Below are 57,671 nucleotides of genomic sequence, written 5' to 3'. Positions count from 1 at the left end.
GTGTATGCACTGACCATGTTTGCACAATTTACCTTGCAGACTACCTGGGTGTTATCGACAGAATTGCGCTTTGGCTGGACGCCCATGCAAAATGGTTTTTCACTGTTCATGGTTGGTGTTTCCAGCGTGCTCATGCAGGGTGTTTTTCTGGGGTCTTATATCAAGCGGGTTGGCGATGCGAATGCAGTCCTGATCGGCCTGGCTTCATCGACCGTGGCACTCAGCTGTTATGGCCTGGCCAATCAGGGTTGGATGATGTATGTACTGATCCTGTGTAATGTGCTGGCTTTTGCCGCCGGGCCTGCCTTGCAGGGTTTCTTCTCGCGTGCTGTGGATGCGCGCTCGCAAGGCCTTGCCATGGGTTCTTTGACTGCGTTGGCCAGTATCATGAGTGTGTTTGCCACACTGATAGGGACGTCGATAGTCGGGCAAGTCAGTCATTTTCCCAAGGGCAGTGTTTTGCTGGGCGCACCTTTTTTCCTGGCGGCGACCATACAGTTAATGGCCTTGACTCTGGCACTGCGGCATTTGAAAAAATAGCTGAAGCCGGAATGCAAAAAGCGGACCTTGAGTCCGCTTTCTGTTTTACCTGCAGCCAGCTTCAACGCACTGCTGTATGCATGGATGCAGTGTCCATCAAGAGTTCCGGGTCTTCTGCTTCTTCCACCGTTTCATTATTCAAACGTCTTTGCATCTTGACGGTATCCACGTCATTACCCCATTTGGCAACCACCACAGTGGCGACACCGTTGCCGATCAGGTTGGTCAAGGCGCGTGCTTCTGACATGAAACGATCTATACCAAGTATCAAGGCCAGACCAGCGACTGGTACACCACCAACTGCTGACAGTGTCGCTGCCAGCACGATGAAGCCGCTACCTGTGATACCTGCCGCGCCCTTGGATGTCAGCAGCAAGACTGCCAGCAAAGTGATTTGCTGCATCAAAGTCATCGGTGTATCCGTGGCCTGGGCAATGAATACCGCAGCCATGGTCAGGTAGATGGAAGTGCCATCGAGATTGAAAGAGTAACCGGTAGGGATCACCAGACCAACCACGGATTTTTTTACACCCAGGTTTTCCAGCTTGGCCATCATGCGTGGCAATACTGATTCTGAAGAAGAAGTACCAAGTACGATGAGTAATTCTTCCTTGATGTACTTGATGAATTTCCAGATACTGAAACCATGTACTTTGGCAATTGCACCGAGAACGACGAAGATGAAAATCAGACAGGTTGCATAGAAAGTCGCCATCAGGAAACCGAGCTGCACCAGCGAACCGACACCGTACTTACCTATCGTGAAAGCCATCGCACCAAAGGCACCGATAGGAGCAACTTTCATGATGTAGCCAACGATGACAAACAGCACGTGGGAGAATTTTTCTACCAGATCAAATACCAGCGTGCCGCGACCACCAAAACGATGCAGGGCAAAACCAAAGAAGATGGAGATCAGCAAGACCTGCAGTATCTCACCCTTGGCAAAAGCATCGGTGAAAGTAGTAGGGATGATGGCCATCAGGAACTCAGTCGTGGTCTGCATTTTGCCAGGTCCGGCAAAGGCGGCGATGCCCTTGGTATCGAGTGTATGCACATCGATATGCATACCTACACCAGGTTGCACGACGTTGACGATGATGAGGCCGATGATCAGTGCTAGGGTGCTGACAACTTCAAAATACAGCAGTGCCATGCCGCCGGTCTTGCCGACTTTTTTCATGTCTTCCATACCGGCGATACCAACTACGACGGTACAGAAAATAATCGGCGCAATCATCATCTTGATGAGCTTGATGAAACCGTCGCCGAGAGGCTTCATGGCCGCACCGGATTCGGGATAAAAATGGCCAAGACATACGCCCAGAACGATGGCCGTGATGACTTGAAAATACAGGGATTTGTAGAAGGCTTGAGCTTTCATCCTGGGTCTCCATTGGATGGTAGAAAGTCTCGCCTGAATGAAATCATCATGGCGAGCACGTTGCGGAATATTTTTCTCCGTCAGTGCAGCCATTATGGAAAATGCGCGGAGCAGCCACAATTGTGGCTTTCCACAGTGCCTAATTTTTATGCAGGGTTTTATGCCGCAATATGTTGCCTTGATGCGGAAGAATGCGTCGCCTGATGTTGAATGATGCGGCCCAGCAAACGCATCGCATCATCCAGATCCTGGGTATATGGCATGCCGCAATTGATACGCAAAAAATGATCAAAACGATTTGAATTGGAGTACATCAAGCCCGGCGAAACCAGGATGCTCTCCTCTAGCGCAGCATCAAAAACAGCGCGGGAAGAAGTGCCGGTCGGCATCTCTACCCACAGCGAAACTCCACCGGCTGGCATGGTCACGCGCGTGCCTTCGGGAAAATATGTGGCAATCGCTTCTGCCATTTTTTCTCTTTGCACAGCGAGGCTGCTACGTAGTTTCCGCAGGTGCCTGTCGTAAGCCGACGACAATAAAAAAGTTGCCGTGACTATCTGTGACAATTCTTCGTTATAACGTGTGTGTGCGTACTTCAGCATGTTGACCCGCTCTTGCCAGCGACCTGCCAGTATCCAGCCCACGCGCATGCCGGGCGCAAGAATTTTATGTACTGATGCGCAGTAAATCACGTTGCCGCTGTGGTCCCATTGCTTGAGTGCAGTCGGTATCTTGTCACCATCGGCGAGGGCGCTGTAAGAGTCATCTTCTATCAGCGGTACGCCTTGCGCTTCACACAGCGCTACCAGTTTTTGCTTGTGCTGGTCAGGCATCATGCTGCCCAAAGGATTCTGCAGATGTGGCACCACCACGACCGCCTTGATATTGTCATAGGTGCGCATCGCCAGTTCCAGCGCTTCGACGGAAATGCCGGTACTCGGGCTGGTGGGTATTTCCAGCGCCTTCATGCCCAGGCTTTCCAGCACTTGCAAGAGGCCGTAAAAAGTCGGCGATTCTACTGCGATGACATCACCCGCTTGCGCGACGGCACGCAAGGCCAGGTTCAAGGCCTCGATACAGCCATTGGTGATGATGACCTGGTCGGCGGATGTGCTGATGCCCGAATCGAGCGCGCGCTTGGCCAATGCCGCTTTCAGTTCGCGATTACCACCCGGCGATATCGCCTTGGTCAGCAATTCAGGATAACGGCGCAAAGTGCTCACGGTCAGGCTGCGCAATTGCTGGTGCGGGTACAGGGCGGGGCCACCGGTTGCGCGTGCCAGATTGCATTTCACCTGGCGCTGGCCCTGGGCGATGATTTCTGACACCAGTTCATGGATGCCGACAAACTGCGCGGGGTCGATGATCTTGCCTATGGTTGGTTCCTGTGCCGGTATCAGGCGCACCCGCCGCGGTTGCCGCACAAAATAGCCTGAGCGCGGGCGCGCCTCCAGCCAACCCTCGGTTTCCAGTTGGCGACATAACTGCAAGGCGGTGGACAAGCTGACGCCATGCACCTGCATGAGTTTTCGTACAGAAGGCATACGGTCACCCAGCTTCAGCGTGCCGCAGCGTATGGCATTCAGATAATGGTCGGCCAGTTGCCTGTAGAGAGGTAAGGTTTGCATAGCTTGATAATGTAAGGCTGCTCATGGGCCTGCACGGATACAGTTCAGGGCTAGCGATACAATAACAGATTCTGAATTTTCTGTCTGATACGATACAGATAGGCTTTCTCTGTGTCTGTGCGGAAAGTCTGACAAGTCTTATCCTCTTAGCCATTCACCGCCTTGAGGAGCGTTTCATGGATACCCACACAATCAAAACAGGCCAGCGTCTGCAGGTGCTGTTAATGGCCGATAGCAAACTGCATCTGCATACAGGCCGCTTACATATCCTGGCTGCACCGCAATTTCTGGAAGGCGTGGCCTGGCAAGTCGATACTGTGCTCAGCAGCGGTGCGCTGTTCACGGCTGAACGTGATGGCTGGGTAGAATTGCAGGCAATCGAGGCAAGCGAAATATTGGTACAGCAAGCCGAGCCTGTCAGCTGGTGGCAGGCCTTGCAGCAGCGCTGGCATGGGAGACCGGCAAGGGCATATGGTCAGGGTGGGTCGGTTTAAGCTGTCAGGTGCTTATCCCGGGAATGCTCCCGGGGCGTGGAAATTCACGGGAAAAATTCCTTCAGCAAAAAGCTTTCCAGCTCTGCTGAATCTTCTATCCGCGCTGACTTGACCATGACGCGGCCCAGGCGTCTGGATTCCCAGTTGAAGTCGCCCTTGTATTCCATGCGTATGATTTCTATCATGCGGCGTACTACGGCCAGGCGTACATCGCCACCCAGACCGGCATCGACTTCAAAAGACTGCTTGCCGCCAGAAGCCACTATGCGGGTGTTCCAGCCACGGAAAGTGAAGCTGGCTACCCTTGTGCCTACCGTCCCCAGTTCAAACACGCCGCTGCCACCACCACGGTTGGCAGCTTGCTGCATGCTGCGTTTGACATTGGCTTCGGCCACTTCCTGCGGCGTCATGCCGCGGCCTGCCTGACGCGCACCGTCATTTTCCTGGGCGGCTGCCTGTTCTGCAGCACGGCGGCGTTCACGCGCAGCATTGGCCATGGCCATCATGTCCATTTCTGGTGGCGTCTCTTTGGCTTGCGGCGGTGGTGGCTGCGCTATCGGTGAATCCGTGACTGGCGGTGGAGGTGTCTTGGGCCGGGTAATTGCGTTTTTTGACGGCGGTACACGTACTGGTTTTGATTCGGTTTTTTGCTTTTGCGGTGCAGTTGCCTGTTTGGGCGCTTTGGCTACCTTGTCCATCAGCAAGACGATGGGCTCACTTGAGCCACCCTTGTCCAGCTTCTTCTTGATCACATTCATGTGTAGCAAGAAGTACAGCAACAGTCCGTGAACCAGCAAAGCCAGCAAGATGCCGAACATATTCGCAGGGCGAAACCGGATATGCAAATGAATTTCGCCCGGCAGGGCAACTTCATCATCAGGCGCTTCTATGCTCAACTTCATGGACTATATGAACCGGTGTGCAGAATTTCAAGGTGGCAAGCATACCTCAAACTATGTCTCTCCCTGTAACAAAGATTGTCTGGGGGCGAATCTGCAAATCCGGCACATGCTGATAAAAAACGAAAGTGTAACAAATGACGCGCCCTGTTTTTGAATCTTTAATGCTATTTACATTTGCAAGTAACAAACTATGTAGAAAATTGCTTTAATTCCTGACAACTACTTACAAATCGGTAATAGGAAACTTACATCCTTGTTCTAATGTTCAAGCCTGGCCAGCAACAAAGAATATTTCATACCAATACAGGGAGACTTAACATGGAAGAGCAATTGGCAAGTGTGGATGCCATGGATACTGTGACCACAACAGACAAGGATTTGTTCAATCAGCACGCGGATTTGAAGGCTGCTGCAGTGCTTGCCTCTGCCGCCTTGCTGACCGCATGCGGTGGTAGCACGACGGCAGAAAATAGTACAGGCAACAGCACTACGGCAATGGGTGCGCCACCGGCACCTGCTCCTGACGCCGGTGCTGCCGCTATTACCACCAGTGAAGCATCCCGCTTTCTGGCACAAGCCAGCATGGGAGCCAGCCGTGCCCAGATCGCCAGGGTGCAAGCATTGGGATATGCAGGCTGGATTGATGAGCAACTCAGCATGCCTGGCAATGGTACGCGCTGGGACTGGCTGGTCTCAAAAGGTTACGACGATGTCAGTTACCGCAATAGCCAGGCGGGTTTTGATGCAACGGCCTGGCGCAAACTGATCAGCTCGCCAGATACTTTGCGCCAGCGTTTTACACTGGCTTTGTCGGAAGTCATCGTGGTCGCGATTGATGGCCTGATAGGTGGTGGCTGGAAAGCCTTTGCCGCCGCAGCTTGGCTGGACATGCTGGAAGTAAATTGCTTTGGCAATTACCGCGATCTCTTGCAACTGGTATCGACCAGTCCTGCCATGGGGCAATACCTTACTTTCCGGGGTAATGCCAGATTCAATTCAAAAACCGGGGCCAGGCCGGATGAAAACTATGCTCGCGAAATCATGCAGCTTTTTAGCATAGGTTTGATTGAATTGAAACTGAATGGCAATCCTCGTCTGTATGATGGCAAGAGCAAAGAGACCTATGGCCTGGAAGATATCACTGGTCTGGCCCGCATCTTTACTGGTTGGGGTTTTGATCTGGCAGGTGGCGGCCCCGACAAGCCGGACTTCATGCGCAGACCCATGATACAGGTGCCCGACAAGCATGAAACCGGTGCATCCACTTTCCTTGGTGAGACCGTACCAGCAGACTTGAGTGGTGAAAAGGCCTTGGAAGCGGCACTCGACATCATCTTTGCCCATGACAATGTCGCCCCCTTCATCAGCCGACAACTGATACAAAGACTGGTGACCAGCAATCCAAGTGAGGGTTATATCTTGAGGGTGGCTAGCGTGTTCAAAGATGATGGCAGCGGCACAGCCAGTAAGAAAGGTAATTTGAAAGCAGTATTGAAGGCGATTTTGCTCGATGATGAAGCGCGCAAACCAGCTAATCTCAGCGATCCTCAGTTTGGCAAACTGCGTGAACCCATGTTGCGCTTCCTGGCCTGGGCACGTGCCTACAATGCCACGGCAAACAATGATATCTGGAATATCGGTAATACCAGCAACCCCGCCGACAAATTGGGACAAAGCCCCTTGCGTTCACCATCGGTATTCAATTTTTTCCGTCCAGGTTATGTGCCGCCAAATACGGCGATTGCCGCAAAAAACCTGGTGGCACCGGAATTCCAGATCACCAATGAATCTTCAGTCGTTGGTTACGTCAATTACATGCAGATTGCCGTCAGTGAAGGTGTCAGTGATATCAAGCCCGATTACAGCAGTCTGATGCCACTGGCTGAGACGGCGCCGGCCTTGCTGGATGAAATCAATCTGGTGCTGGCAGCAGGGCAGTTAAGTGCGACTACCCTGGCTGATCTGAGCAGCGCAGTTGACAGCATGCCCAAGGGTAATGATGTCCGTCGCAAGCAAAGAATCTATGCGGCGCTGACTCTGGTACTGGCCGCCCCTGAATTCATCGTCCTCAAATAAGCCTGAACTTCTGAGCAAATAATTTGCTGTCACCAATACAGGAAAGCATCATGAAAAATTCTACTACAATGAATGCCTCACGCCGCGCATTCTTGCAACGTGTCTCTGCTCTGTCCATCGCCGGTGTCGCCACACCCTGGGCACTCAACCTGGCTGCCATGGCCGAAGCCTCGGCCGCCAATGCAGATGATTACAAAGCCATCGTCTGCGTGTTTTTATACGGTGGTAATGATTACGCCAATACCTTGGTGCCGTATGACGTTCCCAACTACGCAGCTTATTCCCAATTGCGTCCTTCGCTGGCTTATGGGCGCGACAAACTGACTAAGCTGGAAAGCCTGAATGTTCCTGTAGACAGGAATGGTATCAGCCATCAATACGCGCTGGCACCCGAACTGAAGCTACTGAGTCCCATATTCGATGCCGGCAAGATGGGGATATTACTGAATGTCGGCACTCTGATACGTCCGACCACCAAGCTGGAATACGTGAATAAGACGGCGATGCTGCCACCCAAGTTGTTTTCGCACAATGATCAGCAATCGGTCTGGCAATCTTCTGCACCTGAGGGAGCAACAGCAGGCTGGGGTGGGCGCATGGGTGACCAGTTCGTGGCAGGTAATGGCAACGCTACTTTCACTTGCATAAATGTTTCAGGTAATGCGGTCTACCTGTCTGGCAATACGGCTGTGCAATATCAGATATCGACCAATGGCTCAGTTCATATGACCGGTGTGAAGGCACCTTTGTTTGGTTCCGTTCCCTGTTCCACGGCTTTGCAAAAACTGGTTACGCAAGAGCGTATTCACTTGTTTGAAAATGAATATGCACGCGTCAGCAAACGTTCCCTGGAGGCTGACGATGTACTCACTGCGGCACTGGACAATGGCCGCATCATCAAGACACCATTTAATAAAGAAAATAATCTGGCCATGCAATTGAAGATGGTGGCGCGCATGATTGACTGCGCAGGTACTCTGGGCGCAAAACGCCAGGTCTTTTTTGTTTCCATGGGGGGCTTTGATACCCATAATGGCCTGAAAGAGACGCATCCTGATTTGCTCACCAGTGTTGGCGAAGCACTGAGTTCATTTTATGATGCAACTAAGGAATTGGATATAGAAAACAAGGTCACCAGTTTTACCGCTTCTGATTTTGGCCGTACCCTGAGTGTCAATAATGACGGTTCTGATCATGGCTGGGGCAGCATGCATTTCATGCTGGGCGGAGCAGTCAATGGCAAGCGTTATTATGGTACTGCGCCGCTGGTTGCCGTCGACAGTGATGATGATGTGGGTCAGGGTCGTTTGCTGCCAACGACTTCAGTTGATCAATACGCTGCCACGCTGGGCAAATGGCTGGGCATATCAGACACTGAAATGCTGGAGATACTGCCCAATCTGAAGTATTACGATGCCAGCAAACGCTACCTGGGTTTCGTCTGAATTTAGCTTAAATCAAACCAAACCAGCCGAGTGCAGCACCACCCGCCAGCAGCCACAGTAAATGCAGGCGGGTGCGCCAGACGACCACGGTACACACGACCGTCATCAGCCACAATGGCCAGTCTCTGTTTACCTGGTCATGGGATGCTGCCATGATCCAGCCCGTTGCCAGCAACAGGCCGATGACGATGGGTGCCATGCCCAGTTTGAAGGCACGTACACCACGCAATTCGCGGTTGGCATGCCCCCAGCTGGCTGCCACATAGGTCAGCGTGGTACTCGGTAAAAGTATGCCCGTCATGGTGACGAAGACACCCAGCAGGGCAGTCCACATGCCACCGGCATTCATGCCCACATTCCAGCCCATCAGGGCGATGAACAAGACGTTGGGGCCAGGGGCGGCCTGGGCGATGGAGACAGAAGCATTGAATTGCGCATCAGTCAGCCAGCCTTGTTGCGCGACCAGATAGCGGTGCATGTCAGGCAGGGTAGAAATCGCACCGCCTATCGACAGCAGGGACAGCATCATGTAGTGCAAAAACAGTTGCAGCCAGTCATTCCAGTTCAGGCTGATATGCAAGGCATTGTGCAGGGTATCAGGCATTATTTCAGCCTCCGGTAAACCAGTATGCAGGTGACAGTGCCGAGGGCAAACAAGACATAGGCCAGCGGCAGGCGCAAGAAGGCAATGCCGGCAAAGCAAAGTGCGCTGAAGACCAGGGCGGTAACCCTGCCCAGGGGATTATTTTTCAGTGCCGGAACCAGCTTGAGCGCTGTCGCGATGATCAGACCCGCGGTGACCGCCCCCATGCCGCGCAGGGCACCAACTACCTGGGGATACTGGGAAAACTGGGCATACACTACGGCCAGCATCACGACAATCAATAATGGGACGGACAACATGCCAGCCAGTGCGGCCATGGCACCGGCAAAACCAAAATGGCGGTGACCTATCATGAGGGATAAATTCACGACATTCGGCCCCGGCAAAATCTGCGCGACGGCCCAGTCTTCGACAAACTCTTCCATCGTCATCCAGCGCTTTTTTTCCACCAGTTCACGTTGCACGACGGCCAGTACACCACCGAATCCTTGTAATGCCAGCAAGGTAAATGAGATATACAAATCCGCAAGGGACGTGGGACGCTGGCTGGCAGGTTCTGTGGACATGATGATGGCAGCCTGGCGGCTTAGCATGGAGCAGGTCTACATTGTAAAGCAGACGAGAAAATGCTGCTGAGCAAATATTTCACCTATCCCAATTTCCATAGGTGCAGCCTTGCCGACCGGAGCGCATCATATACAGAAGTAAGAACTTGTATCATTTGAAACGAAGTCCTGTACTTGCTTAATTGCCAGCCTGCTTTGCGCTACAGTATTTTTATTTTACTGGTCAAGATCATGAGCGAAGACAAGATAGTCATGTTTGAAGGTGCCAGTCCTGCCATGCAGGCGGCAGCAGAAAGGGCGCGCAAGACTTTCAAATATTTCTGGCGCGAATTGTCATGGGAATATCGCCGCATTATTCCCGGTCTGGGTCTGGCTGCAGTGAAAGTGGCATTTCCTACCGGCTCGGATGGTGAGGGGCCGGAAGTGGAGCATATGTGGATCAATGAAATACAGTTCGATGGCGACACTGTATCTGGCGTTTTGCTGAATAATCCGCAATGGTTTGACAGCATTGCTGCCGGTGATGCTGTAACTGTGCCGCTGGCAGAAATTGGCGACTGGATGTACACCATCGGCGGTAAAGTATATGGCGGCTACAGCATCGATGTCATGCGTAGCGACATGTCAAAAACCGAGCGCGAAGAACATGACCAGGCCTGGGGACTGGACTTTGGCAAGCCGGGTGAAGTCATGATTGTACCTGTACCAGCGCAGGAAAAGCAGGGCTTTTTATCGGGCCTGTTTGGCAAAAAAGAACAGGCGATCATTGTCAGCACAGAAGACCTGCCGGAACATCCCATGAGTGAAAACATGGCAGAGAAAATGGATCAGGGTTTGCAGGATGAACCGGCCTTCACCCGCAGCGTTGATGAAAATGGCTGGACCTTGCTGCAGAAAGATGCGCTGGCCGGCAATCTCGCTCCCGTAACTTTGCTGGTCAAGCATGGTGCCGACGTCAGTGCTGTCAATCCCAAAGGCGAATCAGCACTTGATCTGGCGCGCAAAATGGGCTGGCCAAGGATAGTTGCTTTTCTGGAAAAGAAATTGCATTAATCCTTTTGCTTATGGTGTGCGCGTATTCGCGCACGCCACTCACCCAGCACTGTCAGTGCACTCTGAAATTCTCTTTCTATCAAGTCTGCTTCGGCATCGGTAATCACACCATCGATCAAGGCGGTTGAGACTGCCTCTGCCACATCGCCAACACGGCTCATGACGCGGCATACCGTCTGCGACAAATCATCTTCACTGACCTGATCAGGCTCTGGTATTACAAACGCCGCCATGCCATGTCTGCTCAACAGCGCATGCAGAGGCAGGTGGGCATCCTTGACACCTGCTTGATGACAGAGCTCAACGATCATCGAGAGTTCTTCAAACGATGGGTAGTGCGACTCTATGCCCGGTGCCAGCTTGTTGCGCAAGACATTCACCGAGACTTCCATACGGCTGGCCAATGCCTCCAGGCCACCAGGATAGGCGCGTGCAATCTTGTACAAGGCGTCGTGCTGGTTCATGTCCGAATATTTGCGTGTCATGGTGAATTCCCCAATTTATTACCGATGATCTTTGTATTTTTGCTCACTATGATGACATCCATCGAGAGTTGAGGGATTGTACAGATAGCTTAACCATATTTCTATAGATGAGAACCATGAACAGTTTTAATAACAAATTAATAGCAATCATGCTGGCGCTGGTTTTGCCACTCTCGGCCAGCTTTGCCCATGCAGCTGGACGCTCATCCGGTTCTTCGGGCGGCTTTCGTGGTGGCTTCTCTTCACAAAGAAGTATCAGCAAACCTGCGCCATCCAAGCCGTCGAATACCGGTTTTGGCAGTTTCAATAACAGCAAGCCAGCGAATGTGAGCAAGAAGTCTGACTCTGCGTTGAACCGTGATCTGGAAAAAAACCAGGCACAGGCGAATGCACAAAAAAGTATGGATGCTCGCCAGCAGACAGCACAGCAAAGTCAGCGCGGGTTTGGCAATAGCACTGGTAACAACAGTGGCAACCAGCAGGCAGCAAACCAGCCTGCATATACAGCACCGCCCGTGACGCAATCTGCACCAGTAATAATGCAGCCACAGGTAGTGCAGAGAGGCAGTGGCATTTTTCCTGCAGTTGTCGGTGGCGTGATACTCGGTAGTGTGATGAGCCATCCTCAGGCAGCAGAAAACCGTCAGTCCCAGCAGTTGGAACCCATTGCCAGCATGGGAACGGGCAGCGGCAAGGAGGCAGTGACCAGTAGCGCTGCAGTAGCGATGGATGACAAGACCAGCGCGCTGAGTAGCTCAGAAGCAGAAAACACAGCCGCAACACTGACGACTACAAAAGTGACACAGGAGAGTGGTGGTTTTAAATTGCTGCGCACCGCTCTCTTCATCTTGCTATTCGCCACGGTGGCCTGGGCAGGCTGGCAATTTCTGCGCAGCAGACGCAACAAGCAAGACAGTGCAGTTCATTACAGTTTAGGAGGAAATTAATACCATGGCCTGGAAAGATGCATATCAGTACGTAGGCAAGCTGTTTAACAAACACGACAAGGATCAACTCGTCGCAGACGAGATGCATGCAGAAAATGGCAGACAAGATGCAGCCCTGCCACTGGGTGCGCGCATAGGCAGTGTCGTCAATTTGCAAAAGACACCGCTGATACGTGCGATCAGCCAGGGCTCACTGATTGCCATGCCGGATGAAGCTGAAACCCGCATCGTCGCCATTAGCCGCGTGCAACTGCCTATCAGCGGCAAGATGTATCGCTATTACCTGAACCGCGATGCCAATGGCGGCGAGAAATTTTTGCAGTTGTATTGCGATGCCAATGATGATTTGCAAGAGCTTTTGTATTGTAGCCACCTGACGCGCTTGATACCTGAAACCGTCGAAGACCAGCAAGCTTTTCTGGGTGAAAACGGTGCCGGTCTGGGTGACCGCAATTACAGTCTGTGGCGTGAACAACTGGTGGGCATAGGCTGGGATGAGGCTAGCCTGGACAGTGTATTTGCCGATGCCGACAGCCTGCAATATGAGCGCGATGCCGGTGATCCGGCGCAGGAATTTGTCCCCCCTTTTAAAGGTGTAGAAACCCGCATTGATGATGCAGCAGGCAAGCATGGTTTGCAGCAGGATGTGGTCTTCATGCCTTACCGCAGGAGTTTGAATGAAGCGGGTGATCAGTCTGAATTACTGCTGATCAGCACAGAGATTTTACGTAGCAAGGATGGCGATAACAAGCGCGACATCCATGTCGATTTTATGATTGCCCTACCCCTGGAAGCGGAAAGGCTGCTGGTGCAATAGCACCAATTTGATGTAGCAAGCAATGTAGCACCGTGAAGTATCAATATCGTGTCACACACTGAAAGGACATAACATGAGCAATATGAATGGCTGGGGCCTGACCGCACGTTTGATTTCCAAACACTTTGGCGCACTCGGCGACAAAATATCCGAAGCAATTGCCAACTTCGATCCCGAAACAGCGACTGAAGCAGACCGTGACCGTCTGGCAGCGACCCTGCGCGAAACGGCACAGAAACTGGCCGCTGCCCGCTCATCTTTCGACAAGGAACACAATGACGTAGTGCGTCTACGTGAACTGATTGCGAATGATGAAAAAGCCTCGGCAACACTGGCAGACCGTTTGGCCAGTGGTAAAATTTCTGAAGCTACTGTCAATATGTTCTGCGACGAACTGGAAGCCAACAAGGCACGCTTGCCGGTAGAGTTGCAGGAAGAAGCCGATGCCCAGGAATACATGAACGAGTTGCAAAAAATCGTCGATGCCTTCTCCAAACAATTGGCAGACTTTGATGCAGCCGCGAAAAAAGCTTTGCAAAACCTGGCGTCTGCCAAAGCGCAAAAAGATTTACAGCAATTGCGGGTAGAGCGGCAAGAGCAACTCAGCAACCTGTCCGGCATGCGTACGCATTCAACCGCCCTGAATGCGCTGACACGCCGCGCACAAAATGTCAGCAATGAAGCGGCGGGTTTGCGCATTGTTGCCGACATAGGGCAAAAACCGCTGGACCAGGCGGCTGAAATTGATGCCATCCGCAAATCCGTGGCACAGGCCGATACTGCAGGCGAAAGTACGCTGGAAAGACTAAAGCGCTTATCGGGCCAGGCTGCAGCAGGTCAGACCGTAACAGCGGCCTAAGCCTGCCTGCTGACTCTCTGCGTCAGCAGGGTGAGCCAGCGGTCTGCACCACTGACTTCACTGATGACTTGGGAAAAGTCACAGACGGTGCGGGCCGCACGTTCAAGTAATTGTATGTCGGCTTCATGCTGACGTGCTACGTGCGGGTCTTCGAGAAACAGGATGCGGCGTATTTGCCGGTCAAGTACCAGTTCTGCCAGTTGCGCATCTCCACCCAGAGGGCCGGAAAGATAAGGGGTGACCCAGTTCTTGCCGGCTTCTGCTCCCTTGATTCTTTGTGCCAGCTGGTTCAACAGGCCACCAGTCGTGCCAGTCGCATAGCGATGGCCAAAGCTGTCGAGCAGTTCAAAATGTTTTTCAGCCATGACCAGCATGCTCTCCTTCATCGCGTCATGGGCGATCAGGGCGATACCTTCCTTGCCTAATTCAAAAGTCTGATTCAGTTTGTTGTCTATCGCTGCACCGGTTGCTGTCGCTTCCAGTTCCAGCCATTCCCTGGCGCTGGCTAAAGTCGCCAGGAAGGGTTTGCGGTGTATCACACACTGGCGCTTGAGTGCCTGGGCCTCCGGGAAAACAGAAGAAGGGTCGACCGGATCAATCAGATAAATTACTGCATCCACCGCTCTGGCTGGGTCTTTATCGACGACCCGTGATACCAGTTTCATCAGGCCACCTTCGCGGCCATAGGGGAAACGCTCGACCTCAGGGCAGCTTTCCAGCAAACCATGTGAAATGATGGCGTCAAGTGTACGTCCGACGATGACCATTTCAGCTTGCAAGTGGTGCAATGCTGGCCCGCCGCCGTGTAAGAGTTGCACCAGGGCAGAATTGGGGGCATCCTGATGTGAACGGTTGGCAATTAATCCTATGCGTAGCTTTTTTGCTGAGGTCACGGCATGTGCTTTCATGGCTGGTGAGAAAATTGTCTGCCCCTGTAGTTTACTCTCAGACCGTCTATACTGGCTGACTGAAGGCTACATTTTGTTACCTAATCCAACAGTCGAGACACACGAAAAAGCCTGGACAGGCGTAGCATTCTGTACATGAAGTAAAACAGGTGAGGATAAAATGAAAAAATGGCGACATCTGCTGATGGTGCTGATGATCATGATGACCTGCGCCTCGGCTTTGGGTGATGATGATTTTGATGATGAAATGCAAGTCAGGCGCTGGGCTCTGCTAGGGGATACCCAGGCGCAGAATATGCTGGGTTTGTTATATCTTGAGCCCAATGAGAATTTACAAAATGCACAGGAAGCCGCCTACTGGCTGGAACAGGCGGCGGATCAGGGTCATGCCGGTGCCCAGGCAAATCTGGGTGTCATGTATCTGACCGGTGAAGGTGTTGAGACTGATGAAGGCCAGGCTTTCCGGTTATTTCGTCGCGCCGCCTTGCAGGGGCTGACTTCTGCCCAACTGGCACTGGGTTATATGTATGCGACTGGCAAGGGTGTGGAAGAAAATCCTGAAGAAGCGGTATTCTGGTATCAACAAGCTGCACAGCAGGGTAATGCCAGTGCCCAGCATCATCTGGCCCTGGCCTATCAGGACGGTGCAGGGGTAGAGAAAGACGCTGATCAGGCTGCCCGCTGGGAAATGCTGGCAGCTGACCAGGGCTTGTCGAGTGCACAGTTTCAAATGGGTTTGCGTTACTTGCATGGCGATGGGGTAGAGCGCGACATGGTGACTGGTTACCGTTATTTGCTGAAAGCCAGTGTCAAGGCTGGCAGTATGGCAATAGATAGTCGCGAACTTGTCAGCAATGACCTGACTACCGAGCAAATTGCTGAAATCCGCGATGATTCCCGCTACTGGAAAGCGCGCCTTTGATGCCATGTATCAACGACACTGACCTGTGAATAATGGTCGTTGTTACCCTTGGTCTGCTTACTGATTACCAGTTTTACTCTGAACACCGCAAATTTTTTTTTGCGGCGTTTTTTTATTTGTGCGTAATCTGGATAATCGGGACAGCTGATAAATTAGATTTGCACAATTCCAATGCGCAATGTACTCTCGATGCTGCATGATCGTATATCCCGGAAAATGACGACTGGGGTAGCCCAAAAGATCAACGAATAAAGCTGAGAAAATCAAATGCATCGCGCTGCCTGGCCTCCTCTCTGACAGAACGCACATCGCTGTAGTGCAAAGCATGTATCAGCATGCTGCATTGCTTGCGCTGGTTCTAACATGTTCAAGCATGTTCAGGCCATCAATCTCCCACGCCCTTCTATCCGGTCTACGGCTTCGGGATGGGCGTAGCATTTCTTTATTCGTATTGGAAATTTACATGCAATTATTGAATACTCTCATGGCGCACGCCATGCCATGGATTCCCCGCGCACTGATACAAAAAATCTCACGACGCTATATCGCTGGTGATAATCTCGATGATACTGTGGCCTGCGTCCGTCAACTGAACAGACTGGGTTTCGATGTCACCATCGATGTATTGGGTGAGTCAGCCTCAAACCTGCAACAAACTGCAGACACAGCCCACGAATACATGCGCGTGTTGATGGCGATTCAAGAGCGCGGGTTGCAAGCCAGCGTATCGGTCAAACCAACTGCTTTGGGATTGCTGCTTGATATGCAGCGTTGCGAGCAACACATGGAACAAATTGTCGCTTTTGCCGATCATCATCAAATTTCTGTTTGCATGGATATGGAGGATGTTGCCTGTACCCAGAAAGAAATTGATCTGTTCACTAAACTGAGAGTGAGATACAGCAAACTCAGCCTGGCATTACAGGCTTATTTGCAGCGCACTTATCATGATATTCAAGCACTGCTGCTGAACCGTAGCAGCATGCGCATTTGCAAGGGTATTTATCTTGAGGAACGATCACAGCTGGTCGAAGGTGCATGGCATGACCGGAATAGTATCAACCCCCATTTCCTGGCCCATGTTGCCCGCTGTTTCGACACAGCTACCTTCGTTGCAATTGCTACTCACGACAGCGCCTTGATAGCGCAGGTGCTGGAGCTGGTGCAGCGCCGCAACATAGTGAAGCATGCATTCGAATTTCAGATGCTGTTAGGTGTTTGCGAGCCTCTGCGCGACAAGCTAAGGGACATGGGTTTTAGTGTGCGCATCTATGTGCCCTATGGCAAGGACTGGTATGGTTATAGCATACGCCGGATAAAAGAAAATCCCCAAATTGCAGGTCACATATTGCGGTCTTTAATACGTCGTTAAGTTTTTCAATAAGTTTCTCAAACCGATATCACGTCAGTTTCAAGCGCTCATTGAAAGCTTGAAACTGACGCAACTATTATGCTAAGTTTGAACAATTCAGCGCAGATAGTGCTGTTCAAATTCTTCCGCTGACATGGCTTGTGAAAACAGGTAACCCTGCATTTCATCGCATTGCTGCTGCTGGAGAAAATCGCGTTGCTCCCGGGTTTCCACACCTTCGGCAATTACGCGCAATTTCAAGGCATGGGCGAGGTGGATGATGGCAGTCACAATGGCGATGTCGCTTTCGTTGCCTGGCAAATCATCTATAAAAGAACGGTCTATCTTGAGCTTGTAGATAGGGAAGCGTTTCAGGTAGCTGAGACTGGAATAGCCGGTGCCAAAGTCATCAATCGCCAGCTTGACGCCCAATGCCGCCAGGGATTCCAGCTTCTTCAATGCATCTTCCGCATCCTTGATGAGTATCGATTCGGTCAATTCCAGTTCTATGCACTGTGGCAGCAAATCATGCTCATGCAGGGCTGCAGCGATACTGTCAACAAAATTGGCTTGCTGGAATTGCAGCGCTGAGACGTTGATCGCCACCCGCATGGACTGGCCATCACGGTTCCATAATGCCGCCTGTCGTATCGCCGTTTGCATGACCCAGTTACCGATAGGGACAATGACGCCTGACTCTTCTGCCACCGGGATAAATTGTACCGGGCTGACTTCACCGAGGTCTTTGTCGGTCCAGCGAATTAGCGCTTCCACACCCAGCAGCTTGCCGGTGGCCAGTTCTATTTGTGGCTGGTAATGCAATCTGAAAAGCTGGTGTTCCAATGCCTGGCGCATGGCATGATCCAGCTTCATGCGTGACAACAAGCCTATATTCATCTGGCGCTGATAAAAACGGAAATCCGAGCGCCCGCGCTCCTTCACATGGTACATGGCGCTGTCTGCATTCTTGATCAGGTCTGCCATGCTTTGCCCATCTGCCGGGTAAAGCGCAATCCCTATGCTGGCGGTGACAGTAAAGTTCATGCCATCGAGTGAAAATGGAGCGGACAATTCTTCCAGCACCCTTCTGGCGCAAATCTCTGCGCCTTCCGCATCGGCTTCATGCAAGAGCAAGACAAATTCGTCTCCGCCCAGACGTGAAGCGGTATCGACCTGGCGTATGCATTTTTTCAGGCGTTCAGTGACTTGCAAAAGTACACGGTCACCAAAGGGGTGTCCCAGTGCATCATTGATTTGTTTGAAATGATCAAGGTCAAGGAAGAGCAGGGCAAAGGTCGAATGATTGCGGCTGGAAATGGTGATCGCCTGACGTATGCGTTCATCCAGTAACAAGCGGTTCGGCAAACCGGTGAGCACGTCAGAAAACGCCAGTTCTTCAATTTTCTGTTTCGCCGTATGGGTTTCTGTCCTGTCCTTGAAAAAGCCTATGTAGTTCAGTGCACCACCCTTGGCATCCGGGACCTTGACCAGGGAAATCATGCATAGATAGGCATGGCCATTCTTGCGGCGGTTCCACAATTCACCTTCCCAGAAACCCAGGTTCTCCAGCTCTTTGAGCAGGTTTTCTACCTGGGCAGTATTACCTTCCATGGAGAAAAATTCCCTGGGTGTTTTACCCAGCATTTCTTTTTCGGTATAACTGCTGAGGCGCTCGAAACTAGGGTTGGTGGTGACTATTTTTTGTTCAGCATCGGTGATGAAAATCGCATCAGTACTCGATTCAAATACTTTGGCCGCCAGCCGCAGGCGTGCTTCATCGGCCAGCCGCTGAGTGATATCGCGGTAAGAATATACCCGCCCTATAGGACGACCCCGTGCATACTGTGGCAGGGTCACTCTTTCCAGTACCTTGCCAGAGCGAAGCGTCAGCACATCGGTGGCTTCCATCAGTGGTGAGCGGGTGATGGTGCCCAGTCTTTCTTCATACTGACCAGCATCAAGCATGCATTTATCCATCCAGGCATAGATGGCCTTGTCATCACGCTGCGTCATCAAATCATCCGGCAAGCCCCATAGCTCAGCGAATAAATGGTTATAGCTGCGGATGGCAGCATCCAGGTCAGTGACCAGTATGCCGTCAGCGGTGGACTCCAGGGTGGCGCGCAGCTCGGCGATGAGCTTTTCCAGCTCATTTTCAACCTGGCGCTGATTTGAATGGTCATTGATGGCGACCACATAGACAGAACTGTCCAGACCCATCCTGACCAGGGTAACCCGTCTTTCTATCTGGACTATGCTGCCGTCACTACGTTTCAGCAAGGTTTCTGAGTGAATATTTTCTGATAAACCTGCTGCCACATCCTCCCAAAAGAACACATCTTCAGGTGCAACTGCCAAATCTACTATGCCCTTGCCAAACAGGCTGTCTGGCGGGACTTGCAGCAGATGATGGATAGACTTGTTGGCAGCGACTATGCGCAGTTGTATGGGGTCAACCAGTATCACTGCTTCCAGCAAACCTTCTATCAGTGATTGCCAGGGATGGGCTTTCATGCCGCTGCCCCATCTTCGGTACGCGGTTCTGCCTCCAGTCCACGTTCAAAGAAATAGCACAGGCGCTTGCGCGGCGATAAGTAGTCGTAGGCTGCCTTGGGCAATTGCAAGGGTTTGAGGCTGCGGTGTATGCATACCGTGTTTTCATGCTCCAGATTGATGACCAGTGCTTCTTCGCGCGGCACGGCAGAATTGTGGATGACCACCTTGGGTTTGATGGGGCGGGCTGAATTGACCGATACCACCATGGCATAGCGTTCATCCGTCAGTTGCACGACCGAGCCCGGCGGATAAATCCCCATCATGCGGATGAAGGCGGTCAGGGTGGGGGCATGAAAACGGGGTTTGTGCTGGGTAAAAATCTGCGACAGGGCTTCATGCGGCGTGACTGCAAATGCAGGATTGGCAGGATTGCAAAGATTATCGTAATGATTGACCAGTGCGACGATGCGGCTGATGGGACTTAGCTTGTCGCCCTGTACATGGCTGGGATATCCCGTGCCGTCTGCATGTTCATGATGCTGGGCGATGGCCAGCAAGACATTTGCCGACAAACCCATCTTGCGTGCCATCGCCAGGCTATGCAAGACGTGCTCGTGATATAGCTCGCGTTCGGCGTGATTGAAATGTTCATCTTGCCAGCGCAAACGGTCGGGCAAATCCATTTTGCCTATGTCATGCAAGATGGTGGCGACACCCAGGTCCAGCATCTCTGCCTTGCTCAAATGCAGTGCCCGCCCCAGCAAGAGTGCGATGACCGTCACATTGATGGAATGCAGCGAGGTTTTTTCGCCTGCTTTTTCAGACAGCAGGCGTATCGCTGCTTCATCCTCCCCCAAAATCTGACCCAGGAAACCTTGTATCAACTGCTCGGCCAGTTCTTTGGCTTGCGATGGCTGCGAATGGACTAAATCCGTGACTTGCTTGAAGGTTTGTGCCGCATGGGCAAACTGGCGCTCGCAGACTTGCAGGCTGGCTTGCTGGTTGGCCAACAGCTCACGCCTTTGCCTGGCGGCGAAAGCACCGGGGCTTTCCGTTACTTTGCTTTCTTGCCCGATATGCTGTTCGCTGGTGGCGGGGTTGGTCTCTGAATTGAGTTCCGGGCTGCTTTTGTCGGGCGCATAGCGTATGCGCTCCAGACCTAGTGAACGTATGGTATCGATTTGCGACTGACTGCTGATCTTGAAATTGGAGACAGGGAAGGGGTGATCCATCCAGCCCACATCCAGATAGACAAACATGCCTATGCGTAGCTGGCCAAGCTCAATAAACTGTGTATGAATATCAGTCATGACACTTGTTTCCGGAAATTTGACGCTTGAGCCTGGTTTTTTTTAAAGAGAGTATGCCACCTCAGTGCTGAAGGCATTCCGGGCAGCATTATTCTGCATGTTACATCAGCTCTTTGTCTGTCTGGCTACAATTCAGGCTGACTGTGGGTTTTATGCTTAAATTATGCTGGCTTGATGCAAAAAACAGCTGTCTTTATACTTGGTCTGCATCTGAATCATGCTGAGTCATGGTTTGGCGCAATCGCAAACATCATTTCCCTTGTCGAAAATGATACGCCAGACACCAGGGCTCTCCAGTCTCCAGATAGAGGTAAAAGTAGCCACCAGCTTGCCTTGCGGGTCACGTACCGGCCCGCTGCTGAGCGCCAGTTTGCCTGACTCCAGGACTTCTACCGTTTCCGGTGCCCAGGAAAAAGGTGCGGCAGAGCCTTCGTAAAAGCGTTTCCAGGCTGCGGCCACTTCCTGCTTGCCGTGCAAAACCTTTTTGGTCGAAAAAAAGATGGTTTCATCTGCCAGAAATTCTGTAAAAGCCTTGTGGTCGCGTACTTCCATGGTCTTGGCAAAGGCAGTCTCGGTCTGCATAACCTGTTTGACCAGATCGGCATGATTTTCAGCGGCTTGGGCATGCAGGCTCAATGCCATACTAGCTACCAGACTAGCGGCCAGCAGCAAGCGTGAGTAAATGGCAGTCATAAGAAATCCCTTGAGGTCAAAATCAGCTTACTGGCTTTAAAAGAAACTGGCAATTTGTTCCAGTGGTTTCTTTTGTATATTCGGTATCAGGCAATGCTCAGCCGGATAACCAACTACTAGCAAAATATACGGTTTTTCATTGTCCGGCCTTTGCAGCAACTGGTTCAAAAATCCCATGGGGCTGGGTGTATGCGTCAGCGTTGCCAGGCCGGCATGATGCAGGGCGGAGATCAGGAAGCCAGTTGCAATCGATACAGACTCAGGCACGTAGTAGTTTTTAACAGCACTGCCATCGTCCATGAGCGTGGCTTTTTGGCCGAAGATCGCGATCAGGTAAGGCGCGGTTTCCAGGAACGGCTTGTCAGCATCCGTGCCGAGTGGCGCCAGTGCATCTTTCCATTCCTGGGGGGCACGGCGGTCATAAAATTCACGTTCTTCTATCTCGGCTTCAATACGTATCTTGTGTTTCAGTGCGGTGTCAGTGACAACGGCAAAATGCCAGGGCTGGTGATTGGCACCAGATGGCGCAGTACCGGCAGTCAATAAACAGGCTTCTATAATTTCACGTGGTACGGTACGGTCAGAAAATTCCCGTATGGTTTTGCGCCGTTTCATGTCCTGATAAAAGCTTTGCGCCCTTTCCAGCATTTCTGCTTCTGGGTAAGCCTGATAAGTTGATAAGGGTATGAATTGTGGTGATCCCTGATTGAATGAAAGTTTGCTCATGGCTTGTTCCTGTCAATGTAGTTAGTAGGGCTGCTTGGTAAGCGCTTGTTTGGTATTAGTCGTTGCGGTTTTTCCTGAATGCCAGCCAACCGGCAATGGCAGTAAACGTCGCTACGATGGCGACCACGATCCAGAAACCATTTTCATGCTGCGCCAAAGGCACACCACCCACGTTCATGCCCAGCAAACCGGCGATGATATTGATGGGCAGGGCCAGCACCGTTACTATCGTCAAGACGAATAGTGAACGGTTATTCTGTTCATTGACGCTGGCAGCAATTTCTTCCTGCAAGAGCTTGATACGTTCCTGCAACGAAGCCATGTCACTCAGTACCACGGCAAATTCTTCGGTGGACTGGCGCAACTCCTGTACATCACGCTCGGCCACCCAGATTGGTGGTCTTTGCAGGAGGCGAAACAAGGCGGCAGGTTCAGGCGCCAGTAGTCTTTGCAGGCGCACCAGCACGCGGCGTAACTCACCGAGGTTGGCCCGTTTATGATTCAAACGGTCAGCCAGCAAGTGGTCTTCGATATCGTCGATTTTTTTGATGAAATTGCGCACTATGCCTATCAGTACATCAGCCTGGTCACGCAATAAATGGGTCAGTAACTCTGTCGGTGAACTGAAATGCTCGCCCTGGTTGACGGCATTGCGCAATCTGTCTACCGACTTCAGGGGTTTGCGCCGGGCGCTGATCATGACATTGCTGCTGACATTGAGCCACAGGGTGGCGATGTCCGAGGCTTCAAAGGCAAAGTCATGCAAGACATCATTGACGACCGCGATCAGGCTATGGTCGGCATGCTCGATACGGGTGGAGCGTGAGCCTTCATGCAGGGTTTCGAAAAACTCGTCTGGCAGGGCAGCGTACTCGCGCAGCCATTTCTCGGCGGCGACATTGGATAAATTGAAATGCAGCCAAATGAAAGAATCATCTCTGGCACCGTGTCTGGATTGCAGCCATTCGACGGCTTCTTTGGTATCGAGCAGTTTGCCAGGCTGCTCATGCGCAAAAATATAGCCACAGATCTGCCCCGACTGATCTGAACCATACGATAAGTGATCTGTTTGCATTGGCTGTCCAGGCGAAGAAACTGGGCATATTGTAAATCAGCCAAGCAGATACTTGCCTGGCTTTCCACACAGAATTTAACTGATCAGCATGTTCTTGTATGACAGCGAAGCCTGGCGTATGCAATCCTGGAAGGTCAGGGCAGCATGTGACAAAGGCCGGGTCTTGTTCCATATCATACCTACCGGGCTGGGCAAGTGACCCAGATTCAATGGCAGGATTTGCAAGACCCCTTCTGCCACCAACTGGCGTGCTGCCGACAGCGACAATAAACCCAGGCGCGGAGGTTCCATCAGCAAGGGTACATTCACTGAGCGTGATACTGATTCAATAACATCGGTAGGTTTGTTCAAACCATTCTTGGCCAGCAGATTGATCATGCGTTGATGCGTTGGGGATTCTTCTACCGACAATATCCAGGGCAGGTTATTCAAATCCATCCAGGTCAGATTATCACGACGTGCCAAAGGGTTCTTGCTGGAAGTTACAATGACCAGAGGATCGTCATACAGGACTTCTTCCTGCAAATGTTCTGCTGCACGTTCAGAAAACACACGGCCTATGACCATGTCTATCTTGCCTTCGCGCAGTTCATGCAAGAGTTGATCGACCGTGCCATCCATGATGCATAAGGTGACATTCGGCCAGCTTGCCTTGAGTATCTTGACTGCCTTGGGAATGATGGTGGTGGAGACCACACTCAAAATGCCAACAGTGACCTTGCCCACCGTGCCGGTGGCCAGTGAACGCATCTCCTGATGTGCTTTTTGCAAGTTAAACAAGACTTCCCGCGCATGTCGTATCAGACATTCGCCAGAAGGTGTTGGTTTTATACCACGCCCAGCACGTTCGAATAACTTGACACCGATCCCTTCCTCCATCTCGCCCAGCATTTTGGAAACAGCCGGTTGGCTGACATGCAAAGTCGCCGCAACCTGAGCAACCGTCTGCTTGTCAGCCAGTTCCACGAGCAAGCGCAAGTGCTTGATCTTGAGTTGTCGGGCGAAATACTTTTCTATGGGTAAGGTATCAATCATAACTTTAATTATATACGTTTTCCTCAAATTCTCATTGGACGGTAATGAAATTGTAATGTGATCATTCTGAAATGCAACAAAGTGTATCGAATTGTGAATGTTGCAGAAACTGTGGATAAGCACAGTCGCTGAACAAATAAACCCAAATAAAACGATACGCAAATTGTTCAAGCACCGGTTTGGTTCGACCGCAAAAAGGCAAGTCAGTTCAGTAGGGTTTCTTGCCATCTTTGCAGTTTGTACCTGTTCATGTTTCACCAAGGAGATTCTGGATGTTTTATCAAGAGAAGAAATGTGCTTATGCTGTCAAGCTGGCACTGGCTATGTTGTCTGGCAGTATGTTGGTCAACGCTCAGGCGCAGACTGAGTCAGTAGAAAAAATCCAAAAAATTGAAGTCACTGGTTCCCATATCAAGCGTATTGATAAAGAAGGTACTTCTCCTATCCAGACACTGACGGCAAAAGACATCAGCCAAAGTGGTGCGACAACTGTTGCTGAATTGCTGCGCACCATTCCGGCTTTGGGCAGCGGTGGCGCATTCGATGCAGTTGACGGTGGCTTTTCCCGTGGTGTGGCAACAGCATCCCTGCGTGGCCTGGGTTCCAGCTCCACTCTGATTTTGTTGAATGGCCGTCGCATGACGCCATCAGCTTATGCAAATCCTAATCAAGGCCAATCAACGCTGTACGATATCAACAGCATTCCATTGTCCATGCTGGAACGTGTAGAGATTTTCAAGGATGGCGCATCTGCGGTGTACGGCTCTGATGCTATTGCCGGTGTAATCAACTTCATCACCAAGAGCGATTACCAGGGCGTGCAAATGAACGCCAGCATGGGCGCCAATGATGACAACAAGTTCAAGAAAAAAAGCGTCAGTGCTTTCGCCGGTTTTGGTAACTATGGCCAAGACGGCTACAACATTACTGTCAGCGCTGAAATTTCCAAGCGTGACCGCGTTGCCATCAAGGATGCCAACGATGTAGAAAAAGATCTGTACAGCGTACTCAACACCCGTCTGTCACCTTATTCCAGCAGCATCAGTAACCAGCCTTTCTTCTATCGTGAACGTACACCGGGCAGCAAGACTTTCTTCTCTGCCAATGATGCCAACGTGATCAACCGCACTAATTGCGATCCATCCCGTCTGATCACAGGTGGCGCGCAATACAATATCGCAAGCACCAGCGTCTTGTTTGGTCGTCAGTTCTGTAACTACAATCTCGACGATTTTGCTGAAGTCCAGGGCGCTGGCCAGGACATCAGTGCAATGTCACGCGGTATCTATCAAATCAACGATACCTTGTCCGCTTTTGCTGAAGTTGCTTACACCAAAACTGACCGTGATTACACAGGTGGTTCACGTTCCATCGATGGCCGTACTCCATCCACAGCATTTGCATTGTCTGGCGCTGGCACACCATTCCAGGCTATCTTGCCAGTTGGCCATCCTGACAATCCCTTCCCTACCAGCCGTGCTGCAGTTGTCTACCGTTTTGAAAATGTCGCAGGTGGTACCACGACTACCAACGAAGCTCTGCGTTTTGCTTCTGGTTTGAAAGGTAGTTACAAGACCTGGGACTGGGAAACTGGCGTTTTGTGGAACCGTTCCGAGCGTACTGACAATTCCAATGGCTTCCTGTTGCTGCCAGAAGTGCAAAAACTGATAGACCAGAACATGTCTTTGGCCGATGTTGCCAAACAGCCTAACCTGAGCCGTCCGCTGAAGAGCGTTGGTGTTGCTGAAATCGCCCAGGCTGACTTCAAGGCAAGTACAGAATTCGGTAGCCTGCCTGGTGGCGCAATTGGTTTTGCATCCGGCGTTGAATTCCGTCAGGAAAAAATGACGTTGACACCAGATAACCTGACCAGCTCTGGCCAGATTCTGGGTCTGGCTAACCAGTTCATCCAGGGCCAACGTAACGTTACTTCCGCTTTCGTTGAAGTGCGTACACCGATCCTGAAAAACTTTGAAATGGATTTCGCTGGCCGTATCGATAAATACCCTAGCTTCAAAACCAATTTTGTACCAAAAGTTGGCGCAAAATGGACCGTCAATGATTCTCTGGCATTCCGTTCCACTTATGCACAAGGTTTCCGTGCACCGGCACTGGTACAGGTGACTGCAGGCGGTACACAGACTTTCCTGAACAGCCTGGTTGATCCTATCCGCTGCCCTGATGGTAAGACACCTTTGACTGGTGCCGACAATACTGATTGCTCCAGAAGTATTTCGACACTGATCCGTCAAAATCCTAACCTGAAGCCAGAAACATCACGCAGCTTCTCTCTGGGTATGGTCTTGTCACCTACACGTGATTTCGACATCCTGGTTGATTACTACAACATCCGTAAAGAAGACGAAGTTGCAGCGCTGTCGTCCACACTGATCCTGAATAATCAAGATGCTTATCCAGGTACTGTGATCCGTGACACCAATCCTGTCAATTTTGTTAAAGACAAGAACGGTAATGTTGTCCCTAACTCTGGACCGCTGATTTCTCTGTTGAGGAACTACATCAACCAGGGTAGTACCGTAGTCAGTGGCGTTGACGTTGAAATGGCAATGCGCAACAACCTGGGCACTAATGGCAAACTGGATACACGTTTCCGTACTTCCTACACGATAGAATACCGTCGTGCAGAAAAACCGGGCGATCCAGAAACCAACCTGGTTGGCACACGCGGTGGTTTGTCCAACTTCTCTACCAGCGTTGGCGACATCCCTCGTTTGCGTGCAACACTGTCCTCTTCCTGGACTAAAGAAGCGCACACAGTCAACGGTGCAATCAACTTTGTTGGCGGCGTATCCCTGATGCGTTACACCAATGCTGCTGAAACTTACCCAGTGTCTTATTGCCATTATGGTACTGGCCAGCCATCCACAGCGACATCGCTGGGCGGCGTAGCCAAATACCTGACGTATGTACCTGAATGTTCCGTTGCCAGCTGGACGACAGTTGACCTGGGTTATACATACAAAGGCTTTAAAGATCTGACTATCGGTGTGCGTGTATTGAACGCTCTGGATTCCAAGGCACCATATGATCCAAGCTCCAGCTATACGACAACTGGTTACAACGACAGCTTGCACAATGCTTATGGCCGTGCATTCCGTCTGAACGTAGGTTATGTCTTCAAATAATCTGCGTGTAATGTAAGTCAGTACAAAAACAGGGGCTCAGGCCCCTGTTTTTTTGTCTTGAACGCCTTGGCTTGTTACGTAGCCAGTGCATTTTTTTATGAGCTATAGAGAAGATTCAGTATAATCATGGCAAGTTAAAAAGAACTGCTCCCTTTGGCAAACCAGCTTATTCACACAGATATGTCATCCCGATGACGCTGGAATTTTTGATACAAGTAGAAAGCACGCTATGTTTAGTTGGTTTAATTCAAAAGAAGAAAAAGCGTTCGGCTTGCAACTTGCTGAATTTGTCATCAAGGAAATCCCGCTAGAGATTGTCAAAAAAAAGCAGGATAAAACCATCATCAAGCGCCAGAAAGTCATGCAGCAGGTCGCGAGCAAGGTGTTGGAATTCAAACGCGACCACCGCTTGAATGTGTATAAAAAGGCACAGCTGGGAAATAGCTTCAAGTGGCGTTTGCTGGAAGAAGGTTTTGATGCAGATGTCGCCAAGGAACTGACGACGATAGTAGTCAGGGAAATGGGTTAAGTGTTGAAGTGTTGTTAATGCATCCTGCAGCAGACTACAGGATGCTTATTGAGGATTGCGATCAGATCCTGCCGCTTATAAATTCGGTGCCAGCCAGCGTTCTACTTCATCCTTTGGCACGCCACGTCGTTCAGCCATATCAGTGACCTGGTCACCGGCAATTTTACCTACGCTGAAATACTTCGATTCAGGATGGGCAAAGTAAAAGCCCGATACTGCCACGCCCGGTATCATGGCCCATGATTCGGTGATGTACATCTCGATTTCTTCACACTACATCTGTTTGAACATTTCGGTTGCGACGGACTTGCCTTGCAAATGTCAAATCGGTTGTCCTGTGACTTACGCCGCAAACGCAGCTCGTCCTCCATGGCTGAACGAAAATACGGCATACACCTGCAGCCAGAACCTGGTTCTCCAGGTCCGGGTACGGCCTGATACTTCCTTGTGATCTTCCACGCCAGACAAAACCGTAACGGAATAATTTGTCTGGATGCCGATTGACAGTAAAGCGGTGCGAAAACATAAAGCCTGGCACTAACGAGCTAAGCAATTGAATTTATTCGACTTTTGACAAGACAATAATGGCTTATTATATAATTTTAAATTAGCTGTCTGGAGAATCTGGTTGCAATAAACGCAAGATGGCGCGCTGATCGCTTCAGGTTTTATCTAACCCTATCCAAATCCCAATGAATTCAGCTGCCTCAGCACGGACACCGGCCCCTGGTATTTTCCCGCCATTGGGTCATTATCAACTTCGTCATAGTCTCGGTGAAGGCGGCTTTGGCCAGGTGTTTGAGGCCTGGGATGAGAAATTGCGGCGCAGGGTGGCAATCAAGCGCATGAAACATGACAGTGGTCTGATAGGGGGCGAAGACCTTACCCGGGAAGCGCGTATGGCCGCTTCGCTGCACCACGCAGCATTTGTCAAAATTTATGCACTGGAAGAAGATCAAGACAGCCAATCAATTGTTATGGAGCTGGTGCCAGGCAAAACCTTGCGCCAGTTGCTCAGTGATCATGAATCCATGCACGCGCCAGGACACTTGTTTACTGAGGTACAGGTGCTGGCGATCGTGCAGCAAGTGGCTGAAGCCATGCGTGAAGCGCACCAGGCAAATCTTGTTCATGGCGACTTAAAACCCTCGAACCTGATGCAAGAGCCTTCGGGCACGGTGCGCATTCTCGATTTTGGGCTTGCCAACAAGAGCGATCCGGAAGCCACCGCCAGCATGGCGCGGCTTAATCCACAAGGCACGATTGCTTACATGGCACCGGAAAGACTGCTGGGCGCAGCTCTGTCGCCACAGGTTGATGTTTATGCGCTGGGGGTGATTTTGTATGAACTGGCCAGCGGGCAGCGTCCGTTTGCCAATCTCTCCGGGATGGCGCTGGCAGCGGCACAGGTGCAATCGTCGTCGGATCAATGGGTATATCCGGCCAGTATGTCGCCGGGACTGGTGCAGCTGATCCGCGCCATGACTGCCAGAGAACCGGCACAGCGCCTGAAGAGTATGCAGCAAGTACTGGCTGGCCTGGCTGGTTTGTTGGGTCGGAGGGAGGGGCGTGTCCAGACAACCGCCCCGACTACCGCACTGACAACATCGGCAGCACCTTTGGTTGGCGATGTTGCCGGGCAGCCTGCAATCCTTGGACACCGGGTGCCGGGCATCCGGCGCGGCGGTAAAGCCCTGGCTGGCAGCGCGTTGGTGCTGGCATTGATGGGGGGTATCTGGCAGGTTCAGCCGTATTTGGGCGAATTGTTGGCGAACGCCGCGCCGTTTTCCCCCTCGCTGGAAATGAAAAAGGGGTTGGCTGCGCTGGCTCAATGGGACAGGCCGGGCAGTGTGAATGAGGCCTCTGAGCACTTTTCCCGTATTTTGGGAAAACAACCGGATAACGCAGCCGCAGTCGCAGGCATGGCCCTGGTTTACCACTTTCGCTATCTTGGTGATAGTCGGGATGAAAACTGGCTGCAAAAAGCCAATGCCAGCGCCCAATTGGCGATGAGCCTGAATGATCAAATCGCCCTTTCCCGTGTTGCGCAAGCCACCATCGCGCGTGCGATGGGTAGGCCGGACGAAGCACTGCAAAGCTTTGATCACGCTTTGCGGCTGGACCCGGAAAACCTTTTTGCATGGTTAGGAAAAATGGAGGTAATGCAAGATTTGCACAAGACCGGGGAAGCATTACAAATGGCACAGCGGGGTTTGCAACGCTTCCCACGTGAACGCTTTTTTGCCGATCAAATTGGCACGATACAGTATCAAGAGGGAAAGCTGGATGAGGCTGAGCAGGCCTTTCGAAGCAGTTTGCAAATTCAACCCGATAGCGTTTACGCCTATGCGAATTTGAGTGCGGTGCTGGCACGCAAGAATAAATTCGATGAAGCGATGCATGTTTTGCAGCAGGGCTTGCAAGTGCGTCACAGTTTTACCCTTTATACCAATTTAGGCAATCTGCTTTTCTTGAGAGGCAATTATGTGGAAGCTGCCACCGCATTTGAAGCGGCGGTCTCGCCAACAAAAGGCAATCCAGGTAATTATCTGGGCTGGGCCAATCTCGCCGATACCTTGCTGTGGTTGCCGGGCCGCGAGGGGCAAGCACGCGACGCTTATCAAAAAGCACAAAACTTGCTCCAGCCCATCTTGCAACGCCACGCAGAAAATACCATGTATCAATCAAGGATGGCGCTTTACAGCGCGCGAGTCGGCGATAAACAAACCAGTGCACGATTATTGCAAACAGCATTGGCCAAACCTGCCAATGACCCCAGCCTGTATTTTCGTGCTGGCTTGGCTTACGAGTTGATAGGAGAACGTGAGCTGGCGATCAAGGCGCTACTGCAAGCGCGCAAACTCGGTTATCCGAGCTCACACATCCAAGCCGAGCCTGGTTTGATTGCACTGCGCCGGGATTCGAGGTTTGCCAATTTACCATAACCAGTGCCTGATTTACTTGGCGCAGCTTTTGCTTGATCGAATTGTGAATGGCTCGCTGAAACGGGCAACCATTTAATTTGATTTTCAACCCAGCATTGACTTATCCAAGAGGAAATCATGAATTCAAGTCACAAAGTAATTTTATTTAAAGAAAATAACCTGACAGGTGAAGCCCTGGTTTTATTTGAGGCAACCGATCTTCACACCATTCCCGGTTGGATTGGCAATATTCACTCTGTACACATTTTGGCCGGGAGTTGGCTTGTACAACAGCCTGGCAAAACAGGGGTGGTATTCCAGGGATCGCTGATGGCATCAAATAATTACCAATCCGCGAATGTATTTTCTCCACCTTTTGAACAAATACGTCCATATGGCACCAGCAATCTTCCTGCAAGGAGCACCGAACCGAACCGAACGGTAACGACGCCGCAAACCTATCATTTGTTTTTTTATCCAGCGCAAAATGCATTTTCAATCAACCCGGCCCCGCCTCATCAATTCAAGATAGTTGATGCTCAGGAGAGTTTCCGCTGGCTAATTAACGATGGCGATACGTTGATCATCAATTGGGATGGTGAGCTTGGCCACCCATGGCTGGAATTCCGCCAACGCACACTCAAGCCTGGTGAAACCACCCCCGCCTCAGCACCAGTAGAGCCGACCAACGATATCATCATTGATAGTGCCAGTAACCCTATGCGTGTCACGTTGCAGCGCAAAGATTGCGCGCTTACCGTAGATTATCGCAATGGGGTGAAGTGGAGTATCGATTTTTGCTGGGATGGCGGCAAAATTGATCCAGAAATGCAAGTCGGCACGGGTTCGGGCAACCCGTAGAGTGATTGAGGTCAGAGAAAAATTATGCGTTTTCTCTTTCCGTAATGATTCGTCTTTGCCCACTGTCAAACCGTGTAAAGCGCCGTCCAAACAAAAAATCCAGCACCATATTTTCCACGTCTTTACGCCGCTTTACGCGGCACCAGCCCGCCACGACGCAATTACAGCCATTTTTTAGCTGGCACAAGCTTTGCGATAGGTAGCTTGTCCGACAGCGATTCGCATTCCAGTCTCGCGATATAGCTGTAACCACGGAACAAGCCGATAAACCTGCATTGCAGGATTACTTATACCTACCCTGGAGAGAAATCATGACCTCGACCCAACATCAAGGCAAAGCCAATTTAACCCTGGTCAACAATACGGCGGGCACTTTAAAAGTGTTAACCTGTGGCAGTACGTTTGATTTGGCCCCGCATACCCGCCACACCCGTATGGTGGAACTACCAAAGCAAACACTGATGCCCGTAGTGGCGAGCAGTAACTTACCCCAGTTCAATTTTCAATTCGATGCCAAAACCGGTGAAAACAGCCATAGCGCCCAGGAGTACGATTACCCGCTGGACGGCCACGCCAATGTCTATCAGCATATCGGTCAGGAAAGTGGGGCAGTAAGAGCGATGACTCTGAATATCGGCCCGGCATTTTCTTCAAAATACTGGATGAGCATGCTTGATATCACCCCCGATACCACACTGGCCGATATTACCATTCCAGGCACCCATGACAGTGCCACCTGGAAGGGCAGCCGTGCCAGTCAATGCCAAAAATTGACGATGCGGCAGCAACTGGAAGCGGGCATCCGCTGGTTTGATTTACGTCTTTCCGTTTCCGGCGACGACATGCTGATTTACCATGGCCCGGAATCCCAGGACATCTATTTAGCCAAGGATTTATTACCCGTCATCAAGGATTTTCTGGCCACCTACGCCAGTGAAACCGTGATAATTTGCGTACAAAATGTCTCTTGGCCCCATCAAAAGAGTGAGTTTGATCCGCTGCTGAAAAAGCTCCTGATTGCGGGCGTGAGCCATAACAAATTATACGACCGCCCACACATGCCCAAGCTGGCCGATCTGGCCGGATGCGTGGTGCTGATGCGTCAGGACACAGGAGCCACTTTCGGCATCATGGCGCAAAACTGGCCTGATGACGACAGCGGAGTAGTGAATGATCCAAGCAGCAATTTTAACTATTCTGTGCAAAATGTTTATAAATTTGGCCCGGATGTATTAGCCGCAAAATGGGGCCAGGTCCATGCGCAATTGGAACGTAGCGTGAACAAAACCGATGGCACTGCCTGGTATGTCAACTTCACCAGCGCCAGCCGAGCACCAATTACCGATCCGATTGACATTGCCATTGGCTCGGGCCCTAACAGCATCAATTATCGGCTGCATAGCTATCTGTGCCAGCAGGCAGGGCCACGACTGCTTGGGACGGTACCAATCGACTTTCCTGAAGCACCTTACGGCTTGATCAAACTGCTCATTTCAATGAACAAACTCAAATGATGCCGTTTTGTTTCTGAAGTTGGCGTGCCAAAGCCAGCCGCCGCCGCAAACCTTCTGCAGGGGTTTTCAGGCGCGCGGCGCAGGCATCCACATTACCTGCCACCTCGACCAATACCCGTTGAATTTCTTCAGCATCGATTTGGTCGGCACGGCGAATGTGCGGGTGCTGCTCCAGCAGCTTATACAGTGAGGGCCGGGAAATACCCAGTTCGGTGGCTGCTCCTTGTATCATCCAGTCGTTATTATCCAGCGCTGCCAACACGTCGGCATTACTCAGGTCTGCCGGGCGCTTGTGATTACGCCTGGGTAATGGTATTGGCTCGTGCGGCAACGCAGGCAAGGGCGTAACATCCGTTATGTCTGGTGTGACGGGTGCAGCCATGTTTCTCACTGCACGCACAGGCCGTGCCGTGCCGCTTTCTATCAGCTCGGCCAATGCCGGCATTTCTCCTGTGGAAAGCACCAGCATCAAACGTCGCACCACATGGCGCAATTGCCGGATATTGCCGGGCCAGTCATAAGTCGCCAATTGCGCCACCAGCGGTGCAGGCAATTCAACCGCCCCCTTGCCGGGTAAATCGCCCGCTTGCATCAAGTGCAAAATCAACAAACCCGTGTCTTCACGCCGCTCGCGCAGGGGAGGGATGGCGATGGTAAACCCTTCCAGCCGCCGCAGCAGGGCTGGATTAAAACCGCCGTCATACAAATCCTGATCCGTAGCCGCAATAATACGTGCGTTCGATCGCACATCGGCTAGCGCTCCCAAGGGGCGGTAATCACCTTTTTCGAGAACGCGCAGCAGCATAGGCTGCACCACCGCAGGCGCATTGCCGATTTCATCGAGAAACAGCGTGGCATCCTGCGCCTGAGCAAAAAAACCACCACGTGAATTTTGTGCCCCGGTATATGCGCCCTTGGCCGCGCCAAATAAATCAGCCGGAGCCAAAGCTTCATTCAAGGCCGCCATATTCACGCTCACCAGAATTTGGCTGGCGCGTTGCGACAGGGCGTGGATGGCACAAGCCGCTACCTCCTTACCGGTGCCAGTCTCACCCAGCAGCAGTACGGTGGCGTTGGTCGGTGCCACCTGAATAATTTGGTCGCGCATCTTGATCGCTGCACTTCCCACTCCAATCAAACCCGCTACCGGGTTATGGCGTGGCAGGCAATGCATAAAGTGCAGGCACAGCACCACAGCGCGAGCCAAAACCACAATGACACCCTGTTCAATTTGCTCGCTTGAAAGTTGCTGTGTGCCCTGCACCACTGCGCCGTTGATTTCCAGTACCATTTTGCTCGCCGAAGCCTGCACGGTAACGCTGTCGTCCGGATTGCGCACAAGGTGGGTGGCTTGGCGGGAAATGCCATCATGTCCCAGTCCCAGACCATCCTTGCCTGGTTTGCAAAACAAAGGCTGGTAGCGTGCCAGGTCGAGGCCGTCGTGCACCATAATGCATTGCTCGCCGATGCGGCTGTGATCCGGGTGCCAGATAATACTCAGGCATAGCATGGGCCGCCCGGCTTGCGGGCTATGGTAAATCGGCGTGGTCCGGGTGAGCTCGTCGTGTTTCAAGGCGGTGTGGCAGGGCACTTTAAGAAATTAATCATACCAGAAAGCCTGGATTTGCCGTGCATGTGCGGGCACTTCTTCTGCACATTGCACTGGCCGACAAGGCCGGTGGCGCTGGTGGTAACACGCAATTACAATTGAAAAATAGCGAGATGGGAAATAGGGGACCGCACTACAAATATGCTCTGGAAGATGCCAAGCGCCAGCTGACACCTGTCCGCAAGGTCTGATTGTGCCAGACCAGGTTAATCTTTCGTCTGCCGAGGCGAGCAAAAAAAGCCTGCAAATAGCAGGCTGGCCACCAACATGGCCGGCAATTCCATGCCGGCGCAAATGGCAACGGGTTTTTATAAATTTGGCGCAAGCCAGCGTTCTACTTCATCCTTTGGCACGCCACGTCGTTCAGCCATATCAGTGACCTGGTCATCGGCAATTTTACCTACGCTGAAATACTTCGATTCAGGATGGGCAAAGTAAAAGCCCGATACTGCCGCGCCCGGTATCATGGCCCATGATTCGGTGATATACATCTCGATTTCTTCACACTGCATCTGCTTGAACATCTCGGTCTTGACCGTATGTTCCGGGCAGGCCGGGTAGCCAGGGGCAGGGCGTATGCCTTTATAGCTTTCCTTGATAAGCTCTTCATTGGAGAGCGCTTCATCGGCGACATAGCCCCACAGGTCTTTACGTACGCGTTCATGCAGGTATTCGGCAAAGGCTTCAGCCAGACGGTCGGCCAGTGACTTCAGCATGATACTGCTGTAGTCATCATGGGCGTCTTCAAAGCGCTTTTCATACTTTTCTATACCCAGGCCAGCAGTCACGGCAAACATGCCTATATAGTCCTTGATGCCACTGTCTTTCGGCGCAATGAAATCTGACAGGCACTGGTTGGGTCTTTGCACGCCATCAATGATGGGTTTCTCGGTTTGCTGGCGGGTGCCGTAATAGGTCAGGGCCACCTGACTGCGTGTGTCGTCGGTGTAGATTTCTATATCGTCGTCATTGACGGTATTGGCAGGCAGCAGGGATACCACGCCATTCGCCGTCAGCCAGCGGCCTTCGATGATTTTCTTCAGCATGGCCTGGCCCTCGGCAAATACCTTGGTGGCTGCTTCGCCGACGACTTCATCCGTCAATATCGCCGGGAAGGGGCCAGCCAGGTCCCAGGTCTGGAAGAACGGGCCCCAGTCTATGTAATTGGCAATTGTCGCCAGATCAATATTCTTGAACAGGCGGCGACCGATGAATTTGGGTTTGACCGGCGCATTGCTGCCAGTGAAATCCACTTTCATCTTGTTGGCACGCGCTTGCGCCAGCGTGACCATGGGTGTGGCTTTTTTATTCGCATGCTGGGTGCGAATGCGTTCGTAATCACTGCCCAGGTCTGCGATGTACTGGTCACGGCTTTCCGGTGTCAGCAGCGACTGTGCAACCGACACTGAGCGCGAAGCATCGGCGACATACACCACCGGGCCTTCATAGTTAGGCGCAATCTTCACCGCAGTATGCGCACGGCTGGTGGTCGCGCCACCGATCAGCAGCGGGATCTTGAGCATGCGGAAATGCGGGTCACGCTGCATCTCTTTGGCCACGTAGGCCATCTCTTCAAGAGATGGGGTGATCAGGCCAGACAGGCCTATGATGTCGGCATTTTCTGCCTTGGCCTTGGCCAGGATTTCCGAACAGGGCACCATCACGCCCATGTTGACCACTTCAAAATTATTACACTGCAAGACCACGGTAACAATGTTCTTGCCTATGTCATGCACATCACCCTTGACGGTAGCGATGACGATCTTGCCCTTGGGCTTGTTGTCGCCGCTGCGTTTCTTTTCTTCTTCGATGTAAGGGATAAGGTGGGCCACTGCCTGCTTCATGACGCGGGCAGATTTCACCACCTGTGGCAAGAACATCTTGCCCTGGCCAAACAGATCACCAACGATATTCATGCCCGCCATCAGCGGGCCTTCGATGACCTGGATAGGGCGGCCACCATCCGCCATGATGGCAGCGCGGGCTTCTTCCGTGTCTTCGACGATCCAGTTGGTGATGCCGTGCACCATCGCATGGGCCAGGCGTTTTTCTACCGGTTCATTACGCCATTCCAGCGTGGCTTCTTCTTTTTTGCCGCCCGCTTTTAAGGTGGCGGCGATTTCTATCATGCGCTCGGTAGCGTCTTCACGGCGGTTCAGCACCACGTCTTCGACACGCTCGCGCAATTCCGCATCGAGTTCGCTATACACGCCGACCATGCCGGCATTGACGATGCCCATGGTCATGCCGGCCTTGATTGCGTGGTACAGGAATACTGTGTGGATCGCTTCACGTGCCGGGTCGTTGCCACGGAAAGAGAAACTCACGTTCGACACACCGCCGCTGATCTTGGCACCGGGCAGGTTTTTGTGTATCCAGGCCGTCGCTTCGATAAAGTCAACGGCGTAATTATTGTGCTCTTCTATACCTGTCGCGACCGCAAAAATATTCGGATCAAAGATAATGTCTTGCGGATCAAAATCCAGACTATCGACCAGCAGGCGATAGGCACGTTCACAAATTTCCACCTTGCGGGCATAGGTATCTGCCTGGCCTTTTTCATCAAAGGCCATGACGATGACAGCCGCACCATAGCGCTTGCACAGCGTGGCCTGGCGCAGGAATTCTGCTTCCCCTTCTTTCATGGAAATCGAATTGACGATGGCCTTGCCCTGCACGCACTTCAGACCCGCTTCGATGACTGTCCATTTCGACGAATCGATCATGATAGGCACGCGGGCGATATCAGGTTCAGAGGCAATCAGGTTCAGGAAACGTGTCATCGCTGCCAGTGAGTCCAGCATCGCTTCATCCATATTGATGTCGATGACTTGCGCGCCGTTCTCTACCTGCTGGCGTGCGACTGCCAGCGCTTCATCGTATTGCTCATTCAGGATAAGGCGGGCAAATGCTTTCGAGCCGGTGACATTGGTACGCTCACCAACGTTGACGAACAATGAGCTTTCATCAATCGTGAACGGCTCCAGGCCAGACAGACGCATCGCTGCTGGTACAGTCGGGATGTCGCGTGGGGTCTTGCTTTGCAGGATGTCGGCAATCGCCTTGATATGGTCAGGCGTGGTGCCGCAGCAGCCACCGGCGATATTGATGAAACCGGCTTCAGCAAATTCTTTCAGCAGGGCTGATGTATCGGCCGGTAATTCATCAAAGCCGGTATCACTCATGGGATTGGGCAAACCGGCATTCGGGTAAATGCAGACAAAGGTGTCGGCAATCTTCGACAACTCTTCTGCATATGGGCGCATCAGGGCAGCACCGAGAGCGCAGTTCAGGCCAACCGTCAGTGGTTTTGCATGACGCACAGAATTCCAGAATGCCGGCACGGTCTGGCCAGACAGGATACGGCCAGAAGCATCGGTCACCGTGCCAGAAATCATGATGGGCAGGCGGGTGCCGGTTTCTTCAAAAAACTGATCGATTGCAAACAATGCCGCTTTACAGTTCAGCGTATCGAATATGGTTTCGACCAGCAGCACATCGGCACCACCTTCAACGAGGCCGCGGGTTTGCTCCAGATAGGCAGCCACTAACTGGTCGAAAGTGACATTACGCGCAGCCGGGTCATTCACATCGGGTGAAATCGATGCAGTCTTTGGCGTCGGCCCCAGCGCGCCTGCCACATAACGTGGTTTATCCGGTGTTGAATATTTATCGCAGGCAGCACGCGCAATTTTGGCCGAGGCGACGTTCATCTCATAGGCCAGATGCGCCATGTGGTAATCATCTTGTGCAACAGTCGTCGCACCAAAGGTATTGGTTTCTATGAGGTCGGCACCGGCGGCCAGGTATTGTTCATGGATCTCGGCAATCACATGCGGTTGTGTCAGCGACAGCAATTCATTATTGCCCTTGACGAAAAGTTCGCGCACGGTTTCAGGGCCGGTAAAGTCCTTAAAACGCTCACCGCGATAATCTTCTTCGGTCAGTTTATAGCGTTGTATCATGGTACCCATGGCACCATCGAGTATCAGGATGCGCTTTTGCAAAATCTCGCGCAAACGGGTTTCGAGGGCAGATACAGGCAGGGTCGTAGTCATGATGTTTACTCGCAATAAAACAAAACCCGATCAGCTTGTGTGTGCAGGCGGATCGGGCGACGTCCTTTTAGCAGCACTTATTACGCGCCCGCAATCTGAATCTCAAATCGGCGCAAGAAAGCGTAAATTATACGTCAAATCAAGGGCTTGGGTATGGCAGGCCTGCACCCTGTCGGTTTTTAATCATGACAAAATGCTAGTGATGGGTAATCGGAATGATTAAAAATGCCGAATCTGCCCTCAGCTTGATGCATTGGTGCTTACTCAGGCAGACTCGAATTAACAGTTTTTACTTGCCGAATTGCAGTGACAGCATCAATATTCTGTTTGCACTAATAAATTAAGGTAATGTCTGTGTACGACTATCATTTTTTGCCTTCCTGCCAATAAATCAGATGACAATTTCTGCATTGATTATTGAAGATCATCCGATCTACCGCGATGCCTTGCTGCTATTCATGCGGCATTTGTTGGGAGCAGCTCATGTAGCGGCGGTAACTTCAACAGAAGAAGCTCTGGCGCAATCGGCCGGGCTTGACGGTCTGCGCCTGATTTTGCTGGATCTGCGCTTGCCAGGCATGAACGGCGTAGAAGCCATCTGTTCGCTGCGCAAACATTATGCAGATGCCGCGATCGTCGTGGTCTCTGCTTCTGACGACAGGCGTGAGGTCGATGCAACATTGCGTGCAGGTGCAAAAGCCTTTATATCCAAAGCCGTATCCACCGACCTGATGATAGAAGTGGTGCGCAAAATACTGGCTAACGAAGTACTTGAAACCAATTGGATCACTTTGCGTGGCAAACAAGCCAACAAGGAAGAACCCTTGCTGGCTTTGACGCCCAGACAGCAAGAAACCCTGATTCTGCTTTGCCAGGGCCTGTCCAATAAAGAGATAGGCCTGCGCCTGGACCTGGCAGAAATCACCGTGAAAATGCATGTGACCTCGATATTCCGGGTACTCAATGTCGTCAACCGCACCCAGGCAGTATTGGCTGCCCGCAGTCTTGGGCTATACACGCCTGATCACTAAGTGCTTACTTACAAATTCCTTGAAAATTGTTACAATATGTAAGTGACAAAATTTAGGGATGTCGATGAGACGACTTTGCGCCATGCTGCAAAGTCAATTTCCATTCCCCGGCTGATGTTCAATCTGCCTGGCTGATACCCGTGATGCCATCTTCCCATGCCGCGTTTACTCCGGCAGGGATGTTGTGCTGTCTGAAAAACTGTCGGAACTGCATTTCTTGAATTGAATCTCAATTCACCTTCCATATTTTTTACTTTTATAAATAAGGCATTCCATGGGCATAAACGCCAGCACCATACAAAAACTCTATATCGCCTATTTCAATCGTCCAGCGGACGTTGCTGGTTTGCAGTATTGGGAAGGTCAACTGGATGCCAAGAAAATTTCTCTCGTCAGTCTGGCCCAGTCCTTCAGTGAGCAAGTGGAATACAAGACCATGTATGGCGGGAAAAACACTTCTGATGTCGTCACTGCTTTGTATAAAAACCTGTTTGGCCGATCTCCGGATGCAGATGGTTTGAAATACTGGGCTGGCCAGATTGACGGAGGCATGGTTAATTTGGGAACAGCCGCTCTCGCGATAGTGAATGGGGCGACGCCACAAAGTGTGGATGGTGCAACGATAGATAACAAGCTGACCTTTGCCGCAAACTTTACTGCCAGTCTTGACACCGCTACAAAAGCAGCGAGCTATAGCTCTGCCAGCACATTCGAGGTCATGCGCAGCATACTTTCTGGCGTGACGGCGACAGGTAGCTTACCGACGCTGACGGCAAGCAAGCAGGTCAAAATCGCTGATGCGACCAATGGAATCAATAAAATAGAAAAACTCGCAGGCATTGACGTTGTCGTCGATTTGACAGGGGTTCAGACCTATGCGGGCTACAAAGTGGAATTGATGAATGGCGATAATTCATTCACTACGTCTGTAACGCATCTGCTCACCGTTGATGAGGCAAACGCGCATAAAGCGGTAATCACTATCCCTGGCGGTAGCAACTGGGGTGACGACGGCTATAAATTTGTCGGCGTTAAAGTCTCGGACATTTTTGGAAATACAGGTAGTGTCGGTGGTCAACTTGGACTGTTATTGGATACGACGCCGCCATCCTTGCCTCCTTCTGCCTTTTATGTGCAAAGATGGATCTATGATCCCAAGACTTTGTCAGACGCATACAAGCAGATAAAAATCGTTTTCGACAGTTTTCAATTTAATATCAAAGCAGGTGAAAATACCGGTGGTAGGGCGGCCTTACAATTGAAAGGGCTGACTGTGGCAACTGACAATACGATCAATGCAACAGACACCACATTGAATTTTTCTTTTGATACAGTTTTAGGTGCGCAACTAAATGATAGCTATTTTACGGCGCCCAATTATGGTGGCGACATTAGTCTGGTGATTACTGATGCTGCTGGAAATAATCTGGTCTATGGATTCAATAGCTATCAGGTTAACCACACATTTAAATATGTTAGCGGTACGCCTGCAAGCAATATTTCTATTATCCCCGTCGGAGGAAATATTGTTGCCAATACGATTAATAGCAGCAATACGAATCTGCTGGTAAGAGCGACCATCAATCCATTGGAATACCTGCTTAAGAGAGCTATCCTGAAAATTAACGGCAGAGAGGTTGCTTACGATGACAGTATATTTAGCTCGGATACCACAGTTGATTTCAATTTAGGGGCATCCACGAACGCGCAATTGCAAAGCATGATAAAAAATGGTGGTGTGGTTTCGGTGACAATGATAGACCTCAACGACAAGGCGGTAGAAAGTATAGTCAATCCTACTTTACTGACCAATTTCACTTCAGCGTCATTGCAGCATGATGTGCTGATGTTTAGTGGTCCAGTGCAGCTTGCTGCTGGTCATGTGGCGTCTTCAGATGTGGTGACCTTAGCGACACCGGTGGCATTGATTGGGCAAGCACATCAAGCACTTAGTTTGGAAGTAATATCTACCTGATTGAAAAAAGGCACATCACGGTCTTGCTGTGATGTGCCAAGGGGAATCGTAAAAAGGGAAATAAAGTTGCTGCTTGGCTTTTGCTTAGCCAGTTTTTTTGCGGCTGACCACGAGGCTGGCAATTATTGAGCTGCCGAGCAAGGTGCCGATAACGATCAGTGAGATGCTGGTTGGTACATGCATCCATTTCACGATAAGCATCTTGATACCGACAAACATCAACACAAACGCCAGGCCGAATTTCAGCAGATGGAAGCGGTCTGCCATATCTGCCAGCAAGAAATACAGTGCACGCAAGCCCATGATGGCAAAGATATTTGATGTGAACACGATGAACGGGTCAGTCGTCACAGCAAAAATCGCCGGTATCGAATCAACAGCAAAAATCACGTCGGATATTTCTATCAGGATCAACACCAGGAACAAGGGGGTGAAAAAGCGCTTACCGTTTTCCTTGATGCTGAATTTTTCCGCATGAAACTCTTTGGTGAAAGGCAGCAGTTTTTTCGCCAGACGCAAGACTGGATTTGCTTCCAGATCAGGTTCCTGTTCAGCTGCCACCAGCATGCGCATACCTGTGATCAGCAAGAAAATACCAAACAGATACAGCACCCATGAGAACTGCGCTACCACCCAGCTACCAGCCAATATCATGATAATTCGCATGACGATGGCACCCAGTACGCCGTACAGCAAAACCTTGCGCTGGTATTGGGGCGGCACTGCAAAGTGACCAAAGATCAGCAGGAAGACAAATACATTATCAACCGACAGGGATTTTTCTATGACGTAGCCGGTCAGAAATTCCATGGCCTTGGCCGTAGCCACTTCACGACCAACGGTGTCAGACAAATAAATCCACAGACCAAAATCGAATAACAAGGCCAGGCTGACCCAGACGATAGACCATGCCGCCGCTTCCCTGACGCTGACTTTATGAGCGCGCGAACCACCAAGGGCCAGCACGTCGATTGCCAACATGAGTAAAACAAAAGCGATAAATACTGCCCACATCCAGGGCTGAGCGACGGAATGGATCATTTCTTATTCTTTCTCAATAAAGCCCAGCAAGTGCAAGAGGCTGGTGAACAGGTTAAAGATGGTGACGTACAGGCTGACAGTCGCCATGATGTAATTGGTCTCGCCACCGTGAATGATGTTGCTGGTTTCGAACAGGATCATGCCCGACATCAACAAGACCATGACGGCAGAAATCGTCAACGACAGGGCAGGGATCTGGAAGAAAATCGCACCCAGACTGGCAACAAAAGCGACCAGCATACCCACCATCAAAAAGCCCGCCATGAAACTGAAATCACGTTTGCTGATCAGTACATAAGCAGACAAGCCCATGAAGATCAAACCTGTCATGGCCATGGCTGTCATCACGATGCCGGTACCGCCTGGCATACCCAGATAACGTGTCAGCATAGGGCCAAGGGTATAACCCATGAAGCCGGTCAGGGCGAACACAGATGCAATACCCCAACCACTGTTTTGCAATTTAGTGGTCGCAAATAGCAAGCCAAAGTACCCCACTAAAGTCAGCAAGATGCCGGGACCCGGAATATTGAAGGCAACAGTTGCTGCCGCGGTCACTGCTGAAAACAGCAATGTCATGGACAACAACATATAAGTATTGCGCAAGACTTTATGGCCGGCGCTGACATTACTGTCTCTATAGGCGACGGTTTGTGCATCACTGGCAGAACGACTCAAGATTTTCATGCTTTTCTCCTGAAATGTTGGAGCCACGCATATACGCAAAATGGCTTCACCTTCTCAACAGAAGGTAGAGCTAGTGTAGACCTGGTGGATAAACAAGAAAAGTCGAATATAATTGAATAAATAGTCGTATAAACCGATGTATTGCCAAATAGACCAAAATCATATGCCCAGCCTTAATTACAAGCATTTGCATTACTTCTGGATGGTGGCCAAGGCTGGAAGTATTGCCCGTGCCAGTGAGCAATTACATCTGACGCCGCAAACCATTAGCGGACAACTGAGCCTGTTTGAAGAAATCCAGGGTGAAGCCCTGTTTCGTAAAAATGGGCGTAACCTGGAATTGACTGAGGCAGGGCACCTGGTTTTAAGCTATGCCGATGATATTTTTGCTCTCGGACAAGAGTTGGAAGAGGTCTTGCACCATAGACCCACGGCACGTACCGTGCAGTTAAGAGTGGGTGTATCTGATGCCTTGCCCAAAACCCTGGCGTATCGCTTGCTGGAGCCAGCCCTGAAGTTGCCGCAAACCTTGCGCATCAATTGCCGCGAAGGCAAGCTGGAAGTCTTGCTGGCTGACCTGGCGACCCATAAGCTCGACGTCGTCATGTCGGATAGCCCTATGCCAGTCAGTGCCAATGTGCGCGGATATAGCCATCAACTGGGGGAGTGTGGCATCAGTTTTTTTGCGACCAGGGGTTTGCTGGAACAATATCCACAAACATTTCCGCAAAACCTGGAAGCTGCACCTTTTTTATTGCCGGGAGAAGATGCTGCCTTGCGAGCCCGTTTATTGCAATGGTTTGATCATCAGGGTTTGCATCCACGTATTGCCGGTGAATTTGATGACAGTGCGCTCATGAGTGCCTTCGGCCAGGCCGGTGCTGGTTTTTTTGCAGCGCCGACGGTCGTTGCTGACCTGGTCATGCGCCAGTATGACGTGCAGTTACTCGGGCAGACCGATGAAATCAGGGAGCAGTTTTATGCCATTTCGGTACAGCGTAAATTGACCCATCCGGCAGTGCTTGCCATCAGCCGGGCTGCCCGTGATGATTTGTTTGCTATGGGTGATGAATGATACTGCCTTAAGAGTAATGCATAAAAAAAAGCGACAGCATGCGCTGTCGCTTTTTAGCTTTTTTGGCTGAGGCCGGTTACGGCCAGCAAGTCTGGATTATCGGCGACCCAACAGAGTCTTGATATTTTTATCCATAGGGATAGCATAATCAACCGAGCTGATCACGGTATTGTCACTAGGTTTGACCAGTTTCAAATTCACAAAAACCAGTTTGTCGCCTTCGGCATAAGTGCCGACGATGACTGCCTGGGCACTATGATTTTGAGCCACATCCTTGATTTCACGGGTTAGCAGCAATTCGCCAACATTTTGCTTCATGAATACCTTGTCGCGGAATTTCATTTCCACCATTTTGTAGTCACGACGGGTGAACTGACCCGAAATCTGTTCAGCAATGATGCGGCCAAATGTAGAAGACTCTTCGAGGAAGTTGATATTGGCAAGAGTAGCGATAATCAATGGACGCGAAGGATCAAGCTTCAAACCAGCATTGTTGATCAGTGCATCTGCTGCACGCTGATTAGCCGGGATGAATTCATTGGATTCAGCATCTTTCCATGTCGGAACAGGGGATGCGGCAGCTGGTGGCGGAGTATTACCCAGACCCAGATTGGCACAAGCACTGAGTGCAATAGCTGAAGCGATGACGAGAGCTGCACTTTTCATCATTATTGGCCTCCAACGACACGGAAGTTGAAATCAGTGTCTCTATTGTAAAGTGTCCAATCCATATCAGCGACATAGTAAGCATCGGTACGGCGAGCGATATATTGCGAGTTTTTCACCAGTGATGTTGTCACGATCAGCTCATGCTTGGGTGTAGCGCCCCTGGCATATTCCTGATTGACCCAGTTGGTCCAGTCATAAGCGCCTGCCAGTGCCAGTCCGCCAAGGACTGCATCTGTTTTGACCGGTATACCCAGGCCATGCACGGCAGCAATACCTGCGCCAATCGCAGTCACGCTCACAAAACGTTTGTTTTGGTGGCGGTCAGGTGAAAAACGTACCAGCTGAGTTTCGATATTGACAACTTGCGCAGTACCGTCATTGATTTTCCTGACAACTACACCCTGATTGACGAGGGAAGTAATGATCTGAGTGTAGAAAGCCTGAGTAAATTGGCTATCTTTCTCTGGCGGCATGACATAAACCGGTGCGCCTATCTTGTCGGTTCCGAGTTTGATTTGCTCTGCTACATCTTTCGCGATGACGAGCCAGTGCGACGCCGCTTGCAATTTATTTTGCGTCGTCGTCGGAAAATTGCCTGCTAAGGGCGTTTCACTGTATGGAGTTGCACAACCTGCCAACAGCGCGGCTGCCAGGGCAATGGGAAGAAATTTCTTCATGAGCTCACCTTTTTTTAGGTCTTAGTCAGAGTTTTTGTTATCGAAAACGAAAATGGCAATAATTCAGTGTAAGAGAATACAACAAGTAGCCGCAGGCAACAAAGATTTTGCTTGCAGCAAGGCATTAATTGAACTATTCCCGCAGATATCATGCACAGACCACTGTTTATTAAGGAAAGTTGTAGCTTTTTTGCTTCATTTTTTTCAGCTAACTGAAAAAATGTCCCTCAATTAAAGCAAATCCTTGTAGGAAATCTGTCACTGAAAGTCGTTTGCCACCGGGTTTTTGCAATTCAGTCAAGCCGAGCGAGCCTTGACCACAGGCAACGATAACACCTTGCTCTGCATTCGCCGATAGTATTTGCCCAGGTTTATGGTTACCAGTTGTTTCAAGCAGCTTTGCACCCCACACTTTGATGGTGGTTTCAGCATACTGAGCATGGGTACCGGGAAAGGGATTGAAGGCACGTATTTTTCTTGCAAGTACCTCTGCAGGCAAGTTGAAGTCCAGGCCAGCTTCTTCTTTACTGATCTTGGACGCATAGTTGACACCAGCCTCGGGCTGTATGGTTGCCGGGAGCGTGCCAGCTTGCAACTGTTGCAAAGCAGCAACAATCATTTCACCACCCATTGCCGCAAGTTTGTCATGCAGGATGCCGGTAGTATCTGTATCTGTAATGGCAATACTTTGCCTGAGCAACATGGGGCCGGTATCCAGACCTTCTTCCATTTGCATGATGGTGATGCCAGTCTCGGTGTCGCCTGCTTCTATCGCTCTGTGAATAGGGGCGGCACCACGCCAGCGAGGCAAGAGCGAACCATGGATATTCAGGCAACCCAGACGTGGGATGGTTAATACCGAGAGTGGCAGGATCAGGCCATAGGCAGCCACCACCATGACATCATGGGGCGTGCTATTGAGCAGATCATGCGCTTCTTTGGCAATGTCAGGATATTTGCCATCCAGTCGCAGAGACTGTGGCTGCGCCACAGCTATGCCATGCTGCAAGGCAAATTGCTTGACGGCAGAGGCATGCAATTGCATGCCACGCCCTGCCGGGCGGTCTGGCTGAGTCAGTACCAGAGGCACTTCAAAACCCGCCGCATGGATGGCCTGCAGGGCGGTAGCGGCAAATTCCGGGGTTCCGGCAAAAATAACACGCATTAACGTTCAGCCCGTCTGCGTTGCTCTTCGCGTTCTTCCTTCTGCAGCTTGGTTTTGATACGGTTACGTTTCATTGGCGACAGGTATTCGACAAATACCTTGCCTTTCAGATGATCCATTTCATGCTGTATGCAGACTGCCAGTAAGTCAGTTGCGTGGATTTCAAATGGCTTGCCATCAGCATCCAGGGCGCGTACCTTGACTTCGGCCGGGCGTTCCACACCATCATAAATGCCGGGTACAGACAGGCAGCCTTCGTCATAAACCTTGCGTTCTTCACTGGTCCAGAGTATTTCTGGATTAATGAATACCTGTAGCTGGTCATTGGTTTCTGAAACGTCAATGACCACCAGTTGCTCGTGCACATCGACCTGCGAAGCAGCCAGGCCAACGCCGGGTGCGTCGTACATGGTTGCGGCCATATCGGCGACCAGAGTTTTCAGGCGTTCATCAAATTGTGTTACCGGTTTTGCCACTTTATGGAGGCGCGCGTCGGGGTAGCGCAGTATATTTAGTATCGTCATAAGACTTTTCACAACAAGCTTTGATGCTTATTGCGCAGTTTTTCTTGCTAGTTCAAGGATTTATGGGCAGAATTTGATTCAATTTGGCAAGTTTTGCAAGATTGCGCCTGCCTGCGCGCCTTCACTTGCGGTATTGCAGTATTTTGCATCGGATATTATTCATGAAAAAGTTTAGCACAATCGCTTCCATCTTCGCTGTCAGTCTTCCCCTGATTTCTACCGGGGCGCTTGCGGCTGGTGGACAGGCAACCACGGCACAGGCGCAAGCCGTTGCCAGCAAAACCAAGTGCGAATTCTTGCCAGAGGCACCAGACAAGCATGTCGTCGTCAAAGGGGATACGCTGTGGGGCATATCCAGCATGTTCCTGAAAAACCCCTGGTGCTGGCCTGTGGTCTGGGGCATGAACCAGGAAGATATCAAGAACCCGCACTGGATATATCCTGGCCAGATCGTCTATTTTGACCGTGTCAATGGCCGCTTGCGTCTTGGTAATCCAGGCGGCGTGCCAACCGTTAAGTGGAATCCAAAATCGCGTGTTCAGGGCTTGGGTGAAAATGCCATCCCGGCTATTGCGGCGTCTGTGATAGAGCCGTTCCTGTCCCAGCCTTTGATATTGGAAGACGATGACCTGGCTGTCGCGCCGCGCATTATTGCCACCAAGGAAGGTCGCGTCAACCTGGGTCTGAATGAACAGGCTTATGTCCGGGGTGAACTGGATGGCAGCACCTCGTTCCAGGTTTTCCGTCCGGGCGTGCCTTTGCGCGACCCCGTCACCAAGGCCATCATCGCCTACGAGGCCGTGTACCTCGGTACGGTCAAGCTAGAACGCGAAGGCAATGACGAGAGTGACGTGCATACTTTCTCTGTCGTCAGGTCAAAACAAGAAATGGCAGTGGGTGATCGTCTGATGCCTATTCCTCCTTCCCCGATTTTGAATTATGTGCCGCATCCACCTAAAGAAGATGTTGATGCCCGTATCGTATCCGTCTATGGCGGTGTCGGTTCGGCAGGTCAGAACCAGATCGTTTCTATCAATCGCGGCAAGAATGATGGCTTGAATATAGGTACAGTCCTCACTTTGTATAACTATGGCAGAGTGATACAGGATAAAACCGATGCCAATAAATCAGTCAAACTGCCAGATGAACCTATTGGTGATTTGTTTATCTTCCGTGTATTCAATAATGTCTCCTATGGCCTTATCATGCAGGTGAAAGATATCGTCAAAGTGGGTGACGCAGCTAAATCGCCAAGATAATTCCGCTTGCTGATGGCGCTTGGTTTGGATGTACACCAGGATTTGAGTGCCTGGTTAAGGCTGGAACAAACGCCAGGAGTTGGCAATGAGTCCGCACGCCGTTTGCTCGCTGTATTTGGTCTGCCTGAGCACATCTTTGCTGCGAGTCATGCCGCCCTCAGTGAAGTAGTCACACCAAGACTGGCCAAGGCCTTGCTGGCCAGTTCACCTGACTTTCAGCAGCAACTGGACAAGACCCTGGCCTGGCAAGAACAGCCAGGTAATCTGATATTGACACTGGCGGACGCAGGGTATCCACGTGCCTTGCTGGAAATCCCTGATCCCCCACTGATGTTGTACGTCAAAGGCCGTGCTGCCTTGCTGGAGGCTGCCACGGTCGCCGTTGTTGGTAGCCGTAATGCCACCGTGCAAGGCATACGCAATGCTGAGCAATTTTCCGAATCTTTAAGTAATGCTGGCCTGTGTATCAGCTCCGGTCTGGCTGCTGGCATTGATGCCGCCGCTCATCAGGGGGCTTTGCGCGGCCCGGGCTCGACTATTGCAGTCATAGGTACAGGTGCCGATATTGTTTACCCTGCACGCAACCGTAATCTGGCACACCTGATTGCAGAAGGCGGCTGTATCGTCAGTGAATACTCACTTGGCACACCGGCATTGGCGCCTAATTTTCCTCGTCGCAACCGTATCATCTCAGGCTTGGCCAAGGGAGTATTGGTGGTTGAGGCTGCTGCGCAATCTGGTTCACTGATCACTGCCCGTATGGCAGCGGAACAAGGGCGGGAAGTATTTGCCATCCCGGGGTCTATCCACTCACCTTTGTCCAGGGGTTGCCATCAGTTAATCCGTCAAGGTGCCAAGTTGGTGGAATCCGCGCAGGATATATTGGAAGAATTGCAATTGCAGTCGGTGCCATTACCTGCACCGCATACATTGGCAAAGCCCGGTGCTGTGCATATGGATACATCTGAGGCTGGCCTTTTAAAAGAAATCAGCTTTGATCCTGTCCATATGGATATGCTGGCCAGCCGCACAGGTATAGACATTTCCAGTCTGACGACAGAGTTGTTAACGCTGGAATTAAGCGGACAGCTGGAAGCTTTGCCGGGTGGTTATTACCGCCGACTTGCCTGATTGATATTTGATGACAAATTGGCAGGGGCTTGTTTGAAATCGCTGCAAAGGCTACAGTAGCAGCATGTTTGATATTCTTGTTTACCTCTACGAAACCTATTATCGTCCGGATGCGTGTCCTGACACGGCGGCTTTGACTAAAAAATTGTCGGCGGTTGGTTTCCCTGAGGATGAAATTTCCGAGGCGCTGGACTGGCTGACGGGTCTGGCTGTGAATACAGCTGAACCAGCTACGGCAGCACCTGTTTCCAAGGGTTTCAGGATTTATGCTGAGCAGGAAATTGTCGCTTTGGGCACGCCAGCCCTGGGTTTCATACAATTTCTTGAGTCTGCCGGATTACTTAATGCCAATCAACGCGAAATCGTGATTGAGAGGGCATTAGTTGTCAATGAATCACCTCTGCCGCTGGATAAACTGCGCATTATTGTTTTAATGATGCTGTGGAGCCAGGGCGCCGAGCCTGACATGCTGATGTTCGATGAATTATTGTTGTCAGATGACGACAACACGGGCAGGCTTTTGCATTAATCATTTCCTAAATGGAATTTTTATGACAAAAATCGCGCATAGATTGCGGTTTTTCGTCTATCACGTTTATCATTCCCCGCAAATTTAGGTTAGTCTTACGCTTATTTTGCGAAATGTTGCCTATTAGACATTGGCAACCACGCTTTACCCTATTCGAGAATCCCGAAATGACAAAAACGCTCATCATTGCCGAAAAACCCTCAGTCGCTAATGACATAGCGAAAGCGCTGGGTGGCTTCACCAAGCATGATGATTATTTTGAATCAGACAACTATGTACTTTCTTCCGCAGTAGGCCATTTGCTGGAAATTACGGTTCCGGAAGAATACGACGTCAAACGTGGTAAATGGAGTTTCACCCATTTGCCAATGATACCGCCGCATTTTGCCCTGAACCCGATTGCCAAGACTGAATCGCGTCTGAAGGTATTGAATAAGCTGATCAAGCGCAAGGATGTCACCGGCCTCATCAACGCATGTGACGCGGGCCGCGAAGGTGAGTTGATTTTTCGTCTGATTGCCCAGCATGCCAAGGCTAAGCAGCCAGTCAGCCGTCTGTGGCTGCAATCCATGACGACAGGTGCGATACGCGATGGCTTCCAGAAATTGCGCAGCGATGCAGAAATGATGCCTCTGGCTGACGCAGCCCGTTGCCGCTCCGAGGCAGACTGGCTGATCGGTATCAATGGCACCCGTGCGATGACTGCCTTCAATTCCAAGGAAGGCGGTTTTTATCTGACTACTGTGGGCCGCGTGCAGACGCCAACCTTGTCCATCGTGGTTGAACGTGAAGAAAAGATCAAAAAATTTGTCTCCCGTGATTATTGGGAAGTGAAGGCAGAGTTTGTTTGCGCCGCCGGTATTTATGAAGGCCGCTGGCAAGACCACCAGTTCAAGAAAGACGAACACGATCCTGAGAAAAAGGCTGAGCGCCTGTGGAGCAAGGCAGCTGCCGAATCCATCGTGGCCGCGTGCCGTAACCGCCAGGGCAGCGTCACTGAAGAATCCAAACCGGCGACGCAAATAGCGCCTGCCTTGTTTGACCTGACCAGTTTGCAACGCGAGGCCAATGCCCGTTTCGGTTTTTCAGCCAAGAATACCCTGGGTCTGGCTCAGGCCTTGTATGAAAAACACAAGGTATTGACTTACCCACGTACCGATTCCCGTCATTTGCCGGAAGATTACCTGCCTACGGTGAAAGACACTCTGGGCACGATCTCTGATACGAACAACTACCATCAGTTCGCTTCACAAATCCTGAAAAACAACTGGGTCAAGCCGAACAAGCGTATTTTCGACAACACCAAGATCAGTGATCACTTTGCGATCATTCCTACTGGTCTGGCACCAAAGAATTTGTCTGAACCTGAACAAAAACTGTATGACCTGGTGACGCGCCGTTTCCTGGCCGTGTTTTTCCCGGCGGCTGAGTTTCAGGTGACGACTCGCATTACCGAAGTATCCGGCCATCAGTTCAAGACTGAAGGCAAGGTCATGACCAGCGCTGGCTGGCTGGCGATATACGGCAAAGATGGTCTGGAAGAAAAAGATGGCGAGAGCAAAGGCACCCTGGTGCCAGTTGCCAAAGGTGAGAAGGTCCAGACCGAGCAGATTACTGCGAATGCACTGGTCACCAAACCACCTGCCCGTTACAGCGAGGCAACCTTGTTGTCCGCCATGGAAGGCGCCGGCAAACTGGTCGATGACGGTGACCTGCGTGAAGCCATGGCAGGCAAAGGGCTGGGTACACCAGCTACCCGTGCTGCCATCATCGAGGGTTTGCTGAACGAGAAATACCTGTTGCGCGAAGGCCGTGAAATGATGCCTACCGCCAAAGCCTTCCAGTTGATGACCCTGTTGCGCGGTTTGGGCGTAGATGAACTGACCTCACCAGAACTGACCGGTGAGTGGGAGTACAAGCTTTCGCAAATGGAAAAAGGCAAGATCAGCCGTGAAGAATTCATGCGCGAGATTGCCCAGATGACCCAGATCATCGTCAAGCGCGCCAAGGAATACGATAACGACACTATCCCGGGTGACTATGCAACCTTGCATACACCCTGCCCGCATTGCGGTGGTGTGGTCAAAGAGAATTATCGTCGCTTTGCCTGTACCAAGTGCGAATTCTCCATGAGCAAGACACCTGGTAGCCGTCAGTTTGAAGTTGCTGAAGTGGAAGAGTTACTGGCCAAACGTGAAATCGGCCCGCTGCAAGGCTTCCGTTCCAAAATGGGACGCCCATTTGCAGCCATTTTGAAGATCGTGCCGGACACTGAGCACAATAACCTGAAGCTGGAATTTGATTTTGGCCAGAACCAGGACGAAGGTGAAGATGGGGAACCTGTCGATTTTTCCGAACAAACTTCGCTCGGACCTTGTCCAAAATGCGGTAATGGCGTGTATGAAATGGGCCTGGCCTATGTCTGTGAAAAATTCATGGCAAAACCCAAGACTTGCGATTTCCGCAGTGGCCGCATCATCCTGCAGCAAGAAATTCTGCCTGAGCAGATGGGCAAATTGTTGAATGACGGCAAGACAGACTTGTTGCCTGGCTTTATCTCGCAACGTACCCGCCGCCCATTCAAGGCTTTTCTGGTGCGCGGCAAGGATGGCAAGGTCAGTTTTGAATTTGAAGAGCGCAAGGCCAAAGCCCCTGCTGCTGGCAAATCCAAGGCCAAGGCAGAGCCTGATGCGGAAGGTTCGGTTGCAGTTGCGGCCACCAAAGTGACCAGGGCCAAGGCCACAACTGCAGCTAAAGCAGCACCCGCAAAAAAAACCGTAGTCAGGAAAAAGAAGGCGGCCTGATCATTTATCCTGTGTGAATCGGGATAAACTCTAGGTGGAAAGTGTCAAATCTGGCACTTTCCTGGCAGAGTCAGTCATTTTCGCGTATTGTTAAAAGGTGATTTTCTAGATATAGGGTGCACATGGTCGCAAACGAGTCTTTATCCAGTGCTCGCGCTGAATTTACTCATGCATTTAATCATGCAGTACCCGGCATTCTGCCCGAAGCTTTGGAAGCATTGCTGACCAAGGCGAATTACAACGGCACTTCCTCGGCAGATAAAAGCCGCATTGTCAGTGCGCGCGCCATCCTGCCAGAAAAATGGGATGCCATTTCCCGCGCCATGCCTGTCCACCTTGAGCAATTACTGGACCGCAGTATTACCACCGCCTACAGCACCTTCAGGCCAGCCTCTGCTTTAGGCCAGGTAACTGAACTGGCTCTGCTGGACTCTTCTACCTTTGAGACTACACTGCGTTTTAATGAAATGACGCAGAATTTCCGCGATAAAGCCGGGCAAGCCTTGCTGGATTTGAATATCCGTATCGCGGTCTTATTTGGGCAAGATGATATACGCGAAAGGGAAAATCCCTTCCGGCCTTATTTGCTGGCGCGTTGTGTTTTTCTTGCGGTGGAAGAGCAGAAATTGCTGCCAGATACAGAAGCCATACTGATAGAACAACTGGGTGAAACCATGGCTGGCACCATGTCTGCCATCTATGAAGCGGCCAATGCAGCTCTGGAACGACAGGGCATCAGTGCGAATCTGGCACTCAAGATCAGCAAGGCGCCAGAATCACAACAGACCCGCAACCCAGCTGCTGGACAACAGGGCGGATTCGGTGGGGCAGGTGGCTCCGGTGGCACTGGTGGCGCAAGTGGAGGTGCTTATTCCACCATGCAGGCAGGTGTTTTTCCGGGCGCACAAGGTCCAGGCCAGGGCCAAGTCCAGGTACAAAACCAGGGCGCTTTCCCGGCGGCACAACAGACTGCCATGGCCAGCCCTGGTGTGCGCCTCGAACAATTATTTCAAACGGTACGTGGCAAGCCCTTGTCTCTGCCTGCGGCCACTCCGGTACTTGCACAAAATGCCAGCAGCATGCAGGCAGCAGCATCCAATCCCTATGCCGGAATGCCGTCTCCAAGCACTTCACCTGCCAATGCGGGTCCTGCCTGGCTGAGTGGCAACAGTGCTTTGGGTGGTGTCTTGCGCCAGGCTTTTGGTGAGGCTGCACCTGCCAGTCTCCGCAGGGATAAGCATGCAGGCGACAGTATTCCTTTCACGGTCAGGGATAACTCTCAGGCTGGATCTAATACATCAACTAATACACCTGGTCAGGCGCGCTCCGGTCAATTCGCCCACTCTGGTTTGCCAGCGTCCGTAGGTGCGGGTAGTTCTGATCAGATACAGGTACCTGCCGCCTTGGTTGCCTCGCATTTACAAAATATAGAAGCCCAGCTCAAACAAAGGGCAGACGCGCAATCGCTGCCGCCAGAAATGAGCATGGGCTTGTCCAAGGTGCTGGGACAAATGCACAAGGTCATGGTGCCTGACAGTGCATCCATGAAGGACGGGCAGGGTGAAATCCGTAACCTGATACGCGAGCAGAAAGACGCCTTATATAGCCTGGCCAAGGATACCGAAGAACAGATGAGCATAGACCTGGTTTCTATGCTGTTTGAAGTCATGCTGTGTGATGAACTGGTGCCGTTTAATATACGTATCAGTCTGGGGCGCTTGCAATTCCTCATCTTGCAACTGGCACTGAAAGAAAAAAATCTGCTCAGCGATAGCAAACACCCGGCCCGCCTTTTGTTGAACCGGATTTGCTCGATTGCCTATAGTGCCCAGCAAATCGGTGATGTTGATAACCATGTGACTGAAGAAATCGCCCGCATCATCAAGACCCTGATGCGGCACGATAGTGAAGTGCCAGAACTGTTTTCACGCATACAAAACAGGTTTGAAACCTTCATTGCCCGTGAATTGCGTACCAATAATCAGCATATACACCGCACCGTAAAAGCCCTGGGTGAAGCAGAAATCCGCTTTATGCGCTTTGCCTGTATTGCTGTGGCGATCAGCAAAGCCATGCCAAAAGTGAATGTGGAGATGTCCTTCCGCAGCTTCCTGAGGACAGAATGGGTCAGGGCAATAGAAGTGGCTGAAAGGACAGATGCCTTGTTGGCCAGACGTTATCGCCTGCTGGTCCCCGACTTGTTATGGAGTGTCTTTCCCAAGCTGGATAACGACGACAGGAACTTGCTGTCATCCATGTTGCCAAACATGGTGGGAACCTTGCGGCATGGCATGGATTTGATGGAGTTGGAAAAACCCAGACAGCAGAAACTCTTGAACTGGCTGGCAGAAGCCCATTCCAAAGCATTGCGTCCGTCAGCCGACAGCAAAAAACCGCAGGGCCTGAGCCTGCCGGCCATGCATGAGCGTTTTGAACAATTCACTAATCAGCCGGATACGATAGAACATTCCGAGGTTCATCATTATGAATTTGCCCGGGAACTGTATCAACTAGGCGTGTTTGGTGAACTGGGTTTGCATATCAGGATGCTGGATAAGGAAGTTCAGAAGCAAGTCCCACCTGCAGAAGGTGTCATCACTGTTAATACCCCCGCTGAACCAGAGCTCAATCCAGCCTACCTTGAACGCATAGTCTGCGGTGCGCTGATTGATTTAAAAACCGAGAAGCTCAATGCCAAGGCTTGCCTGCGCTGGGTAGATCCGAATCTGATCTATGTCGTGCTGAGCATGAAAGGGGATGAATTTCCTTCCGTACTCAGCATACGTGTGCTTTGTGAATTGCTGGATTCAGGCAAATTGCGTTTTGTGGAAGATGAACCTCTGTTTGAGCGTGCCATCCACACCCTGCTCAAGTCTGCTGATGAAGTCGATAATGTGCGGGTTTAAAAAAACCGGCCATACCAGATTCATCAGCTCAGATTTTCTAGTCGTCAGTACTATCCAGGTCCGGCTCAAAGAAACACCACTTCGCCTGTGGCCAATTGCTTTGTATGCCGTCTTCCACTTCATTGATGGCAGCAATCAGCGCCTGGTCAGAACCCTGTGGACGCATTTTTGCCTGTACCGCGATCATTAACTGCTCACCCCATTGCAGGGTAATCAGGTTGATGACGTGATCGACTTGCGGGTGGCTGGCTATATGCGCGCGTATAGCTTCATTCACTTCCGGCGCAGCAGACTCGCCAGTAATCATGGCCTTGACTTCCCTGATGACAAAAAATGCAACAGCCATCAATAGTATGCCCACGACGATGGAACCAATCGCATCCCAGATCGGGTTACCAGTCACCACCGACAGCACCACTGCAACAAAAGCCACAGCCAGGCCAGCCAGGGCAGCGATATCTTCACCTGCCACCACCATCAATTCAGATTGACGGGTTTCTCTGAACCAGTGAAAGAAAGATTTGCCGCCAGAAATCTTGCGTATCTCCAGCATCGCCCCGTAGAGTGAAAATGCTTCCAGGGCGACAGAAATACCCAGCACTACCAGCGCCACCATAGGATTCTTCAGAGGTTCAGGATGCTTCAGGCGTTCTACACCCTCCATGACAGAAAACGCACCGCCCAAAAAGAACAACAGCAAAGCCACCATCATGGCCCAGAAGTAAACCACGCGCCCATACCCCATAGGGTGGGACGCGTCTGGTGCACGCTTGGCTTCCTTGATACCTACCAGCAAAAAAATCTGATTAATACAATCCGCCGTGGAATGAATAGCTTCCGCCAGCATGGCCCCCGACGCCGTAAAGATGGCCGCGCCAAATTTAGCCAAGGCAATACCGCCATTGGCACCCAGCGCATAAAAAATCGCCTTGGTAGAACCTTCTGAATTCGCAGACATGAGAATAATTAAAAGTGAGAAAAACCTAACCTTACTTGATTTCTCTGCAAATAATCAATTAGGCATTCGGAATGTTTGCTTTTGCAGAATTTGTTTTTGGTTGATACACAGAGAGCTGTTTAGCTTGATAAAGTCCCCGTCACTTCGCGAAGCAATGCCAGCATTTCTCAAAGCTGTGCAAACTCCTTCCCCTTCAAGGAGAAGGTCGGGATATGGCTGGGTTTCGGTCGATGAGCGAAATGCCCATCAATATAGAAGCCCATCGGACGACGTTGATTCGTAA

Annotated in this window: 47 protein-coding genes and 1 pseudogene (1 of these 48 running past the window's edge); 25 read left to right on the top strand and 23 right to left on the bottom strand. The window is 51.1% G+C overall.

All coding sequences use genetic code 11. The features are described from left to right. Nucleotides 1-540, top strand: the end of a protein-coding gene (locus tag AC3WQT_RS22970; protein ID WP_492707443.1) for an MFS transporter. 687 nt of this gene lie to the left of the window's left edge; 540 of the gene's 1,227 nt are visible here — the last part of the coding sequence; its start codon lies beyond the left edge, outside the window; the stop codon is at nt 538-540. Nucleotides 541-601: 61 nt separating this feature from the next. On the opposite strand, the gene AC3WQT_RS22965 is transcribed toward AC3WQT_RS22970, so the two are convergent. Both AC3WQT_RS22965 and AC3WQT_RS22960 read right to left on the bottom strand, forming a co-directional pair. Continuing rightward, nucleotides 602-1,924, bottom strand: a complete 1,323-nt coding sequence (locus AC3WQT_RS22965; protein WP_492707441.1) for a dicarboxylate/amino acid:cation symporter — start codon at nt 1,922-1,924, stop codon at nt 602-604. Between the two features lie 158 nt (nt 1,925-2,082). Continuing rightward, nucleotides 2,083-3,552 (bottom strand): aminotransferase-like domain-containing protein, encoded by a 1,470-nt coding sequence (locus tag AC3WQT_RS22960; RefSeq protein ID WP_492707439.1) that lies wholly within the window; start codon nt 3,550-3,552, stop codon nt 2,083-2,085. 176 nt (nt 3,553-3,728) lie between these two features. On the opposite strand from AC3WQT_RS22960, the gene AC3WQT_RS22955 reads away from it, so the two are divergent. Continuing rightward, the gene (locus tag AC3WQT_RS22955) at nt 3,729-4,046 is read left to right on the top strand and encodes a hypothetical protein (RefSeq protein WP_492707437.1); all 318 of its coding nucleotides are present in this window, start codon (nt 3,729-3,731) and stop codon (nt 4,044-4,046) included. A 44-nt stretch (nt 4,047-4,090) separates the two neighbouring features. Here the strand turns inward: AC3WQT_RS22955 and AC3WQT_RS22950 are convergent, their stop codons facing one another. Continuing rightward, a complete protein-coding gene (locus AC3WQT_RS22950) occupies nt 4,091-4,948 on the bottom strand; it encodes a hypothetical protein (RefSeq protein ID WP_492707435.1) in 858 nt (285 codons plus the stop codon). 318 nt (nt 4,949-5,266) lie between these two features. On the opposite strand from AC3WQT_RS22950, the gene AC3WQT_RS22945 reads away from it, so the two are divergent. Further along, the gene (locus tag AC3WQT_RS22945; RefSeq protein ID WP_492707433.1) at nt 5,267-7,024 is read left to right on the top strand and encodes a DUF1800 domain-containing protein; all 1,758 of its coding nucleotides are present in this window, start codon (nt 5,267-5,269) and stop codon (nt 7,022-7,024) included. 50 nt (nt 7,025-7,074) lie between these two features. Next, nucleotides 7,075-8,469 carry a DUF1501 domain-containing protein gene (locus AC3WQT_RS22940; protein WP_492707431.1) on the top strand — a complete coding sequence of 465 codons (1,395 nt, stop codon included), beginning with the start codon at nt 7,075-7,077 and terminating at the stop codon, nt 8,467-8,469. 7 nt (nt 8,470-8,476) lie between these two features. Here the strand turns inward: AC3WQT_RS22940 and AC3WQT_RS22935 are convergent, their stop codons facing one another. Beyond that, complete coding sequence (locus AC3WQT_RS22935) at nt 8,477-9,073, bottom strand: chromate transporter (protein ID WP_492707429.1); 597 nt, start codon at nt 9,071-9,073, stop codon at nt 8,477-8,479. Next, entirely contained in the window at nt 9,073-9,666 is a 594-nt protein-coding gene (locus AC3WQT_RS22930; protein ID WP_492707427.1) for a chromate transporter, read from the bottom strand. The genes AC3WQT_RS22935 and AC3WQT_RS22930 overlap by 1 nt, the downstream gene beginning before the upstream one ends. Nucleotides 9,667-9,870: 204 nt before the next feature. Here AC3WQT_RS22930 and AC3WQT_RS22925 point away from each other — a divergent pair, with 204 nt between their 5' ends. After that, nucleotides 9,871-10,692, top strand: coding sequence for a DUF2314 domain-containing protein (locus AC3WQT_RS22925; RefSeq protein ID WP_492707426.1), 822 nt, complete (start codon nt 9,871-9,873; stop codon nt 10,690-10,692). On the opposite strand, the gene AC3WQT_RS22920 is transcribed toward AC3WQT_RS22925, so the two are convergent. Beyond that, nucleotides 10,689-11,177, bottom strand: coding sequence for a phage regulatory CII family protein (locus AC3WQT_RS22920; protein ID WP_492707424.1), 489 nt, complete (start codon nt 11,175-11,177; stop codon nt 10,689-10,691). The two genes, AC3WQT_RS22925 and AC3WQT_RS22920, sit on opposite strands and share 4 nt — an antisense overlap. 116 nt (nt 11,178-11,293) lie before the next feature. On the opposite strand from AC3WQT_RS22920, the gene AC3WQT_RS22915 reads away from it, so the two are divergent. The 3 genes from AC3WQT_RS22915 (at nt 11,294) to AC3WQT_RS22905 (ending at nt 13,800) form a co-directional block, all read left to right on the top strand. Beyond that, complete coding sequence (locus tag AC3WQT_RS22915) at nt 11,294-12,124, top strand: hypothetical protein (protein ID WP_492707422.1); 831 nt, start codon at nt 11,294-11,296, stop codon at nt 12,122-12,124. Nucleotides 12,125-12,128: 4 nt separating this feature from the next. Then, the gene (locus tag AC3WQT_RS22910) at nt 12,129-12,941 is read left to right on the top strand and encodes a DUF2491 family protein (RefSeq protein WP_492707420.1); all 813 of its coding nucleotides are present in this window, start codon (nt 12,129-12,131) and stop codon (nt 12,939-12,941) included. 73 nt (nt 12,942-13,014) lie between these two features. Then, nucleotides 13,015-13,800, top strand: a complete 786-nt coding sequence (locus AC3WQT_RS22905) for a hypothetical protein (RefSeq protein ID WP_492707418.1) — start codon at nt 13,015-13,017, stop codon at nt 13,798-13,800. Here AC3WQT_RS22905 and AC3WQT_RS22900 read toward each other — a convergent pair. Then, nucleotides 13,797-14,708: a methylglyoxal synthase gene (locus AC3WQT_RS22900; protein WP_492707416.1), complete on the bottom strand. Its 912-nt coding sequence runs from the start codon at nt 14,706-14,708 to the stop codon at nt 13,797-13,799. The genes AC3WQT_RS22905 and AC3WQT_RS22900 overlap by 4 nt on opposite strands. A gap of 160 nt (nt 14,709-14,868) precedes the next feature. Between AC3WQT_RS22900 and AC3WQT_RS22895 the strand changes: the two genes are divergently transcribed. Both AC3WQT_RS22895 and AC3WQT_RS22890 read left to right on the top strand, forming a co-directional pair. Further along, nucleotides 14,869-15,630 carry a tetratricopeptide repeat protein gene (locus tag AC3WQT_RS22895; RefSeq protein WP_492707414.1) on the top strand — a complete coding sequence of 254 codons (762 nt, stop codon included), beginning with the start codon at nt 14,869-14,871 and terminating at the stop codon, nt 15,628-15,630. 463 nt (nt 15,631-16,093) lie between these two features. Beyond that, a complete protein-coding gene (locus tag AC3WQT_RS22890) occupies nt 16,094-17,002 on the top strand; it encodes a proline dehydrogenase family protein (RefSeq protein ID WP_492707413.1) in 909 nt (302 codons plus the stop codon). Nucleotides 17,003-17,098: 96 nt separating this feature from the next. On the opposite strand, the gene AC3WQT_RS22885 is transcribed toward AC3WQT_RS22890, so the two are convergent. The 6 genes from AC3WQT_RS22885 to AC3WQT_RS22860 all read right to left on the bottom strand — a co-directional run bounded on the left by AC3WQT_RS22885 (nt 17,099) and on the right by AC3WQT_RS22860 (nt 24,316). Then, entirely contained in the window at nt 17,099-19,495 is a 2,397-nt protein-coding gene (locus AC3WQT_RS22885; RefSeq protein ID WP_492707412.1) for a sensor domain-containing protein, read from the bottom strand. Then, complete coding sequence (locus tag AC3WQT_RS22880) at nt 19,492-20,787, bottom strand: cyclic di-GMP phosphodiesterase (RefSeq protein ID WP_492707410.1); 1,296 nt, start codon at nt 20,785-20,787, stop codon at nt 19,492-19,494. Before AC3WQT_RS22880 ends, AC3WQT_RS22885 begins: the two co-directional genes overlap by 4 nt. A 225-nt stretch (nt 20,788-21,012) precedes the next feature. After that, nucleotides 21,013-21,480, bottom strand: a complete 468-nt coding sequence (locus AC3WQT_RS22875; RefSeq protein WP_492707409.1) for a YybH family protein — start codon at nt 21,478-21,480, stop codon at nt 21,013-21,015. Between the two features lie 36 nt (nt 21,481-21,516). Next, the gene (locus AC3WQT_RS22870) at nt 21,517-22,206 is read right to left on the bottom strand and encodes a nitroreductase family protein (RefSeq protein WP_492707408.1); all 690 of its coding nucleotides are present in this window, start codon (nt 22,204-22,206) and stop codon (nt 21,517-21,519) included. Between the two features lie 55 nt (nt 22,207-22,261). Further along, a complete protein-coding gene (locus AC3WQT_RS22865; protein ID WP_492707407.1) occupies nt 22,262-23,281 on the bottom strand; it encodes a transporter in 1,020 nt (339 codons plus the stop codon). Between the two features lie 75 nt (nt 23,282-23,356). After that, nucleotides 23,357-24,316, bottom strand: coding sequence for a LysR family transcriptional regulator (locus AC3WQT_RS22860; protein WP_492707405.1), 960 nt, complete (start codon nt 24,314-24,316; stop codon nt 23,357-23,359). Nucleotides 24,317-24,588: 272 nt separating this feature from the next. Here AC3WQT_RS22860 and AC3WQT_RS22855 point away from each other — a divergent pair, with 272 nt between their 5' ends. Both AC3WQT_RS22855 and AC3WQT_RS22850 read left to right on the top strand, forming a co-directional pair. Further along, nucleotides 24,589-27,462, top strand: coding sequence for a TonB-dependent receptor plug domain-containing protein (locus tag AC3WQT_RS22855; protein WP_492707404.1), 2,874 nt, complete (start codon nt 24,589-24,591; stop codon nt 27,460-27,462). 229 nt (nt 27,463-27,691) lie between these two features. Then, on the top strand, nt 27,692-27,991 hold the full coding sequence (locus AC3WQT_RS22850) for a hypothetical protein (protein WP_492707403.1): 300 nt from the start codon (nt 27,692-27,694) through the stop codon (nt 27,989-27,991). A 75-nt stretch (nt 27,992-28,066) separates the two neighbouring features. On the opposite strand, the pseudogene AC3WQT_RS22845 reads toward AC3WQT_RS22850, so the two are convergent. Then, nucleotides 28,067-28,264 (bottom strand): annotated as a pseudogene (locus AC3WQT_RS22845) (vitamin B12 dependent-methionine synthase activation domain-containing protein); the annotation flags it as partial. A gap of 419 nt (nt 28,265-28,683) precedes the next feature. On the opposite strand from AC3WQT_RS22845, the gene AC3WQT_RS22840 reads away from it, so the two are divergent. The 3 genes from AC3WQT_RS22840 (at nt 28,684) to AC3WQT_RS22830 (ending at nt 33,290) form a co-directional block, all read left to right on the top strand. Next, complete coding sequence (locus AC3WQT_RS22840; RefSeq protein WP_492707402.1) at nt 28,684-30,936, top strand: protein kinase domain-containing protein; 2,253 nt, start codon at nt 28,684-28,686, stop codon at nt 30,934-30,936. A gap of 117 nt (nt 30,937-31,053) precedes the next feature. Beyond that, complete coding sequence (locus AC3WQT_RS22835) at nt 31,054-31,776, top strand: beta/gamma crystallin family protein (RefSeq protein WP_492707401.1); 723 nt, start codon at nt 31,054-31,056, stop codon at nt 31,774-31,776. Nucleotides 31,777-32,087: 311 nt separating this feature from the next. After that, entirely contained in the window at nt 32,088-33,290 is a 1,203-nt protein-coding gene (locus tag AC3WQT_RS22830) for a phosphatidylinositol-specific phospholipase C domain-containing protein (RefSeq protein ID WP_492707399.1), read from the top strand. Here the strand turns inward: AC3WQT_RS22830 and AC3WQT_RS22825 are convergent. Next, on the bottom strand, nt 33,283-34,863 hold the full coding sequence (locus tag AC3WQT_RS22825; RefSeq protein ID WP_492707397.1) for a sigma 54-interacting transcriptional regulator: 1,581 nt from the start codon (nt 34,861-34,863) through the stop codon (nt 33,283-33,285). The two genes, AC3WQT_RS22830 and AC3WQT_RS22825, sit on opposite strands and share 8 nt — an antisense overlap. Before the next feature lie 62 nt (nt 34,864-34,925). Here AC3WQT_RS22825 and AC3WQT_RS22820 point away from each other — a divergent pair, with 62 nt between their 5' ends. Beyond that, on the top strand, nt 34,926-35,090 hold the full coding sequence (locus AC3WQT_RS22820) for a hypothetical protein (protein ID WP_492707396.1): 165 nt from the start codon (nt 34,926-34,928) through the stop codon (nt 35,088-35,090). Between the two features lie 117 nt (nt 35,091-35,207). On the opposite strand, the gene metH is transcribed toward AC3WQT_RS22820, so the two are convergent. Further along, complete coding sequence (gene metH, locus AC3WQT_RS22815; protein ID WP_492707394.1) at nt 35,208-38,957, bottom strand: methionine synthase; 3,750 nt, start codon at nt 38,955-38,957, stop codon at nt 35,208-35,210. On the opposite strand from metH, the gene AC3WQT_RS22810 reads away from it, so the two are divergent. The 3 genes from AC3WQT_RS22810 (at nt 38,956) to AC3WQT_RS22800 (ending at nt 41,963) form a co-directional block, all read left to right on the top strand. Next, on the top strand, nt 38,956-39,180 hold the full coding sequence (locus AC3WQT_RS22810; protein ID WP_492707392.1) for a hypothetical protein: 225 nt from the start codon (nt 38,956-38,958) through the stop codon (nt 39,178-39,180). The genes metH and AC3WQT_RS22810 overlap by 2 nt on opposite strands. Nucleotides 39,181-39,352: 172 nt before the next feature. Beyond that, nucleotides 39,353-39,988: a response regulator gene (locus AC3WQT_RS22805; protein ID WP_492707390.1), complete on the top strand. Its 636-nt coding sequence runs from the start codon at nt 39,353-39,355 to the stop codon at nt 39,986-39,988. Between the two features lie 274 nt (nt 39,989-40,262). Next, nucleotides 40,263-41,963: a DUF4214 domain-containing protein gene (locus AC3WQT_RS22800; protein ID WP_492707388.1), complete on the top strand. Its 1,701-nt coding sequence runs from the start codon at nt 40,263-40,265 to the stop codon at nt 41,961-41,963. Between the two features lie 84 nt (nt 41,964-42,047). On the opposite strand, the gene AC3WQT_RS22795 is transcribed toward AC3WQT_RS22800, so the two are convergent. Next, a complete protein-coding gene (locus tag AC3WQT_RS22795; protein ID WP_492707386.1) occupies nt 42,048-43,004 on the bottom strand; it encodes a TerC family protein in 957 nt (318 codons plus the stop codon). Nucleotides 43,005-43,007: 3 nt separating this feature from the next. Next, on the bottom strand, nt 43,008-43,691 hold the full coding sequence (locus tag AC3WQT_RS22790) for a Bax inhibitor-1/YccA family protein (RefSeq protein ID WP_492707384.1): 684 nt from the start codon (nt 43,689-43,691) through the stop codon (nt 43,008-43,010). A gap of 163 nt (nt 43,692-43,854) precedes the next feature. Between AC3WQT_RS22790 and nhaR the strand changes: the two genes are divergently transcribed. After that, complete coding sequence (nhaR, locus tag AC3WQT_RS22785; protein ID WP_492707382.1) at nt 43,855-44,766, top strand: transcriptional activator NhaR; 912 nt, start codon at nt 43,855-43,857, stop codon at nt 44,764-44,766. A 96-nt stretch (nt 44,767-44,862) separates the two neighbouring features. On the opposite strand, the gene AC3WQT_RS22780 is transcribed toward nhaR, so the two are convergent. The 4 genes from AC3WQT_RS22780 to def form a co-directional block, all read right to left on the bottom strand. Continuing rightward, the gene (locus AC3WQT_RS22780) at nt 44,863-45,435 is read right to left on the bottom strand and encodes a FlgO family outer membrane protein (RefSeq protein WP_492707380.1); all 573 of its coding nucleotides are present in this window, start codon (nt 45,433-45,435) and stop codon (nt 44,863-44,865) included. Further along, nucleotides 45,435-46,112 carry a hypothetical protein gene (locus tag AC3WQT_RS22775; RefSeq protein WP_492707378.1) on the bottom strand — a complete coding sequence of 226 codons (678 nt, stop codon included), beginning with the start codon at nt 46,110-46,112 and terminating at the stop codon, nt 45,435-45,437. The genes AC3WQT_RS22780 and AC3WQT_RS22775 overlap by 1 nt, the downstream gene beginning before the upstream one ends. 208 nt (nt 46,113-46,320) lie before the next feature. After that, nucleotides 46,321-47,277, bottom strand: a complete 957-nt coding sequence (fmt, locus tag AC3WQT_RS22770) for a methionyl-tRNA formyltransferase (RefSeq protein WP_492707376.1) — start codon at nt 47,275-47,277, stop codon at nt 46,321-46,323. Then, nucleotides 47,277-47,801: a peptide deformylase gene (def, locus tag AC3WQT_RS22765; RefSeq protein WP_492707374.1), complete on the bottom strand. Its 525-nt coding sequence runs from the start codon at nt 47,799-47,801 to the stop codon at nt 47,277-47,279. The genes fmt and def overlap by 1 nt, the downstream gene beginning before the upstream one ends. Nucleotides 47,802-47,962: 161 nt before the next feature. Between def and AC3WQT_RS22760 the strand changes: the two genes are divergently transcribed. From AC3WQT_RS22760 to AC3WQT_RS22740, 5 genes are all read left to right on the top strand, one after another. Further along, complete coding sequence (locus tag AC3WQT_RS22760; RefSeq protein WP_492707372.1) at nt 47,963-49,060, top strand: LysM peptidoglycan-binding domain-containing protein; 1,098 nt, start codon at nt 47,963-47,965, stop codon at nt 49,058-49,060. A gap of 12 nt (nt 49,061-49,072) precedes the next feature. Next, complete coding sequence (gene dprA / locus AC3WQT_RS22755) at nt 49,073-50,191, top strand: DNA-processing protein DprA (RefSeq protein ID WP_492707370.1); 1,119 nt, start codon at nt 49,073-49,075, stop codon at nt 50,189-50,191. A 64-nt stretch (nt 50,192-50,255) separates the two neighbouring features. Further along, nucleotides 50,256-50,720 carry a Smg family protein gene (locus tag AC3WQT_RS22750; protein WP_423006979.1) on the top strand — a complete coding sequence of 155 codons (465 nt, stop codon included), beginning with the start codon at nt 50,256-50,258 and terminating at the stop codon, nt 50,718-50,720. 167 nt (nt 50,721-50,887) lie between these two features. Further along, nucleotides 50,888-53,524 (top strand): DNA topoisomerase III, encoded by a 2,637-nt coding sequence (locus AC3WQT_RS22745; protein ID WP_492707368.1) that lies wholly within the window; start codon nt 50,888-50,890, stop codon nt 53,522-53,524. 122 nt (nt 53,525-53,646) lie between these two features. Beyond that, nucleotides 53,647-56,430, top strand: coding sequence for a DUF1631 family protein (locus AC3WQT_RS22740; protein WP_492707366.1), 2,784 nt, complete (start codon nt 53,647-53,649; stop codon nt 56,428-56,430). A gap of 37 nt (nt 56,431-56,467) precedes the next feature. Here AC3WQT_RS22740 and AC3WQT_RS22735 read toward each other — a convergent pair whose 3' ends face one another. Continuing rightward, nucleotides 56,468-57,388, bottom strand: coding sequence for a cation diffusion facilitator family transporter (locus AC3WQT_RS22735; protein ID WP_492707364.1), 921 nt, complete (start codon nt 57,386-57,388; stop codon nt 56,468-56,470). Nucleotides 57,389-57,671: the final 283 nt, after the last annotated feature.

This window comes from Undibacterium sp. FW305-107 (assembly GCF_058788535.1).
This window is presented reverse-complemented; position numbering and strand designations above follow the sequence as displayed.

What these genes read in the sequence shown, in the direction of transcription:
- AC3WQT_RS22960 (WP_492707439.1), bottom strand. Translation starts at nt 3,552, where the DNA reads ATGCAAACCTTACCTCTCTACAGGCAACTGGCCGACCATTATCTGAAT.
- AC3WQT_RS22860 (WP_492707405.1), bottom strand. Translation starts at nt 24,316, where the DNA reads ATGATTGATACCTTACCCATAGAAAAGTATTTCGCCCGACAACTCAAG.
- AC3WQT_RS22830 (WP_492707399.1), top strand. Translation starts at nt 32,088, where the DNA reads ATGACCTCGACCCAACATCAAGGCAAAGCCAATTTAACCCTGGTCAAC.
- AC3WQT_RS22880 (WP_492707410.1), bottom strand. Translation starts at nt 20,787, where the DNA reads ATGACTGATATTCATACACAGTTTATTGAGCTTGGCCAGCTACGCATA.
- AC3WQT_RS22945 (WP_492707433.1), top strand. Translation starts at nt 5,267, where the DNA reads ATGGAAGAGCAATTGGCAAGTGTGGATGCCATGGATACTGTGACCACA.
- AC3WQT_RS22870 (WP_492707408.1), bottom strand. Translation starts at nt 22,206, where the DNA reads ATGAGCAAACTTTCATTCAATCAGGGATCACCACAATTCATACCCTTA.
- AC3WQT_RS22795 (WP_492707386.1), bottom strand. Translation starts at nt 43,004, where the DNA reads ATGATCCATTCCGTCGCTCAGCCCTGGATGTGGGCAGTATTTATCGCT.
- fmt (WP_492707376.1), bottom strand. Translation starts at nt 47,277, where the DNA reads ATGCGTGTTATTTTTGCCGGAACCCCGGAATTTGCCGCTACCGCCCTG.
- AC3WQT_RS22855 (WP_492707404.1), top strand. Translation starts at nt 24,589, where the DNA reads ATGTTTTATCAAGAGAAGAAATGTGCTTATGCTGTCAAGCTGGCACTG.
- def (WP_492707374.1), bottom strand. Translation starts at nt 47,801, where the DNA reads ATGACGATACTAAATATACTGCGCTACCCCGACGCGCGCCTCCATAAA.
- AC3WQT_RS22925 (WP_492707426.1), top strand. Translation starts at nt 9,871, where the DNA reads ATGAGCGAAGACAAGATAGTCATGTTTGAAGGTGCCAGTCCTGCCATG.
- AC3WQT_RS22790 (WP_492707384.1), bottom strand. Translation starts at nt 43,691, where the DNA reads ATGAAAATCTTGAGTCGTTCTGCCAGTGATGCACAAACCGTCGCCTAT.
- AC3WQT_RS22780 (WP_492707380.1), bottom strand. Translation starts at nt 45,435, where the DNA reads ATGATGAAAAGTGCAGCTCTCGTCATCGCTTCAGCTATTGCACTCAGT.
- AC3WQT_RS22915 (WP_492707422.1), top strand. Translation starts at nt 11,294, where the DNA reads ATGAACAGTTTTAATAACAAATTAATAGCAATCATGCTGGCGCTGGTT.
- metH (WP_492707394.1), bottom strand. Translation starts at nt 38,957, where the DNA reads ATGACTACGACCCTGCCTGTATCTGCCCTCGAAACCCGTTTGCGCGAG.
- AC3WQT_RS22930 (WP_492707427.1), bottom strand. Translation starts at nt 9,666, where the DNA reads ATGCTAAGCCGCCAGGCTGCCATCATCATGTCCACAGAACCTGCCAGC.
- AC3WQT_RS22740 (WP_492707366.1), top strand. Translation starts at nt 53,647, where the DNA reads ATGGTCGCAAACGAGTCTTTATCCAGTGCTCGCGCTGAATTTACTCAT.
- AC3WQT_RS22900 (WP_492707416.1), bottom strand. Translation starts at nt 14,708, where the DNA reads ATGAAAGCACATGCCGTGACCTCAGCAAAAAAGCTACGCATAGGATTA.
- AC3WQT_RS22910 (WP_492707420.1), top strand. Translation starts at nt 12,129, where the DNA reads ATGGCCTGGAAAGATGCATATCAGTACGTAGGCAAGCTGTTTAACAAA.
- AC3WQT_RS22950 (WP_492707435.1), bottom strand. Translation starts at nt 4,948, where the DNA reads ATGAAGTTGAGCATAGAAGCGCCTGATGATGAAGTTGCCCTGCCGGGC.
- AC3WQT_RS22745 (WP_492707368.1), top strand. Translation starts at nt 50,888, where the DNA reads ATGACAAAAACGCTCATCATTGCCGAAAAACCCTCAGTCGCTAATGAC.
- AC3WQT_RS22865 (WP_492707407.1), bottom strand. Translation starts at nt 23,281, where the DNA reads ATGCAAACAGATCACTTATCGTATGGTTCAGATCAGTCGGGGCAGATC.
- AC3WQT_RS22955 (WP_492707437.1), top strand. Translation starts at nt 3,729, where the DNA reads ATGGATACCCACACAATCAAAACAGGCCAGCGTCTGCAGGTGCTGTTA.
- AC3WQT_RS22760 (WP_492707372.1), top strand. Translation starts at nt 47,963, where the DNA reads ATGAAAAAGTTTAGCACAATCGCTTCCATCTTCGCTGTCAGTCTTCCC.
- AC3WQT_RS22965 (WP_492707441.1), bottom strand. Translation starts at nt 1,924, where the DNA reads ATGAAAGCTCAAGCCTTCTACAAATCCCTGTATTTTCAAGTCATCACG.
- dprA (WP_492707370.1), top strand. Translation starts at nt 49,073, where the DNA reads ATGGCGCTTGGTTTGGATGTACACCAGGATTTGAGTGCCTGGTTAAGG.
- AC3WQT_RS22905 (WP_492707418.1), top strand. Translation starts at nt 13,015, where the DNA reads ATGAGCAATATGAATGGCTGGGGCCTGACCGCACGTTTGATTTCCAAA.
- AC3WQT_RS22920 (WP_492707424.1), bottom strand. Translation starts at nt 11,177, where the DNA reads ATGACACGCAAATATTCGGACATGAACCAGCACGACGCCTTGTACAAG.
- AC3WQT_RS22810 (WP_492707392.1), top strand. Translation starts at nt 38,956, where the DNA reads ATGATGTTTACTCGCAATAAAACAAAACCCGATCAGCTTGTGTGTGCA.
- AC3WQT_RS22750 (WP_423006979.1), top strand. Translation starts at nt 50,256, where the DNA reads ATGTTTGATATTCTTGTTTACCTCTACGAAACCTATTATCGTCCGGAT.
- AC3WQT_RS22850 (WP_492707403.1), top strand. Translation starts at nt 27,692, where the DNA reads ATGTTTAGTTGGTTTAATTCAAAAGAAGAAAAAGCGTTCGGCTTGCAA.
- AC3WQT_RS22805 (WP_492707390.1), top strand. Translation starts at nt 39,353, where the DNA reads ATGACAATTTCTGCATTGATTATTGAAGATCATCCGATCTACCGCGAT.
- AC3WQT_RS22775 (WP_492707378.1), bottom strand. Translation starts at nt 46,112, where the DNA reads ATGAAGAAATTTCTTCCCATTGCCCTGGCAGCCGCGCTGTTGGCAGGT.
- AC3WQT_RS22895 (WP_492707414.1), top strand. Translation starts at nt 14,869, where the DNA reads ATGAAAAAATGGCGACATCTGCTGATGGTGCTGATGATCATGATGACC.
- AC3WQT_RS22935 (WP_492707429.1), bottom strand. Translation starts at nt 9,073, where the DNA reads ATGCCTGATACCCTGCACAATGCCTTGCATATCAGCCTGAACTGGAAT.
- AC3WQT_RS22835 (WP_492707401.1), top strand. Translation starts at nt 31,054, where the DNA reads ATGAATTCAAGTCACAAAGTAATTTTATTTAAAGAAAATAACCTGACA.
- AC3WQT_RS22800 (WP_492707388.1), top strand. Translation starts at nt 40,263, where the DNA reads ATGGGCATAAACGCCAGCACCATACAAAAACTCTATATCGCCTATTTC.
- AC3WQT_RS22885 (WP_492707412.1), bottom strand. Translation starts at nt 19,495, where the DNA reads ATGAAAGCCCATCCCTGGCAATCACTGATAGAAGGTTTGCTGGAAGCA.
- AC3WQT_RS22890 (WP_492707413.1), top strand. Translation starts at nt 16,094, where the DNA reads ATGCAATTATTGAATACTCTCATGGCGCACGCCATGCCATGGATTCCC.
- AC3WQT_RS22940 (WP_492707431.1), top strand. Translation starts at nt 7,075, where the DNA reads ATGAAAAATTCTACTACAATGAATGCCTCACGCCGCGCATTCTTGCAA.
- AC3WQT_RS22875 (WP_492707409.1), bottom strand. Translation starts at nt 21,480, where the DNA reads ATGACTGCCATTTACTCACGCTTGCTGCTGGCCGCTAGTCTGGTAGCT.
- nhaR (WP_492707382.1), top strand. Translation starts at nt 43,855, where the DNA reads ATGCCCAGCCTTAATTACAAGCATTTGCATTACTTCTGGATGGTGGCC.
- AC3WQT_RS22735 (WP_492707364.1), bottom strand. Translation starts at nt 57,388, where the DNA reads ATGTCTGCGAATTCAGAAGGTTCTACCAAGGCGATTTTTTATGCGCTG.
- AC3WQT_RS22840 (WP_492707402.1), top strand. Translation starts at nt 28,684, where the DNA reads ATGAATTCAGCTGCCTCAGCACGGACACCGGCCCCTGGTATTTTCCCG.